Source organism: Haloarcula marismortui ATCC 43049, assembly GCF_000011085.1.
Taxonomy (GTDB): domain Archaea; phylum Halobacteriota; class Halobacteria; order Halobacteriales; family Haloarculaceae; genus Haloarcula; species Haloarcula marismortui.
This window is the reverse complement of record NC_006396.1, coordinates 1,576,777-1,632,906: the sequence shown is the minus strand read 5'-3', so window position 1 is coordinate 1,632,906 and position 56,130 is coordinate 1,576,777. Positions and strand designations below refer to the sequence as shown.

Here is a 56,130-nt window from a genome sequence, read left to right as displayed (position 1 = left end):
CGACGCCCGGCGACGCAGTGGACATGTACGTTCTCCACAAGCTCCATGGCGAGTTCGCGCTCCCCTCGAAAGGGCAACAGGAGAGCGAGGACTACGAGGGCGGCGCAGTGTTTGACCCTATTACGGGCGTCCGCGAGAACGTCACCGTGCTGGACCTGAAGTCGCTGTACCCGATGTGCATGGTGACGACCAACGCCAGCCCAGAGACGAAGGTTGACCCGGAGACCTACGACGGCGATACCTACCGCGCCCCCAACGGTACCCACTTCCGGAAGGAACCGGACGGCGTCATCCGGGAGATGGTCGACGAACTCCTGTCAGAACGCGAGGAAAAGAAAGCCGAGCGAAACAGCTTCGACCCGGACAACCCCGAGTACGAGCGCTTTGACAGGCAGCAGGCCGCCGTCAAGGTTATCATGAACTGCTTCACGCCGGATACCGACGTGCTGACACCGGAAGGCGTTCAGAACATTCGCGACCTTGATATCGGCGACGAGGTGTATTCGCTGGACCCCGAGACGGAGGAGATGGAGGTCAAACCGGTGGTCGAGACACAGTCGTATCCGGACTACCGCGGCGACCTCGTGGATATAGAGACGAGCAAGATGGACTTCCGTGTGACGCCGAACCACCGGATGCTCGTCCGAAAGAACGAGACCAACGGAATCACTGAAGACGGGTACAGTTTCGTCGAAGCTGGTGACCTCGACGATGCCACGAACTACGAACTCCCCCACGACTGGGACGGACCGGACGGCGACCCGCTGGACACGGTGGATCTGACCGAGTACGTCGACGACTACGAGGTGTGGGTCCGGCCGTCGGTCCACGGCCACACGTTCGCCGCCGAGATTGGCCACTATCCGGACACAGTGTTGAAAAACGATATCGGCGAGGAAGGGTACGTCTTCGGCCCCAAGGAGTTCGAGGCCAACCGCGAGTATATCGAATCCGTCGCCGAACGGACGTATATCCACGCCGAATCGGGCCGGAAGTGGATACCGCGAACCTTCGACGGCGACGACTTCCTCGAACTGCTCGCGTGGTACATCACCGAAGGGAACGTCTACACCTCCGAGACGAAACAGTTCGGGGAGAAGACCCGCGGGGCATCGACCACGGTCAAAATCGCTCAGCAAGCCATCGCGGACGGCGGCGAGTCCGACCACGCGGCAATTGGTGACCTCCTCGACCGACTGGGGTTCGACTACTACGTCGACGACCGGAGTTACCAGTTCACGTCGGCGCTGCTGGGCGACCTGCTCTGTAACATCTGCGGCGAGGACAGTTTCGAGAAGCGGATTCCCGAGTTCGTCTTCGACCTGAGCCACCGACAGAAGCGGCGCTTCCTCGACACGCTTATCGCCGGTGACGGAGACCGACAGAAGAACTCCTGGCGGTACACCACCTCCAGTGACCAACTCCGCGACGACGTGCTCCGGCTCTGTGCGCATCTCGGACTGACTGCGAACTACAACCGTGACAGCGGCTCCTGGCGAATCTACGTCACGGAAGACAACAAGAACACGCTCCGGATGCATCGCAGCGGGTCACGGAGTACGGCCGACGACGGTGTCTACTGTGTCACCGTTGCGGACAACCACACGCTCATGGCCGGCCGCAACGGGAAATTCCAGTTCGTCGGTCAGTCGTTATACGGCGTTCTGGGGTGGGACCGGTTCCGTCTCTACGACAAGGAGATGGGCGCAGCGGTCACCGCCACCGGTCGCGAGGTCATCGACTACACCGACGAAGTCGTCGCAAACGAGGGGTACGAGGTCGTCTACGGGGACACCGACTCCGTCATGCTACAACTTGGCAATGTCGGTCCAGACGACGTCGAAGGCGACGTCGAAATCACCGACGAGATGCGCGAGAAACACCCCGAGATGGACGACGACGAGCTCGAACTCATCGCGACGACCATCCAGAAAGGGTTCGAACTGGAGGAGACGATTAACGCCTCCTACGACGAGTTCGCGATGGAGCGGCTTAACGCCCAGTTCCACCGCTTCGAAATCGAGTTCGAGAAGCTCTACCGCCGGTTCTTCCAGGCGGGCAAAAAGAAGCGCTACGCGGGCAACATCGTCTGGAAAGAGGGCAAGCACGTCGACGACATCGATATCACCGGGTTCGAATACCAGCGGTCCGATATCGCGCCCATCACCAAGCGGGTCCAGAAGGAGGTCATCGACCGCATCGTCCGCGGAGAGGACGCAGAGTCCATCAAGCAGTACGTCAGCGATGTCATCGAGGACTATCAGGACGGCAACGTCAACTACGACGACGTAGGTATTCCCGGTGGCATCGGGAAGAAACTCGACAACTACGACACCGACACTGCGCAGGTCCGGGGCGCGAAGTACGCCAACATGCTTCTGGGAACGAACTTCCAGAGCGGGTCCAAGCCCAAGCGACTGTATCTCGACCGGGTCCACTCGGACTTCTTCCAGCGTATCGAGGAGGAAGAAGGACTGGACCCCCAGCGGGACCCGCTGTACGGCGAGTTCCGGCGGGACCCTGACGTAATCTGTTTCGAGTACGCAGACCAGATCCCCGAGGAGTTCGAGATCGACTGGGACAAGATGCTCGATAAGACGCTGAAAGGGCCGATTGCCCGCATTCTGGAGGCAATGGACATCTCCTGGGAAGAGGTCAAATCCGGGCAGGAACAGACAGGACTCGGGAGTTTCATGTAACCAACAGAAGGCGGGCGCTTACTGCTGTGGGAAATATTATTTCTATATACTGAATTTGAGTTCACGGCAATGCGAAAGCTTCATGGGTGAAACGTACCTTCTTTCGGTTGACCTAAGAGATACCTATGGCGAAACTCGAAATCAACAATCTCCACGCAGAAGTCGCAGAAGAGGACGGTGAAACGATTCTTCGCGGTGTCGACCTCGAAGTCGAGTCCGGTGAGATCCACGCGCTGATGGGTCCCAACGGCTCGGGTAAGTCCACAACGGCGAAGATAATTGCCGGCCATCCCGCCTACGAAGTAACTGACGGGGAAGTACTCATCCACCTCGAAGAGGACGAGTTCGGTGACGAGGAGATCCCGGAGGACCTCCGCACCTGGAACCTGCTCGACCTCGAACCGAACGAGCGCGCCGCGCTCGGCATCTTCCTCGGCTTCCAGTACCCGGCCGAGATCGAGGGTGTCACGATGGTGAACTTCCTCCGCACCGCGCTCAACGCCAAGCTCGAAGAGCGCGAGGAACTCTTCGAGGACGACGAGGAAGAAGAAGCCGAGACAGAGGGCGGCGACACCAACGAGGACGCCGCCGGCTACGACACCTCCCCGATGGAGGGCAACGTCGAAGAAGGCGAAATCGGCGTCGCCGAGTTCCAGGAAATCCTCCAGGAAAAGATGGAGCAACTGGACATGGACGAGAAGTTCGCGTCCCGGTATCTCAACGCTGGCTTCTCCGGCGGCGAGAAGAAGCAAAACGAAGTCCTCCAGGCCGCGATCCTCGAGCCCTCAGTTGCCGTGCTCGACGAGATCGACTCCGGGCTGGACATCGACCGACTGCAGGATGTCTCTAACGGCATCAACGCGCTCCGTGACGAGCAGGGCGCGGGTATCCTTCAGATCACGCACTACCAGCGCATCCTCGACTACGTCGAACCCGACCACGTCCACGTGATGCTTGACGGCCAGATCGCCACCTCCGGTGGCGCTGAACTCGCCGAAAAGCTCGAGGACGAAGGGTATGACTGGGTCCGAGAGGAAGCCTACGAGGCCGCGTAACGCCCTTCCGTATACAGCGATAACATAACACACACTATGAGTTCAGATCAAGACCACCTCAAGGAAACCGACACGGAGAAGCGCTTCGAGTTCAAGAAAGAGGAGAAGTCCGCCTTCGAAGCCGAGAAGGGCCTCACGGAGGAGACCATCCGGGTCATCTCCGAAGACAAGGACGAGCCGGAATGGATGCTCGAACGCCGCCTTCGCGCACTCGAGCAATTCCACGAAATGCCGATGCCGGACGGCTGGCCGGGCGCACCCGACCTCTCCGAGGTCGACGTCGACGAGATCGTCCCGTACATCCGTCCCGACATCGAGACCCGCGGCGGGGTCGACGACTGGAACGACCTCCCCGAGGAGATTCAGGACACCTTCGACAAGCTCGGCATCCCGGAAGCCGAGAAGAACGCCCTCTCGGGCGTTGGCGCGCAGTACGAGTCCGAGATTGTCTACCAGAACATGCAGGAGCGCTGGGAAGACAAGGGTGTCATCTTCTGTGACATGGACAAGGCTGTCCAAGAACACGAAGACATCCTCAAGGAGTACTTCATGACCAAGGCCGTGCCGCCGAGCGACAACAAGTTCGCGGCGCTACACGGCGCTATCTGGTCTGGCGGGTCGTTCGTTTACGTCCCCGAGGACACTACGGTCGACATGCCAGTCCAGGCGTACTTCCGCATGAACTCCGACGGCATGGGCCAGTTCGAGCACACGCTCATCATCGCCGAGGAGAACTCCGAAGTCCACTACATCGAGGGCTGTTCCGCCCCGAAGTACTCCGAGTTCAATCTCCACTCCGGCGGCGTCGAAGTGTTCGTCAAGGAGAACGCTCACGTCCAGTACTCGACCGTCCAGAACTGGTCGAAGAACACGTACAACCTCAACACCAAGCGCGCCATCTGCGAGGCCGACGGCACGATGGAGTGGGTTTCAGGATCGATGGGCTCGAAGGCCACGATGCTGTACCCCTCGACCGTTCTCAAGGGGCCGGGCGCGACGGACAACCACATCACCATCGCCTTCGCCGGCGAGGGGCAGGACATCGACACGGGCGCGAAGGTCTATCATAACGCCCCCGAAACGAAGTCCACCATCGAATCCAAGTCCATCAGCAAGGACGGCGGCCGCACGAACTACCGTGGCCTCGTCCACATCGCTGACGGAGCCGAGGACTCCTCGACTTCTGTCGAGTGTGACGCCCTGATGTTCGACAACGAGTCGACGTCGGACACGATGCCGTACATGGAGATTCAGGAGTCCAAGGTCGACGTTGCCCACGAGGCGACTGTCGGCAAGATCGGCGACGAGGACGTCTTCTACCTCCAGTCCCGCGGACTGGACGACGACGACGCCAAGCAGATGATCGTCGCTGGCTTCATCGAGCCGATTACGGAGGAACTGCCGATTGAGTACGCCGTTGAGCTGAACCGCCTCATTGAGCTTGAGATGGAGGGGTCGCTCGGATAACCATGAGTACGCAGGTACACGCCAATCTCACAGAGGCGCAGGTAGAACAGATTTCAGACGACCTCGGCGAGCCCGAGTGGCTACTGGAGACGCGAAAGGACGCGCTCGCGGCGCTCGAAGAGCTCGACATGCCGGACGTCATCCGGACGCCGGGTCGCACCTGGACGAACCTCGACGCGCTCGAATACGAGTCGCTGGTCGACCCGCTCGACTACGCACAGGACAAGGACCGCGTCGATGCGGAGGGCGTCGAGGTCCTCTCTTGGAGCGAAGCGCTTGCGGACCACGAGGACCTCGTCAAGGAGCACTTCGGCAGTACCGTTGACCCGCAGCGGGACTACCTCACTGCGCTGTCGACGGCCCTGTTCTCTGCCGGAACGGTCGTCTACGTCCCCGAGGGCGTCGACGCCGAGGACGTGAAGATCCGGACGACGATGAACAGCCAGTCGCTGTTCAACTACACGCTCGTCCTCGCCGAGGAGTCCTCCTCGGTCACGATTCTGGAGCGCCAGCAGACGGGCGAGACGACCGACGCTGACCAGTACTACTCCGGCATCGTCGAGGTCGTCGCCGAAGAGAACGCCTACGTCCAGTACGGCGCGCTCCAGAACCTCTCGGAGGAGACCTACAACTTCCAGGTCAAGCGCGGCCACGCCGACACTTACGCCACGGTCAACTGGATCGACGGCAACATCGGCTCCCGCCTGACCAAGTCCAACGTCGAAACCCGACTGCTGGGTGACTCCTCCGAGTCACAGATTCTGGGTGCGTTCTTCGGCCACGAGGACCAGCACTTCGACATCGCGTCGCGTGTCTGGCACGAGGCCGAACACACCATCGCCGACCTCGTCACCCGTGGCGTCCTCGACGACGACGCCCGCTCGGTGTACGAAGGCGTTCAGGACGTCGGCCGCGAGGCCTGGGACACGTCGTCGTACCAGCGTGAGAACACGCTCATGCTCTCCGACGACTCCGAGGCCGACGCGTCGCCGAAGCTCATCATCAACAACCACGACACCGAGGCCTCCCACTCTGCGACGGTCGGGCAGGTCGACGCAGAGGACATGTTCTACATGACCTCCCGCGGTGTCGACCCCGAGAGCGCGAAGAACATGCTCGTCGAGGGCTTCTTCGTGCCAGTGCTGGAGGAGGTCGAGGTGGACGAACTCCGCGAGGACCTCGACCAGCTGATCTACGAGCGGCTCAGGCAGTAACCGCCCCCGTCCGCAGCCTTTCCCGTCTACTGCTTCTTGCTACCGGCTCGTTTTCACCAGACAGCCGCTGTGAAGCGTCTCACCGTCCATCAGGGTCAAACCGGACAAGACCGAAGAAGTCGCTGAGTTCCTCGAATCCGCACTTCCACAGGCTGAGGTCGAAGACCGACACGACGGCCACAGCCAATCGCAACAACAATGTCCGTATCGTGTGTTTCGGGGGTATGCCCTTCGAGACGCCGGACCTGCTCGGGCCGTCCGAACCCGTTCCAGACCGACTGTCGGCCAACGAATTCCTGCTCCGGCCGCTGACGCCCACCGACGCGGAAATAGATTACGAGGCCGTGACCGAGAGCGGTGACCGCCTCCACGGGATCTTCGGACCCGACGACGAGTGGCCGACGGGACTGACCCCCGAGCAGAACCGGATCGACGTGTGCTGGCACTATAGGGAACACCAGCGGCGTGACGCGTTCACATACGGTGTATTCGACCCCGCCGAGACAACCGAACTGGGGTGTCTGTACGTCCAGCCGACACGGATAGAGGGGTACGACGCTGCGGTATATTACTGGACGGCGGCGGCCGCAGTCGAGCGTGGCCTTGCCGACGAGATCGAGACGGCCTGCAGGGAGTGGGTTGCGACCGAGTGGCCGTTCGGGCGGGTCGCCTATCCGGGGCGGGACGTGTCTTGGCAGGCGGTACCGGCGGCGGGGACCGAAGGCGACTGATAGTGACCTCTGTACGGTATCGACCGCAGTACGTCGGGCGGTCGTCTCGGGACGCAGGCACAGCAATCACGATACGTCGGAGCCGTCGGGTCGTTTCATACTGTCGGCTGTCCGCCCTGCAAGGCGCTTGCCATCACGGGGTGTATCGTGTCGCAGTGATAGCCGACAGTCTCAGTCCCAGTGGGGAGCTTGTCGCCGCGAAGCCAGACACAGTCACACGGGTCCAACAGGAACGTGACGCCGCCGCTAGGGCGGCGACAGGGAACCGCTTAAGTCCGGCCCTCCCCGAACTACGTGTATGACTGCAGCACAGCGCCGAGTGGGGGTGTTACCGTGAGTCTTACACAGCCGGTGGCGTCCGACCATCAGCTCGCCCGGCTGCTACAGATCGGCATCGTCCTCGAAGAGGTCGTCGAGGCACGGTCGGCCAAGCACGCCGAAGAAACGAGCGGAGAGCACGAGCAGGCGGTCCTTGACCTCCTTGAGCACGCCGAGACAGAGTCTGCTGAGCACCGCCGGCAACTGGAGTCGCTCATCGACGACCTCGAAGCGGACACCGTCCCGTTCGAAGAAATCGAGATGCTGGTCGAAGCCCAGTACGAAGCCGACAAAGACTTCGATGGCGTGCTGTACGACCAGCTCTGTAACGAGGAGACGGCGTACAAGTTCTACGACGACCTCATCGAAGCGATCGAAGCGTCGGACGTGACATTCACAATCGACCGCGAGCGGTTGCTTGCCGTGCTATCGGACATCCGTGAGGACGAGGCGGAGGGCGTGGAAGACGTAACCGACCTGATGGAGGACTATCAATGAACACGCAGGCCCAGTATCTGAAAGCGATCTATCTCACGCAACAGCAAGAGGACGGTCCGGCATCTACCGGTGACGTGGCCGATATGCTCGATGTCAGCCCGGCGAGCGCAAACGAGATGATCGGGAAGCTCGAAAGCCGAGGACTGCTGAACCACGAGAAGTACAAAGGCGTCGACCTCACTGACGACGGCATCGCACAGGCTCGCGAGGCACTCCAGAACTACTGTATTATCGAGCGGTTCCTCATCGAAGTGCTCGAGGTCGAGGAGTTTCGGGCCGAGGCAAAGCAACTGGAGGGCGTCATCGACGAAACAGTCGCTGATCGCCTCGACACTATCATCAATCGCAAACCACAGTGTCCCGACTGTTTCGACTCCGAAGGAGATGTCTGTGGCCTGCTCGAAGTCGAGGCCGAAGTCACCAGCGACTGACCGCCCGCTCTCGAAGCGTTCAAGTGCGTTCCGTCGATTATTCCGAATACAGCGAGTGCAGTCCCGTGGTGGTGAGCAATTCCTTCGGAATTGCGACTCTCACGGGTCAAGCGAACAGAGTGAGTGCAGTCCCGTGGTGTAGTGGCCAATCATAAGGGCCTTTGGAGCCCTTGACGGCGGTTCGAATCCGCCCGGGACTATTTTCGCGCCAACAAGTTCGTGAGCGCGAAATATCTCAGCGGTTCGAGCCCAGAGGACGAGAGGATTCGAGTCCTCGCGGTTCGAATCCGTCCGAAGTATGCTGTGACAGAGTCTGAACAGCGACTGCACTTCTATAGGGGAGCAACGATAGCAGTGGGTAGCGAGCAGACACGTCCCAGTCGAGGCCACAAATCGTACGTCCGCACATGAATAGCTCAACGAGTGTCCCAAATTCTGACACCGAACTGTAGATTTATGATGTTCCGTGCCAACTAGTGGCATATGGAAATCAGGGAGGCAGTGCTGTCGGACCGGCCGGCTATCCGTGACGTGGCGCGTCGCTCGCTCGAGGCGTCGTACTCGCTGGGACCGAAGGCGATTACAAGCGCTATCGAGGAGTGGTACGACGAAGCGCGTATTAACGAAATACTCAGTGAAGAGAGTAATCGGTTGCTTCTCGTCGGCGAGCAGGACGGGCAGGTGGTCGGTCTCTCAGAGAGTGTCCTGTCAGGTGATAGTATCGGGACGATTCTCTGGCTGCACGTTGACCCGGCATACCGCGGCGAGGGGGTCGGGTCAGCGTTGTTTGACGAGACCCACGGAGAACTCCATGACTGCGGTGCCGAGACGCTTCAGGGACGCGTGCTGGCCGACAACGTCGAAGGCAACAGCTTCTACGAGGACCGCGGCTTCGAACGCGCCGGCACGGGTGAAGTCGATATCGCTGGACGGACCTACGTCGAGAACCTCTACACCGATGCTGACGAACTCGGCCGCGAACGGATAACTGACGACGGCCGGACAGTCTACGTCGATCACAACAACCACGAGTCCGGGTCAATGGCGCCGTTCCATGTGGTCCACGTCACAGAGGAGGGGAGCGATCGCTACGGCTACTACTGCAGTAACTGTGAAACGCTGGCGAATGCGATGGACTCAATGGGTCGCATCGAATGTAGCAGCTGCGGCAACGTTCGCAAGCCGATGCGCTGGGACGCCGCCTACCTTTGACATCTCCTCCGCCCTGAAGGGCGGGCTTTCTGTTTGTATCTTCGTAATTACGGCGGCGACTGGCCCCCCGTGCGCTGTGACGATTCCTGTCTGTTCGCCGGGAGTAGTATCAGTTTGTAGTACAGTCCGAACAGACACAGGGCAATACCGACGCCAACGAGGACGTCAGTCACCGGGTGTTCGTTCATCGCGTGGGTAACGATCGACACGTCGCCGACGGGCGTATGCAGTGGCTGGAGAGACATATGTACCGATTTATCTATTAGATGTAAAAAGCCGGACTGATGTTCCCAGCCGCTGAGAACCAGTCTCGGCTGTCGCCCGACAGAGACCTCGCCTGACACGGAATCGGGGACAGCGATGGCGGTTGTCCGCTGCTCGGACAACTGCTCCGAAGACCGGTTTTGTGACGCTGTTTGCATCCAGAAACGCCGGGTGTGGCAGCCGTTCTCCCTGTCGTAACGCTAAAGAGTCGAACGTACGTCTATATGTGTAAGATGAATATCGAAATCCGTCTCCGGAGGTGGTGCTGTGGGCGTCGAGATTAGGGAGTCACCTGTCTCAGCCGACGCGTTTGAGGAAATGAAGGAATTCGTCCACGACTACCTCGCGGCGAGCGTCGAAAACGAAGAAGAAGGCGGTCGTATGCGCTGGTACCCGTGGCACTCCGCAGAGTACCGCTTCAACCACATCCTCAACGTCGTCGACATCGCGACAAAAATCGCCCGCAAGGAAGGGGCAAACGTAGACGTGACTCGCGTGGCAGCGTTGTTTCACGACATCGCAAAACTGGAAGCCGAGCAGGATCTCCACGCGGAAGCCGGCGCTCGGATCGCACGCGAGTATCTGCGGGCACACGGTGACTACCCCGAATCGTTTATCGAACAGGTCTGCTCTGCCGTCGAGGTCCACTCATACCAGGGGTCACTGGACGACCTGCCGCTGGAAGTACAGTGTCTCATCGAGGCGGACATTCTGGATAAAGTCGGCGCGAACGGGACTGCCCTGATGCTGTTGCGTATGGGGTATGAGTCCCGGACACACATGGACGCGGCCGAGATGGTCGACCGTGTCATCGAGCGCGGCGAGGACGCGCGCGAGCGTGTTCAGAGCGACACCGCCGAGTCTCTCGTCCACCAGCGGCTCAAGCGGACCCGCTGGTTTCAGGAGTGGCTGACGATGGAGGTCGCCGAAATGGCTGTCGAGGACGACCTCGACGACGTGGCGACCGGGATGGGCGACTCATAGCGCTCGCAGCAGGAACAGGACGCCAGTCCCGGCGAGAACAGCGGCACTGACCCACGCGATTAGCGGTGCGAGCCGTTCGATACGCGCTCTTGCGGCGACAATCGCCGCCGGGAACCCTGTAATCCAGAGACCGATACCGCCGAAAAACCCACCTAGCAGGACCGGATGCCCGGTCTGTACGGTTAGCGCGTCAGTCCCGACCGCGGGCACGTACGACGCCACGTCGACCACGCCGGGTTCAAGGAGGCCCACGCCGACGGTGAGCCAGAAGGCGACCTGATAGGGGTTTGTCAGCGCCAGAACGAGGGCCTTGCGGAAGCCGCGGCTGTCTCCAGACGTGACTGACGAGTCTCCCTCTGTAACTGCTGTATTGGCCTCCCGGACTGCTCCGTACGCGAACCAGAGCATCAGGAGCCCGCCGGCGCCGACCATTATGCGGCGGACTCCCGGCGTTTCGGTGATTACTGTGGCGGCGCCGAGTACGGCGAGCACGAGGAAACAGGCGTCAGCGGTCATCGCGCCGAGGCCGGCAAAGAAGCCGGCCCGCCAGCCCCGTAGGGCGCTCTCCTCGGCAATAACGGCGTTCATCGGGCCCGGCGGCGCAGCGAGTGCGAGGCCAAACAGGACCCCGCCGAGGGCTGTCGGGACAAGCGAGAGCGCACCGAGCTGGAGCAGGCCGAGTGAGTGATGCATCTATGTTCAGTGAAAACAGAGAGAAAATCCTGCAGACTTACAGCTTGCCGGCCTTCTGGAGCTTCATCAGGTCCTCGGTGTCGAGGGTCTCGCCTTCCTTGAACTTCTGATAAATCTCCTCTGCTTCCTCGCGAGCGGCTTCCTGCTTCTCCTCGCGCTGGGAGCGCTCCTGCTCTTCTTCCTTCTTGTCGAGTTCGCGGAGGCGCTTCTGGACGCGGACGAAGTCCTCGTGGTGCTGGTCGGCCGCTTCCTGAGCATCCACGAACTCCTCGTGCTTCTCGTCGGCCTCGTCACGGATCTCGTCGGCCTCGCGGTAGGCCTCGATCATCTCGTTGTGGTGCTTCTGGGCCTCGTCGGCCAGTTCCGTGACCTTCTGGTGGTGCTTTGAGGCTTCAGAGCGGACCTCTTCTGCTTCCTCTTTGAGCTCTTCGAGGTCGCCGCCCTGATCGAGCTTCTCCTGTTTCTCCTGGAGCTTTTCGCGCTTGGTCTCGATCTTCTCGATGAGCTCCTTCTCGTCTTCCGAGGAGAGCACTTCGGTCTGTTGCTTGAACTCGAGGTCCTCGATTTCCTCTTTGAGTTGTTCGACTGACGTCCCCTCATCGAGTTCGAGGTCGTTTTTCAGGTTGTCGACCTTGTCGAACAGCTCGTTTGCTTCCGCATTGAGCTCGTTACGCTGGTCTTTGTGTTCTTGGACCTGCTCGTTGAGTTCGTCGCGCTTCTCGCGGTGTTCCTGCGCTTCGTCGACCTTCTCGCGAGTCTTCGCGTTCAGGTCGTCTCGGGCGGAGGCCCGCTCGGACGCCATCTGGTTCAGCTCGTTCCGTCGGTCACGAAGCTGGCCGGCGAGTTTGATAAGCTCGCCTTTCGATTTGTTTTCAAGATCCTCTTCTGTTACTGTAACGTTCTTTGATTCGTCTATCGAGTCTGCCATTGTTGAATCCTCTATGCCAGCACCGCTTCAGCACAGACAGTTGACCCACTACTGAGGGGCTGACACCAATAACAAGGGTTCCCTCTCATGTTGGGCTGAAAGCGATACTGCCTGAACGCGGAAGCGTTCTGGTGTCTACAAATAGAGGTGGATATTGTTTAAACATTCCGGTGCATTGAATACCGCGTCAACGTCTCACACGCCATAATTCAGGGGGTGTGACGGTCACTATCGCACCGAGCTTCCATGGTATATCACGCACCTGTATTACTCGATAATACGGTACTCATTCTTGACGACAGTCTGGCCGTCGGTGGCTGCAAGCGTCACATCGTCACCGGCTGAAAGGGTGAGTGTGTCGACGGTGACGCGGGCAAATGGGCCGACAGTGTGTTCGGCCTGTTCGCGGTCCCCGTTGCAGTCCCACTCCACAGTGAGGTCCGCTTTTTCTGGACGGTCGTGGAGGACAACAATATCTTGCTCGCCGGGCGCTGCATCCGAGAGTATCACCTGTGTGGGCTCGTAGCTGTCGGCAAGAACACTGAACGCCGCCTTTTCGGTCCCATCAGCGGTGAGCAGGCCCATGCCCGCATCACCGACATCTCGAAGGCTGTCAACGACAACGAGCGGCGCGTTGCGTCGCCGGAGCGACTCGGCAACCTCGCGGACGACACCAGCCTGATACGCCTGCGATGCTTCGACTCCGCCGTCGACGTGGCGGTCGTGGCAGGCACTATCGAACCCAGGACTATCGCCTGAGCCCGGCGTTCCCAGCGCACCGGCGCCAAAGCCGGCAACGGCATCGCTGACGTTGAATCTGGAATAGAGCCACGGGAGGTCGGCTGCGTCGCCGTACCGCCACCCTGGGTACAGCGTGGTCGCGTCGGGGTCGATTCCGGGCGGGCCGACTACCGGGAACGTTGGGACGGAGTCAACAGCCGACGCCACCGATTCGGCGTCCGCGCTGTCGTAGCCGGCTCGCCAGGCACGCCACCGGAACCGAAGCCTGTCGAGGAACCCAGAGCCCAGTCCGTCAGCATACGGCGACACTGGCTCGTCGTGAACACCGACCGCCGCGAAACTGGGATGCTGTGCGTAGGTCGCAGTGAGCCGCGCTGCAAGGGCAGTTCCTCGTTCGGTGTCGAACGAACCGGGGCCCGACAGGGGAAGGTCCTGCCAGAGCAGGACGCCGTGGTCGTCACAGGCGCAAGCCACTTCTGGCGACGTTCCCTGTGCTCGAACCCGGACGAGATTCGCGTTAGCGTCAACGGCCCGTGCGACATCCTCGACGGTCGGATCGCGCAGCGTCACACCGCGAACCGGCACGCTTTCGCCGTTGACCCGCAGGCCACCGTCGTACGAAACCGTCCGCAGTCCCGTCGTCACTGAGTGCTCGTCGTCCCCGAGCTTCGCCCTGAGAACGTAACGGGACTGCTCGCCGCGGTCGTGGGGCCACCACAGCGACGGGTCGCGCACGTCCATTGTGTAGGTCACTGTCGCCGTCTCCTCGTCGGTCGAGACGCGGGCTCGGTCCATCATCCCGCCCCCGCGAACGTCGCCCTCCGGCCGAAGCGAGAGCGTAATCCGGTCGTCGAGTGGCTCTTCAGTCAGGATGGTCGCTGACACGTCCACCGACGCGTCGGTTACGTCTGCTTCGGATAGCTGTGGCTGGACCGAGAGTTCGCTCACACACGGGTCCGGTCGGGTTTCGAGGGTCGCGTCCCACCAGATGCCCGGGACACAGCGCTCCGACGGAAGCTGGTCAGTCGCGTGCAACCCGCCGAAGCGGTCCTCGGGTGCGCGACACTCCACGACGATCCGGTACTCTTCGCTCTCGGGGAGTCGGACCCGGAGCGGTTCGAAGTAGGCGTCGTGGCTGGTGAGCAACTCACCGTTGCACCACACGCGTGTGTGCGCGTAGATTCCACTCAGTACAAGCAGGGTGTGTGCGTCGCTCTCGTCCCGTGGGTCCGAGAACGTCGTTTCGTAGGCCACGGCCTCGGCACCGGCGAACTGTCCGGGCCGGCTGGGAACCGATACTGGTTCCCACGCCTCCGGGGACGGCATCTCGTCGTCCGGCGCAACCGCCGCGCCGCGCCACTCCAGCGACATACCTTGTGGCCCGTTCCGTGGGGGCATATCCTTTGCCCCACGCCTTCACTTTCACTTTCACTCCGGGGATGGCTCGCTTTGACATAGGTAGCCACCTACTATCCAGATATGTTCACCGAATTGCACGAGGCGGCGACACCGACCTGTGAGGCTCAGCACTGCGAGCGCTCGCTCGGAGAGCCGGCGCTGGTGTTCGAGACCGAGGCCGGCCGCCGCGAAGCCCACGAGTGTGCCTGCGGTGCGGTGACGGTTACCGTCGTCAGGCCGGAGTCGTCCCGCTGAAGTACGCCCGGCAGTGACCGGGAAGTATGACACTCGAGGAAGTGGTCCGTGCACAGGGCCACGAGAACGTCTCCGGCGAGCACGCCAGCACGCTGGAAGTGACGAGCGACGACTTTCTAACCCCTGCAGGTGACTGCATCCTCGCTATCGAGGCCGACCGTGTTCCTGCCGACTTCGACAGCGAGTTCGTAACGGCCTGCCAAGACGCCGACGCGACGATTACAGCGACTATCGAAGCCGGCGAGCAGACCGTTACTGTGACCGGAACCGGCCATCCCGACCTCTCCTTCGAGAACGACCGGAGCCACGTCCTGCGGACGAGCGACTACGTCGATGACCGGACCGTGATGGTGAACGCCGACACGGCAGCCGGCGACGTGGACCGGGACCTCGTCGAAGCGCTCGCTGACGGCCACGATGCGACGCTGACGCTTTCTGTCGAACCCAGCGGCGACTGAGCGGTAGTTTCTACAGCGGTCGCGCCGCTCTCTGGCACAGTCAAAAGAAAACAGATTGTGAACACTCGCGGCGATGCCGCTCGTGTCGAGGTCGCGTTGCGACCTCGCTTAGCTCGACGAGATAACGTCGTCGATACGGACGATCATCGTCGCCGCCTCGGTGGCGGAGTCGACCGCTTCGCGCTTGACCGCGGCGGGGTCGAGGATGCCGTACTCGACTGGGTCACCGACGACGCCAGTCTGGCCTTCGCTGATGATGCCGGCGATGCCCTCGCTCTCGTGTTCTGCGCGGAGGTCGACGAGCGCGTCGATGGCGTCGAGGCCCGTGTTCTCCGCGAGGGTTCGGGGCAGCACGTCGACGGCGTCGGCGAACGCTTCGACGGCGAGCTGCTTGCGGCCCTCGATGGACGCCGCTTCGGAGCGGATATGGTCGGCGATGGCGATTTCGGTCGCGCCTGCGCCGGGGACCACACCGCCGGCGTCGAGCGCGGCGATGACGGTGTCGAGCGCGTCGTTGAGCGCGCGTTCGAGTTCGTCGACGACGTGTTCGGTGGAGCCGCGAGCGATGACCGTGACGGACTCGGCGGTCGCGCCGCCGGTGATGAACGTCACGTCGTCATCGCCCTGCTTCTCGACGTCGACGCTGTCGGCGTGGCCGAGCGAGTCCTCGTCGAGGGCTTCCAGCGAGCCGACGCGCTTTGCGCCGGTGGCCTCGACGATGTCCTTGGCGGTCGAGGAGCCGATGCTGTCGGCGACGAAGACGCCTTCCTTGGCGAGCTGGGAGGCGACGCGGTCGGCGACATCCTCGGTGACGAACGCGACGTCAGCGCCGCTTTCGAGGACATCCTCGGCGTAGCCCTGCAGTTCGCCCTCTTCGGCGTCGAGCGCGGCGTTGAGCTGGTCGACGCTAGAGACGTTGTACTCGGCGTCGATGTTGCTCTCGCGGACGTCGAGTTCGGTGTCGATGACCGCGATGGACGCGTCCTCGACCGAGGTCGGCATGTTGTCGTGGACGGCCGTCTCGTCGACGATGACGCCCTCGACAAGCTTGGTCGCGGAGGAAGCCGCACCCGTCTGGGTGTGGACTTCGATGTTGTCCCGGCGGACGCCGTTGTCGCTCTTGGCGTGGCGGACAGCGTCGACGACGACTTCGGCGAGTTTCTCGGCCTCGACGTCACCGGTGCCCTTGCCGGTCATCGAGGATTCGGCGACTTCGACGAGTGTCTCGTCGTCGAGGTCGACATCAAGGACGAGCTCGTTGATGGCGTCCTGTGCGAGTTCGGCCGCGGCGGAGTACCCCTCGACGATTGTTGTCGGGTGGACGTCGTCGTCGAGCAGGTCCTCGCCTTTCGTCAGCAGCTCCCCGGCCAGCACGGACGCGGTCGTCGTTCCGTCGCCCACTTCGTCCTCCTGAGTCTGGGCGACTTCGACGATCATCTGGGCCGCGGGGTGTTCGATGTCCATCTCGGAGAGGATGGTCGCCCCGTCGTTGGTGATGACCACATCACCATCGTCGGAGACGAGCATCTTGTCCATGCCGCGGGGACCGAGCGTGGTCCGTACAGACTCGCTTACGGCCTTTCCGGCGGAGATGTTCGATGACTGTGCGTCCTTCCCGTGTGTGCGCTGGGCGTCCTCATCAAGGATGAAAAGAGGCTGGCCGCCCATGCGTCGCTGGCCAGATGACATATGTGTTGAACCTCACTTAAGACAAGGCAAGCGGTTCTATATAAAACTTTCTAACGGCGTAGACCGCTCGTCGGGCGACAGCGCCGTGCTGTCCCTGTAATCCCGGCTGGACCTACACACCTTTTAATATGGGAGTATACACACCGTATAGTAGATGCTGGAGCTGGAGCACGGGTTTCGGGTCGTTGACGTGCACGCACGGTTGGAGCCCGACAAGCATCGCCGGCCCCGAGACGGCATGGGTGACCCGGAGCAACTGGAGCGGGAAATGCACCAGGCCGGTGTCGTCCGCTCCGTCGTCTTTCCCGGTGAGCGGGACGGTTCGTATCTGAAAGCGAACAACGCTGTCGCCCGGATGACCGTCGAGCGACCGATGGTCGCCTTCGCCAGAGTCAACGGCGCTCGGGACCCGGGAAGCGGCCCCGGGTCGACCCTTCGCAACCTCGCAAGTAGTCGCACGGACGACCACACGTCCCCGGAAGACATCGAGCAGTACGCATACGACGACCGGTTCTACGGCTTCAAACTCCATCCGCCGACCGACGGGCTGCCAGACGAGGACGTGCTCGCAGAACTAGAGTCGGTGTCGCTGCCTGTTATCGTCCACGGTGGCGAAGGGTTCCGACCCGAAGCTGTCGCTGAGTCGCTGCTGGCGTATGACTTCCCGGTTATCCTCTCACATTTCGGCGCGCACCCGCTCCGGAAGGACCTGATGGAACGGGCCATCGACCTGCTGGAGACCCACGATAATCTGTATCTCGACACCAGCGCGGTCCGCTACCGCGGGCCGATGGAACGGGCGGTGTTAGAACATCCCGACCGCGTTCTCTTCGGGAGCGGCGTCCCTGGCGTCCACCCGAACGTGGCCGTGATGGAGATTCTGACACTGGACGTTCCCGAAGACGCGATGCGAAAGGTGTTCTCGAACAATCCCAACCGCGTCATTGAGGCGCTGGCCCCCTGACCACCGTACTCCTGCCCAGTCGAACGGTTGCGACCAGTACCAGTTATCGCCAGTCGTACACAGTCACCGCGCGGTTTGTGCGCGCAGAGCGACCGTTCGGATTCCGGCGAGCCGTCCGGTCGGTCACGCGTGCCCGGACGCCGTCGACGATTCCTGACCCGACGCCGCCGAACACATCCTGCCCAGTGCCGAGCCACTGCGACGGCGTCGTCTCCCCCCGCACGACATCAAATAGCGCGTCCTTCGCGTCACCGACCGCGTGGCTGAGGATTCGCCGCACCACGGTCGGCCGGACGTTGTAGTTCTTCACCAGTCGGTAGGCGAGCGAGCGGTACTTCCAGTTCCAGTCGGTCTCTGCGATACCGCCGTCGGCCTCGAACTCGCGGCTGACGCACATTTCCGTGCTCCAGTCGACGCCGTACTCACCGGCGGCCATCCGGTGTGCGAAGTCCCGGGCGCTGCCGACGTTCAGGTACTCGTCGAACCCGTCGAGCGCTTCCACCACCTCGGCATCGAACGCGACGTTGCCGGGGTTGAAGTACGTCACGTCGCGGCCGGCGATTGTCCGCGTTTCCTCTGTTTCGGTCGTCATCCCGGCCCACAGTTGCTGGTGTGTGGGCCCGGTGATAGCCTGGGCAGCCCCAGAGAGCCCGTCTTTCACGGCGTCAGCCCAGCCGGACTCGACTGAGAGCGACTGATGAACGAGCGCGATAACGTCTCCTGTTGCCCGGTCGATCCCTGCGTTGCGGGCGACCGTAACGGAGCGGTCGGCGATTTCGACGAGAAGAGAAACGTCGTCCCGGTCGCGGACCATGCCAGTCGTGCCGTCAGCTGACGGGCCGTTGACGACAATCACTTCGGCATCGGGAACTTGCTCGGTGAGTGCGTCCAGACAGCCGGTCAGCTCTTCCCGGCCGTTCAACGTCGGGACCACTACCGAGATATCCATACCTCTGGGTAGGACGGCGAAGGCGCTTAAAAGTCGCGGGAGACGGACGGCGACGTTCCGATACAAGAAACGGGTCGTTCGAACAGCGCCACGCTAGACGTGAGTGTTCCAGTACGACACTGAGGCCAGCTTTTCGCCAAGTGGCGTGCCGCCAAGCGCCGTATCGAGCGACCGGAACGAGGCGGCCAGTTCGTTCGGAATCTTCCGGTAGAAGCCGTACGGAAGCAGCCAGTCGTGGTTCGCGTCAGTCAGTTCTAGTCCGGCTCCGTCTAACAGCCGGTCGATTTCCCAGCGCGAATAGAGCCGCGACCCCATCGGGAGCGCCCAGTTGTATATCGACCGGGTCGAAAACCGGTTGAACGTATCGAAGAAGACCTGTTCCTTCGAGACGCGGCGCATCTCCGCGAGAAACGCCGCCGGCGTGTCCGCCAGATGGAAAAAGCGCATCGCAAACACGGTGTCGAAATGGTCGTCCGGGAACGGGAGCCGGGCGGCGTCGCCCCGCATGAACTCGACGCGGTCGTCGACACCAGTCGCCTGTGCCTTCTCACGGCCCTGCTGGAGCATCGGTCCTGAGATGTCCAGCCCGGTGATGTTCGCGCCGCGCTCGGCCAGCATCACAGTGAACCGTCCAGTCCCGCAAGCTACCTCTAACACGTCCTTATCGGCCACAGGGCCGATTGCATTGAGGACGGCCTGTTTCTCACGTCGGTCGATCAGCCGCCCGCCACGGGAGAACCGCTTGGCCTCGTACTCTTCGGCCACGGTGTCGGCCTGATACCACTCCTGCCCTTTCACGGTCTATTGCTCACCCCGCGGGGGATAAAACGATACTGGAATCCCCTTTCGTCGGTCGGACTGTTTTCCCTACCAGACCGACTCCGGTCACGCTTGCTGCCCTGATAGGTCTGGGCGTGACTTCGTGATAGAGACGAAAACCACACGATGACGGCCATGTATAAGGACACATTAAACAATTCATAGAATCTGTATTGTTTGGTCATGCATATAGCCAAGTTTTACCAGTAAGTCTTGAATATCAGCTACTATGAGCGCATTAACTGAAAACGCTGCACCAGCACCTTTCACTGACGAGGAGTTCCGCGACACCCTGCGTGAACTCCCGCCGAGCGCGAAGCTCGTCGCGAAGGTACTGGAAGACGATGCCCCGTTGTCACAGGGCGACTTAGCCGAGAGCTCACTGCTCCCGGACCGCACTGTCAGATATGCACTGAACCGGCTGGAGGAGTCCGGTCTGGTCGATTCGCGGTACAGTTTCACCGACGCACGCAAACAGGTTTATTTCCTCACGGTCTGACCCATCGGCATGGACTGGCACCGGGCCGACGTGTCCGTCCCGACACGGGCACCGACCGGCAGCACGGCAGCATACGTTTGCGGCGATGAGGCCGCTCTTCTTGTGGACCCTCCGGACGCCGGGGATGCGCTCGATTCGCTTCTCAGCGACCGTTCCCTCGCTCACATTGCACTCACGCACCACCACCCTGACCACGCTGGTGCTGTTGCACACTACGCCAGAGAGACAGGCGCGACGGTCTGGGCGCGCCGCGGTCGGGCGAGCGCGTTCGAAGCCGCGACCGGCATTACCCCGGATAGACTGTTCAGCGGCGGGACGACGATTCCGACCGGTGCCGGCCCAGTGACTGTCATCGATACACCGGGGCACGCGCCGGAACACGTCGCCTTCGCCACGGATGGAGCCGTTGTCTCCGGTGACCTCGCCGTTGCTGAGGGTACCGTCGTCGTCGGCGCACCCGAGGGCGACGTTCGGGCCTATCTCGCGTCACTGCGGCGACTCCACGCCAGAAACCCCGACGTGCTGTTACCGGGCCATGGCCCGCGTATCGAGACGCCGCGGGAGACCTGTGCGCGCCTCATCGATCACCGACTGGCGCGCGAGCGGCGTGTTCGGGACGCTGTCCACGACGGGGCCGCCACGCTGGATGAAATCCTTGAGGCCGCCTACGAGAAGGACCTCACCGGCGTGCGCGATTTGGCCCGTGGGACAGTGCTGACCCATCTTGAAAAACTGGCTGTCGAGGGCGCTATTTCATGGGACAGCGAGCGGGCCGCACCGAATCTGGCGGAGTGACGCCTTTTTGCCCATCCGCCTGCTATCAGGGCTGTGGACTCTCTGGAAACCGAACTCGAACGGGCCCGTGCCCTTGAGGAGTCGGAACTGGCCGACGCAATCGAGACTATCGGGTTCGAATGCACCCGCTGTGGGGCCTGCTGCAAGGCCGAGTCGGCGTGTGGCGAAGGCGGAGAGAGTGCTGACGAGGCCGTCGATGCGCCCGACGAGAACGCTGACTCGGCCGAAACCGATGCCGAACCCCACACTGCGACGGTGTTTCCTGACGAGATTCGGCAGCTACAGGCGGCCGGGGAGTACGACTTCCGCGATGTCGCTCGGCCGATGCCGTACGGACTGGCCGACGGCCCTGAGGGCCCCGAAGGAGAGACCTTCGAGTGGGCGCTCCAGACCGACGACTGCGGCGACTGCACATTCTACGCTGAGGGCGATGACGGTACGGGTGCCTGCACGGTCCACGGCGACCGCCCGCTCATCTGTCAGACTTACCCCTTCAGCGTCGCGCTCGGTGGGACGAGCCAGCCGATGGGTGAAGCTGTCGACGAGGAAGGAGTCGTTCGGGCCCACGAGTGTGAGGGGCTCGGCCGGGATATCTCCAGAGCCGACGCCGAGGAGTTGGCTGCAGCGCTCAAAGAACGCGCCGTTCGAGAACTGACGGAAGCAATCGGCGTCCGCGACACCTATCGACCTGTCGACCCATCAGCCGGACAGGTCGTCGTCCACGACTCTGAAGGGGCAAAGCGCCCCGACGGCAGTCCCTATGAGTAGCGTCACACGTCGTCGATGATTTCGCCGACCGCGAAGTTCGACTTGACCTCTGTGACTTCGATCTTGACTCGTTCGTCGATTTCGGCTCCTGGGACAATAATGACGTAGCCGCGCTCGACCCGAGCGATGCCGTCACCCTGCTTCCCGATGTCTTCGATCTCGACGTAGCGCGTCTCACCCGGTTCGACCGGCGGCTGTGGCTGGTCCGGCGGCGTGTCTGACACCGTCTCCTCGCCCGTCTCTGTCTCCTCATCTGCGGAGATGAGCGCAACGCGATAGGTACTGCCTGAGTCGACTGCGCCGGTCTCGACCTCTCGACGCGGGACCTCCACGACGTACCGGTCCCCCTCGTCGCGGATATCGGCACTGAACAGACACAGCAGTTGATCCGAGATTTCCAATGTGATAGACCTCCGTTCGGCCACAAAACGGCCCATTATTAAAGAACTGCCGGAGCGAGCGATCGCTGTCGTTCAAACTGCGAGGCGACGACGGGCAGCGATGGTGTTTCCCGCCTGTACCAACCGGGCTCCGCGTGGCCCAACTCGCGGCAGTATCCCCGCTTCGAGTGAGGGAAAACCGCCAGATGGCGGGCCGTTAACCGTCTGTACCAAATCCAATAAGGGTGTCTCGGTACTGTTGATAACTGTACAATGAGCGCCACCGCACAAACCCCCAACAGTCCGCTCTCGGACAAGCAGCGACGTATTCTGGAGTATCTCCGTTCCAATGCTGACGACCAGACGTATTTCAAATCGCGACTCATCGGCGACGAACTCGGCCTTTCGGCCAAAGAAGTAGGCACGAACATGACCGCCATCGCCGACGGCGACCACGATCTGGCCGTCGAGAAGTGGGGCTACTCTTCCTCGACGACATGGATGGTCGAGGCCTGAACCGGCGCTGACTCCGACGCGGATATATCGGGACTCCCACCTGACCGTCCCCACGGGCCCGTGATGTAGGGCTACGTAGAGAACAGTCGGTGTCGTCGCTCACTCTTCGTTTCAGCCCCTTCACGTTGATTTTTCAGGATATATTGGAAAAACCGAATGTCTATATTGATAACCGTTGAGGCCATAGTCAATCGCATCAATGGGCGAGGCTGGTTCCGCCATCCGGGTGCTTCACGTCGACGACGACCGGCAGTACGCAGAGACGACAGCGGCGTTCCTCAAGCGAGAGCGGGTTGCGTTCGATATCGAGATCGCAACGAGTGCCCGAAAGGGCTTGCGTCTGCTTGAAACGGCAGCAGTCGACTGTATCGTTTCTGACTACGAAATGCCCGGCCAGAACGGTATCGACTTCCTCGAATCTGTCCGCGAAGACTATCCTGACCTCCCGTTTATCCTGTACACAGGCCGTGGTAGCGAAGCTGTCGCCAGTGATGCTATCTCCGCAGGTGTCACTGACTATCTACAGAAAGCGCCCGACACCAGCCACTACGCCCTTCTTTCGAACCGAATCGTCAACGCCGTCAAACAGTACCGGTCACAGCGCGCCCTCGAAGCGAGTAAAGACCGGCTCTCGCTGTTTATCGACCAGTCGCCGCTCGGGTTCGTCGAATATAATCAGGACTTCGAGATCGTCCGCGTCAACGAAACTCTCACAGAGATATTCGGCTACACCGAAACGGAACTGCTCGGGGAAACGTGGGAGACATTCGTGAGCTCGGAGAGCTACGACGATGTCGATGCGGTTACGTCCGCTCTCAGCGAGGCCAGTGGCGGCTACCACAGCGTCAATGAGAACGTCCGGAAAGACGGCGAGCGCATCGTGGTCGAGTGGCACAACCGCCTCGTTACCGACGATTCGGGCGATGTTGTCACCATCTTCTCACACTGTCAGGACGTTACGGAGCGCATTGAGCACGAACAGAACCTTGCCCAGTTACGGGATTTCTTCGCCGAGGCGGAGGAACTCGGCGCCCTCGGCGCTTGGGAGTACGACGAGAGCGGAATGTCGACCTGGACAGCGGGTACCCGCCGCATCCACGAGGTCGACGACGACTTTGACCCGACAGTCGAGGACGGGCTGTCGTTCTACCATCCAGAGGACAGAGAGACAGTTTCGGACGCCGTCGACGCGGCCCTCAATGATGGAGATCCGTACGACCTCGAGGTCAGGCTCATCACCGCCAGAGGAAACCACCGGTGGGTCCGGACCCGCGGCAAACGCGTCGAGGGCGCGGAGAAGCCGACCGTTCGGGGGTTCATTCAGGACATCACCGAACAGAAGGAGCGTGAACGCAGGCTCCGCGTTCAGAACGAGCGGCTGGACTCCTTCGCCAGTGTCGTCAGCCACGACCTGCAGGGACCACTGACAGTCGCACAGGGGCACCTGGAACTGGCCCAGCAGGACGTGGCCAACGACCACCTCGACAGTATCGATGCCGCTCACGAGCGGATGCAGACGCTCATTGACGATATCCTGACGCTGGCACGAGAGGGACGCGAGGCAACGACTACCGAGCCCGTCAACCTACGGACCGCCGCGACTGCGTGCTGGGAGACTATGGAGACGGAGAGTGCGGCTCTAGAGACTGATACCGACAGCGTCGTTCTTGCTGACCCCGGCCGGTTGCAGCGCCTGTTTTCGAACCTGTTTCGGAACTGCGTGGCACACGGGTCAGAATCTTCGCCCTCTCAGGTGCAGCAAGACAGCATGGAGCATGGCCAGATGGGGCAGCCGGGACAGTCCGGCGAGGCTGTCGAGAACGGTGGCGGGGTAACGGTCACTCTCGGAGATATCGACGACGCAAGCGGCTTCTACGTCGCTGATGACGGTCCCGGCATCCCCGAAGACGAACGAAACACAGTGTTCGAAGCGGGCTACTCGACCGCATCTGAAGGCACCGGCTTCGGCCTCGCAATCGTGGCCGATATCGCCGCCGTCCACGGCTGGGATGTCAGTGTGACCGACAGCGAATCGGGTGGTGCCAGGTTTGAAATCACCGGTGTCGACAAAGAAATGTAACGGCGACACAGACCCAAGTGGACCAATAGCGAGCGATCACCGGCGCAAGCGTCACGGGTCGTATCGCAGCAGCGAATCGGCCTCGCCGGCCAGCGCGGCAACATCGTCACCGAACGAGTCGGCATACCGAATAAGCAGCGTCAGCACTGTCTCTGGCTCAGTAACTGCGTACCCGTTTTCTCTTGACAGGAGCCCGGCTGACTCCAGGTCAGCGGCGTAGTTGCTCACTGTCGGTCGTGAAACATCAAGTTCGCTTGCCAGTTCCGACGCCGTCACGTCCGGGCGGCGGAGGAGCGTGACGAGCATCCCGCGGGCCGTCGAGCGCCGCAGGTAACCAAGCGCCACCTGTTCGAACTCGGAGAACTGGTCGGCCGGGAAGTACCGTCGGTAGTCGCCGTCTTTCTGTGACGTGACAACGGCCTCGTTTTCCAGTCGGTGGAGGTGGTGCTGGGCCTCACCGGTCCCGAGTTTGAGGTCGTCACGAAGCTTCGAGAAGTGCGTTCCGGGGTGTGCCGAGACGTACCCGGCGATGGCATCGGGTGCATCGCTCTCGCTCCCGCTGTCGCCGAAGCGGGCAAACGGGCTCGCTGCACCGAGGGCGGCAAAGCGACGGAGCGTCGCTCGCTTGTCCTCGTCCACGTCGCCCTCACGTGTCATTGCTACCGAAAAGGTGGGTTGGTAATAAAACGTCTTCGCCTGATTCTCAGTTAATTGTCCTTGTCGACTTCCGACGTTCGCGTCGTGTCGTCCGGACCGCCGGCCACGTCAGTCGTGCCCGGGTCGTCGTCTATCTCGGCGTCCATCTCTTCGATGACGTCGTCAGCGTTGTCGAGACCACTGTCCTGCCCCTGTTTGATTTTCTGGGCCTCCTCTTCCATCGCCTCGACATCGACCTCAGCTTCCTCATCGATCTGTCCGAGAATCTTCTCAATGTCGTCCAGACCGAGCATTTCGCGGGTCTCGTCGTCGAAGTCAAGCGCTTCCAGCGAGTGGCCGTTCTCCTTGACGTCCGACCCCTGGAGGTGCTTGCCGTAGCGGCCCACCAGCGAGGTGAGCTCCTGCGGGAGGATGAACTTCGTCGACTCGCCCTGCCCGATCTCGGCGAGCGTCTCCATTCCTTTGTCGATAACGGCGCGTTCACCCATCGATTCGGCGGATTTCGCACGCAGGACGGTCGAGATTGCGTCACCCTGGGCTTCCAGAATCTGGCTCTGCTTTTCACCCTGTGCGCGGATGATGTTCGATTGCTTGTCACCTTCCGCCGTCTCGATGGCGGAGCGCCGTTCACCCTGGGCTTCCAGAATCATGGCACGGCGTTTCCGCTCGGCGGAGGTCTGTTGCTCCATGGCCTGCTGGACGTCCTTGGACGGGTTGACCTCGCGGACCTCGACGCTCTCGACGCGGACACCCCACTCGTCGGTGGGTTCGTCGAGCTCTTTCCGGATGCGGGCGTTGATTTCGCCCCGCTTGTTCAGCGTGTCGTCCAGTTCCATGTCACCCAGCACGGCACGGAGGGTCGTCTGGGCGAGGTTGGAGACGGCACGCTCGTAGTTGTCGACTTCAAGGAACGCCTTCTTCGGGTCCATCACCTTGATGTAGACGACGGCGTCGGCGGTCACCGGCGAGTTGTCGCGGGTGATAGCCTCCTGCCGCGGCACGTCAAGCGTCTGGGTACGCATATCGAACCGCGTCACGTCGGAGACGAAGGGATAGATGAAATGAATCCCCTGGTCGAGGACGCCGCGATAGGTACCGAGGACCGTGTAGGCACCTTTCTGGTACGGGCGGATGATCACGACGCTGGAATACACCAGCGCGATGGCGATCAGGAGGAAGATGACGGTAACGAAACCGACGAGTCCTCCCAGACCTTGCAGCGGTGCTGTCGCGGGGAACATGACAATGAGAACTCCGGAGCGCGCAAAGAAAAGGCTTCGGTGTCCCTGTCACAAACTACCGAATTACACACCTACGCCCGCTCGGACTCTCGTTCTGGTTCAGTGTCCGCATCGCTCCGGTTTCGGTCACGTTCGAGCGCGCGGTCGATTTCATCAGCACCCGACTCAACCGCTTCGACTTCCAGAACGTTCCCACCGCCGGGGTCGATGACGATGACCTCCGCTCCCTCTTCGATGGGGTCGCCGGAACTGCGAGCCTGATAGTACGGATTGAACCCGCCGTCTTCCAGTTTGACCTCGCCGTCGCTCCGGGTCACGCGCTCGGTAACGGTTCCGAACTGGCCCGTAAGCGAGTCAGAACTGAGCGTCTGGCCGCGGCCCGGCGCAGCGAAATCGAGCTTTCGATATCCCCAGAGCGTGACCGCTGTCGTTGCAAGCACGACGACAGTAAGGATGAGTGGCGCGAGGATACCCAGGCTTGCAGGGATGAACAGCCCGACTAGCCCCGCCGTCAGCAGGGCCACGCCGAGCACGAAAAAGTGGGTCCCGGGAGCGAGCGCTTCGCCCACGATGAGGCCCGCGCCGGCCAGAAACAGCAGGATGGAGAGCGACATACCTAACAGTGGTTCGGCCTGCAGTGGGGCAACCGTCGCCAGCGGGTTTACCATGCACGGACTTAGTGTCGGAGCAGGATTAAGTGTCGGGGTGGAGAGCGCACCGCTTCCGTCATCGGTACAGCCTCACACGTCGCTCGTCCGGACGAAGAACCCGTACAGAACTGCGGTGCCGAGCGCAACGGACAGGACCACGCCGCCGAGTGTAGACGGCGTGTACATCTCCGCCCCAAGGAACATCCGCCCGAGCGCGAGAATCGCGATGCAGACTCCCAGCGCAACGAAAATCACATTTTCGGGCTTTGGCGCGTCGGGTGTCACCTCAAGATCCGGAGCAAAGGAGCCGGCGACTGCGCCCTCCTCGTCGGCGGCGTCACCGTCGGGGTCGTCTTCGACCTGAATCACGTCGGCGTCCGTCGCCAGTTCGTACTCCTCAGTGAACGTATTACCCGTAGCGGCCGCATCGTCCTGTGCGGCCCCGTCGTCATCCATGTTTCGCGGTACGTGCCGTGACTACAAAAGCGCTGGCGACTGTGGTTACTTGATTCGCGTCCCCAGCGGAGCGTCCTCGTGGGTCGTCAGCAGGTCCGCCTCGTCGCCGGCGGCCAGCACCATCCCGTTGGATTCGATGCCGAACAGCTCGGCTTTCTCCATGTTTGCAAGGAGGATAACGCGCGTTCCGGGAAGCTTCTCGGCGTCGTGGAGCTGTCGCAGGCCGGCGACGACCTGTCGGACCTCGTGGCCGATATCGACTTCCAGGCGCAGGAGCTTGTCCGCGCCCTCGACCGGCTCGGCGCTGCGAATCTCGCCGACGCGCATGTCGACGCCCTCGAAGTCCTCGAAGCTGATGCGGTCCTCGACGAGTGGCTGGAGGTCGGCGGTGTCCACGTCGCCGTCGTCCACTTCGTCTCCGGCGGCTTCGCCGCCTTCATTCGAGGCTTCTGCCGAAGCCTCGCTGGCCTCCTCGACCCGTTCCTGCAGTTCCTCGTTCAGCGCCTCGATGTGGTCGTCTTCGACCTGTTCGAATAGCTCCGCGGGCTCGCCGAACTCGGCCGGCGGCGCTTCGAGCGCGCTGTCGAGGGTCACGTCAGCGACGGAGCCCTGTTCGCCGAGCTGGCCCCAGAGGCGCTCGGCCTTGCCCGGCAGGACGGGCTGCATGAGCACCGCAACGGCCTTGGTCAACTGAACGCAGTCACGGATGACCTGCTCGGCTTCCTCGGGGTCGTCGTCGACGAGGTTCCACGGCTCGTTGCGCTGGATGTACTCGTTGCCGTAGTTCGAAAGCTCGATAGCGATTTCGGCCAGTTCGCGGATGTCGTACTCTCGGACGGCTGCCTCGAAGTCCGCAATCGCGTCCTCGATTCGCCCGCGCACGTCGTCGCTGACGGCAGCGTCGGGCGTCCCGTCGTAGTTGCGCTCGGCGAACAGCAGCGAGCGGTAGATGAAGTTCCCGACGTTACCGACGAGTTCGCCGTTGACCCGCTCCTGGAAGCGGTCCCACGAGAAGTCCACGTCGGTGTCGATCTGTGCGCCGGTGGCGATGTAGTACCGGAACAGGTCGGGATGGAACCCGGCGTCGAGGTACTCGTCGGCCCAGACGGCGCGGTTACGCGAGGTCGACAGCGCGTTGCCGTCGATGCCGACGAACCCGGTGGCCAGAATCGACCGGGGCTCGTTGTACCCCGCGCCGCGAAGCATCGCGGGCCAGAACACCGCGTGGTGCTGGATGATATCCCGGCCGATGACGTGGATTATCTCGCCGCTGTCGTCGGCCCACTCGTCGTCCCACTCGGTGCCGTGGCGCTCCTCACTGTCGATCTTCCAGACCGCTTCCCAGTCGTACTCGTCGTCACCGACGCGCTCGGTGTACTGTTTCGTCGAGGCGACGTACTCGATTGGCGCGTCGACCCAGACGTACAGCACCAGCTCGTCGCCGCCGTCAACGTCTTCGGGATAGTCCACGCCCCAGTCCATGTCCCGCGTGATACAGAGGTCCTGCAGTTCGCCCTCGATCCACTCGCGGGGCTGATTCTGGGCGTTGTCGGTCCCTTCTAGACGGTCAAGGAAGCCCTGAAGGTACTCCTGGAAGTCAGCAAGCCGGAGGAACTTGTGTTCGCGGGTGCGGTACTCCGCGGGGTTCCCGGTCAGCGTCGACACCGGGGCCTCGATTTCGCCGGGTTCGAGGTGGCGTTGACACCCCTCGTCGCACTCGTCGCCGCGGGCCTGTTCCCCGCAGTAGGGACAGGTCCCTTCGACGTAGCGGTCGGGGAGGGGCTGGTCCTCCTCGGTGTCCCAGGCGACCTCGATCTCCTTCTCGTGGACGTGGTCGTTTTCGACCCACGAGCGGACGAACTCCTGGGTGAGTTCGACGTTGGTCTCGTCGTCGGTATGCCCGTAGTTGTCGAATTCGATGTTGAACTGCGGGAACGTCTCGGCGTAGGTTTCGTGGAAGTCGAGTGCGAACTCCCGCGGTGCGACGCCCTCTTCGGCGGCGTTGACCGCGACTGGCGTGCCGTGCATGTCCGACCCCGAAACGAACGCCGTCTGCTGGCCGATTCGTCGGAGGGCGCGCGACAGCGCGTCCCCGTCGACGTACGTCCGGAGGTGGCCGACGTGCAAGTCACCGTTCGCGTAAGGCAACCCACAGGTCACGACCGCCGGCTGGTCCGTCGGAAACTCGTCGTTGCTCATACCTGTTCGTGTGCCACCGACGGGTCAAAAGGGGGTTGGTTTCGGCGCGCTCGGCCACGCTCCGGGTTACAGCAATGCCAGCGTGCCACCGGCAAGCCCGAGTGTCACGACAAGCCGCCCGGCACTGCCGAAGAACGTCGCTGCGCCGAACCGATAGTAGTCGCGTTCGAGAACGGTAAACGCGTAAATAGAGATGGTGTCGGGGAAGAAGGGCACACAGAGCGCAAGCGCCAGTCCAACGTAGCCGTACTTCCGTGCAAGCTGTACCGTCTTTCTTTCAGACCACTCGATGAGATTGAACCGTGAGCGCTTGATCCAGCGCACGAGTGGGCCGTACTCCTTTGCCTCCTGACCGATATGGAAGGCAACGAGACTGCCGAACGCCTTCCCGAGACCACTGACGAGGATAATCGCCACCAGATTTCCGTTCGTTGATAGCCCGAGTCGAAGGGTTTCGGCCGGAACCAGTACGACTTCGCTCGGGAGCGGGAGAATAAACGCGATCAAAAACGAGTACACCGCGATAATACCCAGCCCGGTGGGACCGGTGGCCGTACAGACCCCCTCTTCCAGTGGTGACAGTGGTGTGCCGGCGGTTGTACAGTCGCCGAGGAAGGCAATGAACGATGCGGTCGGTACTACCAAGTCCACGCCTGCCTGTAGCAAACAGGCACTTCTAAACCTTCGTATGTCTTCTCGGGAGCGCTCAATACCAGTATGTTCGAGAGCGGAGACCGTGATTCAGTACTAACCGATATCTGCGACTCAGCGCCTGCCGAGGGCAGCGACTCAGTACCAGTCGAGATCCGCGACGAACGACCGTAGCATCGACCGCGTGACGTGGGGCATACACACGACGCGCATCTCGCCGGCACCGGTCTTTGAGACTCGCCAGCCGCGGTCCCTGAGTTCGTCTGTCATTGGCATCGAGAGGTCAGCCGCAACGAGGGGGAGTTCCGGGCCAACAACGTCGTGGCCCCGCGCAGATAGCTGGTCGGCCAGCCAGTCGGCGTTGGCCATTGACGTTTCGTACTGCTGTCTGTAGCCCGCCGGCCACAGCGACTCCATCGCCGCGACAGCCGAGGCCACGCCGGCACCCGACCGCGTGCCTGTCAGCGTAAGCTGGTCCGTCGATTCCAGATACGGCGTTTCGACAGCGAGCTCATCGAGCAGCGTGCGGTCACGAGCGAGTAGTCCGCCGGCAGGAACCGCCGCCTGCCCGACCTTGTGGGGGTCAATGGTCATCGTGTCGATGTCCGCGTGGCCGAAGTGCCAGTCGTGGTCGGTGAACGGGAGGTAGAAGCCGCCCCACGCGGCGTCGACGTGGCAGAGGGCATCGACCGTCTCGGCGAGGTCGGCGATGGCCGGAATCGGGTCGACGTAGCCGTACTCGGTCGAACCAGCGACGCCGACGACACACACCGTGTCCTCGTCGACGAGTTCCGCCATCGCCGCCATGTTGACGCGGTAATCCGCCGCCGGCGCGGTCCGGAGTTCCACGCCAAGCACGTCGGCGGCCTTGGTAAAGGAGAAATGCGCGTGAACGGGCGCAACCACGTTCGGGTCGTCCGTGTCGGCGCGGTTCCGAGCGATGCGTATCGCCTGTAAATTAGCCTCCGTCCCGCCCGAGGCGACGTAGCCCGCGGGGTCCGAGAGCCCGGTGATGTCGCCGAGATACTCGACGGCCTCACGTTCCAGACCGGCGATGGTCTCGTACGTGCCCGGGTCTCCGGGGTTCGTCGCGAGGAAGCGTTCTGCCGCTTCGCGTGCCGATGGATGCGGCACGGTACACATCGACGAGAGGACGCGCTCGAAATCCTGTGGCTCTGCCCGCTGAAGCATCTATCGGGTGTATAGCGGGGGAGTGGTTTAGCCGTTGTGCTCGTGCGTATCGTTGTCTGCTGTTTATTCGCTCCAGTGGCAGAAGACTGGCCAGGACGGGCTAGCTATCCGTACGCAGTCCGTTCACGTGTTCACCGACCGAATTACCAGTTCGATGGCCCGATCTTCTTCGTCGCTTTCGCACGAAAGCCCGTGGGACCGATCAGCGACTCGAAGACGGTCTGGCGCTCAGTGTCGAGCGCGCCGCCGAAGGAGCCGACCCGCATCGTCCGGTACGTCTCGAACCCCTTGTCGTTGGAGTAGAAGTAGACGCTGCCGTGCAGCAGGCCGTGGATGAGTTCGTCCGAGCGCACGTCGCCCGCGGGCCGGTCGAGTTTGACGAAGGCCACGGTCCCCCAGTTGACGACCGCTTCCCGGAGCCCCATGAGGAACGCGATTTCGTGGTTCTGGGGCAGACCGAACTCCGTCGCTCGTTCGAGGTCGGTCAGCGAGTCGATGACGATGAGCGTCTCCGCGGCGTCGCTCACCCGGTCGCTGATGTCGGTAAGCAACTTTTCGAACGTCTCTTCGGGGGCCTCTCGCTCCGGTGGCTCCGCGTCGGGCTGTTCGATTTCGGTGTCGCTCCGTCGAGCATCGAACAGCGGCTCGGGGACGGGCAACAGCTCCATGAATCGCTGGGAGAAATCCGCGACGGTCATATGCTCCGTGAGTGCCTCGAACTGGTAGCCGTCGAGGACGGCGTCGAGTTCGCTGTAGACGTGCTCGCGGTCGTGCGAGAGCGTGATATAGGTCACCGAATCCGGAATTGCCTCGCTACGCCGGGCGATGCTGTTTGGGACCATCTCGGGGCGGTGTTTCGCAAGCATCAGCGTGGCGAGGCTGGTGTAGGTGAAGGCGTCGCCCCCCGCGTCGGAGGCCCCGGCCAGCAGGACTGTGCTCCCGGTTGGAATCCCCCGAACCTGTCCGTCCAGCCCGGGGATGCCGAAGGGGATGTACGACACACCGGAGCTGATACTCTTGGCTTCCGGTGTCGATTCGGGTGCCATACCGCAACGAGGCGAACAGCGCAAAAAAGCCTGCTGGCTACGTCAATCGGCCGCGGTCTCAGCGGACCGATTCCAGCAGCAGCCGCTGTTCGACGCGCTTGACCTCGTGTTGCACGTCACGCACGGCGTCGATGTTCGGCGAGATGGAGGTGACTCCTTCGTCGACGAGGAAGTCCACCATCTGTGGCTTCGAGGCGGCCTGCCCGCAGATACTCGTGGCGACGTCGTGCTCGCGGCAGGTCCCGATGACCTGGCGCATGAGTTCGAGAACGGCCGGGTGGAGTTCGTCGAAGCGGTCGGCGACGTTCCCGTTGTTGCGGTCGACGGCCAGCGTGTACTGGGTGAGGTCGTTCGTCCCGAAGGAGACGAAGTCGATGCCGGCTTCGCAGATGCCCTCGATGGACAGCGCGCTCGCCGGCGTCTCGACCATGACACCCCAGTCGCGCTTCTCGGGGTCGATGCCGACCTCCTGCATCAGCGCCTTCGCCCGCAGGATGTCCTCGGCGTCGGTGACAAGCGGGAGCATCAGCTCGACGTTGTCATAGCCCAGGTCGTACAGGCGCTCGAACGCGCGGAGTTCGAGCTTGAACTCGCCGGGGCGGTCGAGCGACCGCCGGATGCCACGGTAGCCCAGCATCGGGTTGTGCTCGCTGGGCTCGTCTTCGCCACCCTGCAGCTGGCGGAACTCGTCGGAGGGAGCATCGAGTGTGCGGACGCGGACCGGGCGCGGGTAGAACGCCTCGGCCACCGAGCGGACGCCCTCGACAATTTCGTCGACGTACGCGCGCTCGCCGTGGTCTTCGACATAGCGCGAGGGCGTCTTGTCCGTCGAGAGAATCATGTGCTCGATGCGCAGCAGGCCGACGCCGTCGGCCCCCGTTGCGGCGGCCCGCTCGGCGGCTTCCGGGATGGAGACGTTGACCTTGACCTCCGTTCCGGTCATCGGCTTCACCGCCGAGTGTGTCTCGACTGGCCCGGCGTCCTTGTCTTCCTCAGTCGTCTCGGGGACATTGGCCCCTTTCTCGACTGTGCCCTTGTCGCCGTCCAACGTTATCGTCTCACCGTCCCGGAGCTTCTGTGTCGCGTCCTCGGCTCCGACAACAGCCGGGACGCCGAGTTCCCGGGAGACGATGGCGGCGTGACTGGTCATCCCACCCTCGTCGGTGATGATGCCGTTTGCGCGTTTCATCGCTGGTACCATATCCGGGGTGGTCATTTCGGCGACGATGATGTCGCCGTCCTCGACCTTATCGAGATTGTCGAGTTTGTCGACGATGCGGACGACGCCGGTGACCCGGCCCGGTGCGGAGCCGATTCCGGAGAGCCGAACCGCCTCGGACTGGCTCTCCATCGCCCCGCCGTCGGCGACACCCGATTTGGCTCCCGGCGGCTGACTCTCGGCTTCGTTGGCCGAGCCGGCGCTTCCTTCGGGGTCGTCGATAGTCGTAATCGGGCGGGACTGGAGCAGATACACCTCGTCCTCGTAGACCGCCCACTCCACGTCCTGTGGCGTGTCGTAGTGCTCCTCGACGCGTTCGCCGACCTCCAGAAGTCGGTGAATCTCCTCGTCGGAGAGGACACGCTCGTTGCGCTTCTCCTCGGGGACGGAGCGTTCGATGGTCTCTCCGTCTTCACCCCGAACGCACATCACCTTCTTGTCGGCGACGGTCACCTCGTCGATGGTCTCCGTCTCGCGGTCGATAATGTAGTTATCGGGCGAGACTGCGCCGGAGACGACCGCTTCACCCAGCCCCCACGCGGCCTCGATGATGGCTGTCGGGCCACCGGTCGAGGGATGGCTGGTGAACATGACGCCGGATTTCTCCGCGTCGACCATCTGCTGGACGACGACAGCGATATCCACGGCGTCATGCGCGAAGTCGTTCTCGTTGCGGTAGTAGATAGCCCGCTGGGTGAACAGTGACGCCCAGCACTCCTTGACCCGCTGCAGGAGGTCCGTACGCGAGACGTTCAGGTACGTGTCCTGTTGGCCGGCGAAGGAGGCGTCCGGGAGGTCCTCGGCGGTCGCTGAGGACCGCACCGCAACGTCCTCGTCGCCCATCTCGTCGTAGGCGGCCAGCAGGTCCTCGCGGACTGACGGCGGGGTGTCCGTTTCCAGGATCAACTCCTGGGCGCGTTCGGCCGCCTCGGCCAGCGCCTGCGAGTCATCGCTGTCGACATCGACGGCCTCGAACAGCGGCTCGTCGATTCCAGTTGCTTCGATGAACGACCGATACGTGTCGGCGGTAACGACGAACGCCGACGGAACGGGCAGGCCCGCTCCGGTCAGTTCTCCGAGAGACGCCGCCTTGCCGCCGACCCGCGCCAGGTCGTCGGCACCGATTTCGTCGAGCCACAGTGTTGGCATGGACTCATTCGTACCATCTTCAACGACAATTAAGGAAGTTCCGGTTGCCATCAGTGAAAAACCGCTCTTCACTCGATTTCGAGTGAATTAGGCAGTCACGCCGCCGGTGCTGTTGTGCGGTCACGCCTCGATGATGTCGTCGTCGTCGACAGCAGGGACGGTCACTGTACCGTCCAGTGCAGTGACGGCGCGCCCGCCGACCCACACCTCGGTCCCGTCGGTATCAACTGACACCGTCCCGGGCCGGTCGCGGAAGTGCCCACCCTCGGCGATGATCTGTTCGATAGTGTCATCGAGCGCCCCGTAGCGACGAACGAACGCCGCGCAGGCCCCCGACGCCGTTGCTGTTACCGGCTCTTCTGCCCGACTCCCCACTCGGAAGGCTCGGCCGTGGAACGTCGACCGGCGCGTCGCGTCGGCACCGACGGTATCGAACGTGAACGGATATACGCCGGCCGCGTCCACGCGGTCACAGAGCGAGTCGACGGCAGCTACGTCCATGGTCAGCCCGCTCAGATGCTCGAAGTAGTTGACCGGGACCATGAGCCACGACTCGCCCACGCCGGCCGTCACGAGCGGGAGGTCAGCACCTACGTCTTTGAGCGTGGCCGCGTTGAGTCCGAGTGCGTCCGCAACATCGCTGTATGGGATATCTACTTCGGTGATGTCGGCCCGTCCTTGCTCGACCCAGACCATCCCGTTCTGTTTCGTCTCGACAGCGACGTCGCCCCTAGCGGTGGCGACCGTCCACTCGCTGTCGTCGATTTCACCACGCTCGTAGAGCGCCGCATGAGCCGCGACCGCGGCCGTCTCCGCCTGTGCCAGTTCCTTTGTTGGCGAGAAACAGCGAAGCCGGCGGTCGGCGTCTTCTGCCGGCAGGACGAACGCCGTCTCGGTGGCCCCCAGTTCGCTGGCGACAGCCTGCATCTGGTCGTCGGTCAGTCCGTCGGCTTCGGGCACGACGCCGGTCGGTGTGCCCGTCGTCGGCTCTGCGGCGAACGCGTCGACAAGCAACGCCTGTCGGGTATCCATGGCACGGAGTTGTGCTGACCCGCAGATAATCTTTTCCGGAGTCGTCGGTGGTGCCCGACGACGAGCTCCGATGAGATACGTGACGTTGACCGGGACACGCCCCTGACGGACGACTTTAGTACAGGGAGGTATCACTGGAACGTATGAGTGAGGACGTCGACCTCCCTGAAAGCCACCCCCGCTACGAGTCGCTTCTGACCCGCCACCGTATCGAAGCGGGCGTCGACCGCGGTATCACCTCCCGGCAGGGCCTCATCGCCCAGGGCCGCGGTGAGGCCTTCGACTACCTGCTGGGTGAGCGTACTATCGACAGCGCCGACGACGCCGAGCGCGCCGCTGCGGCACACCTTCTGTCCGCCGACCACGCCGTTGTCTCGGTCAACGGCAACGCTGCAGCCCTCGTCCCCGGCGAACTCGTCGAACTCGCCGAGGTGACCGGCGCAGACCTCGAAGTGAACCTGTTCAACCGGACCGAGGAGCGCATCGAGGCCATCGCCGACTACCTCCGCGAACACGGCGCGACAGACGTGAAGGGGCTCACCGCCGACGGGCGCATTCCCGGCCTCGACCACGAGCGCGCGAAGGTCGACGCCGACGGCATCGGCGCAGCGGACGTGGTGCTGGTGCCGCTGGAGGACGGTGACCGCGCCGAGGCGCTCGGCGAGATGGGCAAGACGGAACTCGTCATCGACCTCAACCCTCGAAGCCGCTCGGCTGAGGTGGCAACAGTGCCCATCATCGACAACATCATTCGCGCGATACCGAACATTACCGAGCACGCCCGCGACCTCCGTGGCGACCCGGACGCCCAGCAGGATGCCATCGACACGTTCGACGCCGACAGCGCCCTTACCGACGCTGAGCGGACGATTCGGGAGGGCGACCTCGAATGAGCCTGCCGCCGTACATCTACGCCGACCGCCGGGTACCCGACGAGGAAACCGTCAGAGAAACCCTTGACCAGCGGACGATGACGGCCTTCGGCGACACCGAGCAACTGGAACGCCTCCATCGGGTGTTCTATCCGGTGTTCAAGATCGACTACGAGTACGAGACCGGGAAGGGGAAGCTGCTCGGGACGACGACGAAGTCTGAGACAGCGTTTCTCGACGGACTCTGGGCGGACAACGACCGGGCCGTCTCGCAGTACGTCGACGACACCGACGCGGTGGTCCGCCGAGCGACCAGCGACTACGATTTCGGCCGCAGCGACCCGGTGCTTGGCCGCTCTGTCCTGCTGCAGTTTCAGGTCACTGACGACGACGCCCGGTCGCTACTGCCCCAGCGCGTTGCGGAGTACCGCGACCAGCAACAGGACGCCGCCTCTGGCACGGCCAACGTATTCCTCCGGAAACTGCGTGAGTCCTACGGCCTGCCCGGAGATTTCGACCCCGACGGGTTCGACGGCGTGACCGGTGTCGACCGCCTGTATCTCCCCTTCTGGCTCGCCGAGTACCACTCGCCCGACAGCACGGACGTCAAGCTCGTCACGTTCCGGGACCCAGACGCCTCGACCGAGGAGCTACAGCGCCACGGCTGGCTCGCGGAGTTTTTGAGTGCCGAACCCCGCCGGCTGGCCGAGTACGGCTACGAGGTCAACCCGGACCGCCTCGAACGGAACATCCGGGAGCGGATCGACCAGTCCGACGAATCCGGCACGGCCGGGATGGGCGGCGATTCTGGCTCCGACAGCACCGACGGCGCGCCCTCGATAAACCGCGAGCGGCCCTCGGACGACGGGACGGTGGTCCAGCCCGACGGCGTCGACATGGAAGCCGACGGTCTGGTCGACCCGGACCCGTCCCGGAGCTTCGCCGACGTGGGCGGGATGTCCGAGCTACTGGAGACGCTCAACCACAAGGTCGTCCGGCCGCTACAGGACCCGAGCGCTTTTGAGGAATACGGCATCGGCGTCGTTAACGGCGTCCTGCTGCACGGCCCGCCCGGCTGTGGGAAGACACACGTCGCGGGAGCGCTCGCGGGCGAGGTCGACCACGCCTTCATCGAGGTCACGCCCGCCGACGTGACGAGCAAGTATATGGGGGAACCCGCCCAGAAAGTCGAGGAACTGTTCCAGATCGCCCGCGCGAACGCGCCGTGTATCCTCTTTATCGACGAAATCGACGGCATCGCCGGCGCACGCGACGGTGACAGCAACATGAACAGCAGCGAGCAGCAGTTGGTCAATCAGTTGCTCACCGAACTCGAAGGCATCGCAGACGAGGACGTGGTGGTGCTGGGCGCGACGAACCTCGTCGAGGACGTGGACGACGCCATCCGCCGCTCTGGCCGGTTCGACGAGCGGGTGGAGGTCCCGCCACCGGACCCCCAAGCTCGCAAGCAGATTCTGGAGATTCACCTCGCCGGCCGACCCACTGCGGACGACATCAACCTTGACCCCGTCGTCGAGGAGACGGCCGGCTTCGCGGCCAGCGACATCGAACTTCTCGCCGAGGACGCCGCCCGAAAGGCGTTGCGGGCGGATGCCCCGATCGGGACGGACCATCTGCTGCAGGCTGCCACAGAGACCGACACCAGCATCCCGGACTGGGTGGACCCCGAGATGGTCGCCGAGAATGGCGTCGTCCAGCCCGACAGCGTCGACCTGCAGGCCAGTTCGCTGGTCGAGACTGACCCGGGACGCGACTTCGCCGACGTGGGCGGGATGGGCGAACTGAAGGACCGACTCGAAGACACGGTCCTCGACCCACTGGAGAACGCCGACGCCTACGCCGAGTACGGTATCGACGTGCTCTCCGGGCTGTTGCTGTATGGCCCGCCCGGCTGTGGGAAGACCCATCTCGCCGGCGCGCTCGCGGGTGAACTCGGGCATAGCTTCGTCGAAATCAGCCCCGCGGACGTGACGAGCAAGTGGATGGGCGAGCCGGCCCGCAACGTCGCCGAGGTGTTCGAGGTGGCCCGCGCGAACGCCCCCTGCGTGCTGTTCATCGACGAGATCGACGGTATCGCCGGCTCTCGGCGCGGCTCGATGAACACAAGCGAGCAACAGTTGGTCAATCAGCTGCTCACCGAACTCGAAGGCGCGGCGGCCGACGACATCGTCGTAGTTGCGGCGACGAACTTCGTCGAGGACATCGACACGGCGCTACGGCGCTCGGGCCGCTTCGACGAGCGCGTGGAGGTCCCGCCGCCGGATGCCAAGGCTCGCAGGCAGATACTAGAGATCCACCTGCAGGACCGGCCCGTCGCCGGCGACATCGACTGGGACGCCATCGTCGAGCCGACGGCTGGCTACGCCGCCAGCGACCTCGAACTCGTCGCCGAGGACGCGGCTCGCCACGCCTTGCGAGACGGCTCGGAAATCACGCAGGAGCACCTCGAAATCGCCGTCTGGGAGACCCATTCGAGCATTGCCGACTGGGACGACCGCGACCGCTATCAGGGGGCTGAGGGCACCGCGGACCTGGGGCTCGGGCCCTGAGGACGGCTCACTCTAGCTCCTCGTTGAGGGCCACAGCAACCCGCTCGGTGAAGGCCGGTGACTCGACAAGCGCGCCCGCGGCCTCTATGTCCTCGTGGACCGGGCGGTCAGCCGTCAGCTTTGGGACCACCGCGCGGACAGCGTCGTAGGCCTCGGCCGACCCGACGCCCAGTTCGAGGTCGTTGTCGACGAAGTCGGCGGCCTGCGCCCCACAGCACAGCTCGACGCCGAGAATCGCGGCGGCGTTTCGCGCCGTTTTCCGGGCCAGATAGGCCGACTGCGCGCTCATGCTGACGTGGTCCTCCTGATTGCCGCTGACAGGGGTGTTGTCCATCGAGGGCCGGCCGAAGGACCGACATTCGTTCAACAGCGCCGCAGCGGTATACTGGGCAATCATGTAGCCCGAGCGGACGCCGCTTCGCTCGGTGAGAAACGGTGGGAGGTGTGGCTCCTGCAGAGTGGGGTTGAGCATCCGGTCGGTCCGGCGCTCCGAGATGGCTGCGAGTTCGGTGAGCGCGTTCGTCAGATAGTCGAGACGCATAGCGAGTACCGCGCCGTGAAAGTTCCCACCGGACAGCACGCCCGCGCTATCGGAGCCGGAGGCCCGGTCGTCGACGCTCACAACGCCTGCCCCGCGGCCCGCCTCTCGTCGGTCGCTCCCGCTCGCTTGGTTCGAGGACTCACTACGCTCGGCCTCGCGGGGGAACACCAGCGGATTGTCGGTCGCGCTGTTGAGTTCCACCTCGACGGCCTCCCGGAGGTGGGCGACGGCGTCACGGACTGCGCCGTGGACCTGCGGCAGGCAGCGCATCGCATAGGCGTCTTGCACGCGGTCGCAGTTGCGGTGGGACTCGACCACATCGGAGTCGGCCGTCAGCCGCCGGATGTTTCGCGCGCTCGCGGCCTGGCCGGCGTGGGGCCGGACGGCGGCGATGGCTTCGTGGGATGGTACTGTTGAGGAGAGGGTCACCTCCGTCGTGAGCGCGCCAGCGATGTCGGCGGCAGTGACCAGTCGCTCAGCGTCGTCGAGCAGGAGCGCGGCGACGCCGACGGTCAGTTGCGTCCCGTTGATGAGCGCCAACCCCTCCTTGGCCCGGAGCGTCACCGGTTCGAGGCCGACTGCGTCGAGCGCCTCGTCGCCGGGGAGTCGGTCCCCTTCGACCTCGGCTTCCCCCTCCCCGATGAGCACCAGCGACATATGTGCGAGCGGGGCGAGGTCACCGCTCGCACCGAGGCTGCCCCGCGACGGGACGACCGGGTGGACGCCCGAATCGAGCATCGCTACCAGCAAATCGACGACGGACTCACGGATGCCTGAATACCCCTTCGCCAGCGTGTTCGCCCGTGTGACCATCATCGCCCGGACTTCCTCGGTCGTCAACTCCCGTCCGACCGCGGCGGCGTGGCTCCGGAGGAGGTTCCGCTGGAGGGCATCGAGGTCCTCGCGCGGGATGCGCTCGTCGACGAGGTCGCCGAAACCGGTGGTGACGCCGTACACCGCCTCGCCGCTGTCCAGCACGCTCTCGACGCGCTCGCGGGACTCGCGGATTCGCTCGCGGGCGGTGTCGGCAACGGTGACGGTCGCGCCGTTCCGGGCGACGGCGACCACGTCAGCGGGTGTGAGAGATTCGCCGTTGAGGACGACTTCGGCGGTCATGGTTGCACCTCCCGGTCGTATGACTCATGCGTTGGGGTGCTGACGACCGAGCCGTCTTTCAGGATGGCGTCGACGACGTTGGTCCCGTACTGGTAGGGAATGTGGACGTGACTCGGCGCGGCAAGGACTACGGCGTCTCCGGGCGCGCCCTCCCGGAGCGTCCCCAGTCCGTCGGTCCTGTCCAGCGCAAGCGCGGCGTGTTTCGTTCCAGCGATTAGCGCTTCGGCCGGCGTCAGTCCCATCTCGACGCAGGCCAGCGACAGCGCAAAGCCCATGCTGTGGCTGTGGCAGTTCGGATTGAAATCCGTCGCTACCGCGACGGGCGCACCCCGGTCGCGGAACGCCGTCGCGTCCGCGTACGCTGCGCCGAGACCGAACGCCGTTCCGGGGAGCAACACCGGCGTTACGGCAGCGTCGACAAGCGCGTCAATGTCTTCGCCGGTCGCGTGCAGGAGGTGGTCGGCACTGGCCGCGCCCACGTCCGCCGCCAGCTGTGTCCCGCCGATGTGGGCCAGTTCTTCGGCGTGGACCTTCGGCGTCAGCCCAGCGGCTGCGCCTGCTTCGAGGACCCGTCGGGACTGCGCGACCGAGAAGACGCCCTCCTCACAGAACACGTCGCAGAACTCGGCGATGCCCTGTGACTCGACCGCTGGAACCTGCTCGTCGACGACCGCCGCGGTGTAGTCGTCGGTGTCCCACCCCTCGGGGACCGCGTGTGCGCCCATGAATGTCGGGACCACGTCGACGGGATGGACCGCGTCAGCGCTGTCGATAACTCGGAGCATCTGTAGCTCTGTCTCCGTGTCGAGCCCGTAGCCGGACTTCACCTCGACTGTCGTCGTCCCGTGAGCGAGCATGGTGTCGAGATGGGCCAGCAGGTTCGACAGCAGCGTTTCCTCGTCGGCGTCCCTGACCGCCCGGACCGTTCGGAGGATGCCGCCGCCTTCGGCGAGGATGTCCTGATAGGACTTCCCGCGCAGTTTGGCGGCGAACTCGTCCGAGCGGTCGCCGGCGAACAGCGCGTGGGTGTGGGGGTCGACGAAGCCCGGAATGACGGCCTGACCGTCGGCGTCGACAGCGTGGTTGGCGCTCTCCGGCGGGTATTCGGCAGTCACCTCAGTGGTCGGACCGACAGCGGCGACCGTGCCGTCCACGATGGCGACTGCGCCGTCCTCATAGGTTTCTAGGCGGCGGCCGTCCGTCGCCGGGCCTGCGACGAGTTCATCCGCGCCGTAGACCACCGCATCGAGGGTTGTCATCGGCTCCCTCCTAAGCCGCTGAGGAAGTGTGCGACGGCGCGGGCCCCGGCGCGGGCGGTCCGGTCCCCGGCGTCCAGTGGCGGCGCGCACTCGACCACCTCGAAGCCGGCGATACGGTCGTCGGACGCCACGCGGCCCAGCATCCGGAACAGTTCCCGCGTCGAGAGGCCGCCCGGCGTCGGCGCGCTCACGCCCGGCGCGGCTGCGGCGTCGAGCACGTCGAGGTCCAGACTGACATAGACGGCGTCCACGTCGCCGAGCGCGGCGAGCGCGTCGTCCACCGCGTCGGCGGGGTCACCGGCCACCGACGCCGGCGGCAGGACTGTCCCGCCCTGCTCGGCGAGGTAGTCGTGGTACGCTGTCGAGGTTTCGAAGTGGCGCGCGCCGACAACGGCCAGTGCGTCGAGGCCTGCATCGTGGAGCTGTCGGTACGGCGTCCCGCTCGTCGGCTCGTCCCGAACGGCGCGGCAATCGAGGTGGGCGTCGAAGCTGACTGCGCCGACCGTTTCGTGAGCCAACAGTGGCGCGGCGTTCGGGAACGTCAGCGAGTTATCGCCACCGAGAAACACCGGTACTGCGCTCGTTGCATGGACCCGCGCTGTTACCGAACGGACGGCACGCTGAACCTGCTCGACACCCCCGGCCGGAATCTCGATGTCGCCGAGGTCGGCGACCGAGCGGACCGGTCCGCGTTCGATGTGATGCGTCTTCGTTCCGCCGAGTTCGCGTCGGAGAGCCGCCGGGCCGGCACGCGCGCCCGGCCGTCCGATGACGGCCCCGTCGTACGGCTCGCCCACCAGCACCACGTCGTACTCGGCAGCGGTCGCGAGCGTGGCCGTCTCGACGATGTCACCGAACTGCTCGTCGTTCGGGTCGTCGGACGGCCCGGTCCACGGCGACGGGTCTGTCAGGTCGGTCATTGGTTGCGGTTGCGGTCACGCATCGGGACCGCGACATCGTTCTCGTCGGCCATCTCCTGTGCGATTTCGTAACCGGCGTCGGCGTGGCGAATGACGCCCATCCCGGGGTCGGTCGTGAACACGCGTCGGGCCTTCTCAGCCGCGAGGTCCGACCCGTCGAGGACGACGTGGTTGTTCGTGTGGAGAGAGTTGCCGATGCCGACGCCGCCGCCGTCATGGACGCTGACGATATCCGCGCCAGCCGCACAGTTCAGCAGGGCGTTCAGAATCGGCCAGTCGGCGACGGCGTCAGTCCCGTCTTTCATCGCCTCCGTTTCGCGGTGTGGCGAGGCGACGCTCCCGGCGTCTAGGTGGTCTCGCGTGACGACGACCGGCGCGGAAATCTCTCCGTCGGCGATAAGCTCGTTTATACGGAGCGCGAGGCGAGTGCGCTCGGTCAGCCCATCCTCGGTCGCGTACCCCAGCCAGCACACTCGCGAGGGCAGGCCCTGGAAAGACACCTGCTCTTGGGCGAGGTCTATCCAGCGATGGAGGTCGTCTTTCTCCGGGAACAGCTCCTTGACCGCGTCGTCTGTCCGGTGGATGTCCGCGGGGTCGCCCGAGAGCGCGGCCCAGCGGAACGGTCCTTTGCCCTCACAGAACAGCGGGCGGATGTACGCGGGAACGAACCCCGGGAAGTCGAATGCTGTGTCGAGGTCGCGCTGGTCCTCGACCTGCCCCCGGATGTTGTTGCCGTACTCGAAGGCGATAGCACCCCTCTCCTGCAGTTCGAGAATGCCTTCGACGTGGCGCTTCATCGTATCAAGACTCTCTGCGACGTACGTCTCGGGGTCGCGTTCGCGGAGCCGGTCGGCTTCCTCGACGGTGTAGCCAGCGGGGTAGTACCCTTCGAGTTCGTCGTGCGCACTCGTCTGGTCGGTCACTACATCGGGAACGAACCCCATCTCAAGCATCTCTGCAAGCATATCCGCGGCGTTCATGTGGACGCCGACGCCGTAGGGCTCACCATTCGCCGCGGCCTCCTGTGCCCGCTCGATAGCCGCTGCGAGGTCGTCGGCCTTCTCCTGACAGTACCCCGTTTCGATACGGCGGTCGATGCGCTCCTCGTCGACTTCGGCCGCGATGCAGACGCCGTGGTTCATGGTCACCGCGAGCGGTTGCGCACCGCCCATTCCCCCGAGGCCGCCGGTGACGACAATCTTCCCACGGAGGCCGTCGTTGTCGGGGTAGTGTTTCCGGGCAAGCGCGGCCAGTGTCTCGTAGGTCCCCTGGATGATGCCCTGTGTGCCGATGTAGGCCCACGAGCCGGCAGTCATCTGGCCGTACATAATCTTCCCTTTCGCTTCGAGTTCGTGGAAGTGTTCCCAGGTATCCCACTTGCCGACGAGGTTCGAGTTCGCGATGAGGACGCGCGGGGCGTTCTCGTGGGTCTCGAACCGACCGACCGGCTTGCCGCTCTGGACGAGGAGGGTTTCGGTGTCGCCGAGTTCACGGAGTTCGTCGACGATGGTGTCGTAAGCGTCCCACGACCGGGCCGCACGTCCGGTCCCGCCGTACACGACCAACTCTTCCGGCTTTTCGGCGACTTCGGGGTCGAGGTTGTTGTTCAACATTCGGAGCGCGGCCTCCTGTCGCCACCCTTCACATTCGATGTCGGTGCCGGTGGGCGCACCCTGGTATTCGCGCCACTGTTCCGAGGGCGTCCCGACGTCGTGGTCGGTGTCTGGGGCAGACTGCTGTGCCATACCCTCCTGTTCGCCCCCCGGCGTGATAGCGGAGACTTTCCGTGCGGAACTGTTTTTATATATGCATGTGAATTGGTTGCTATGTACGAGGCGGTGTTCCGGGTGGCCGGTGACGGGGCCTATGAGGCGGCGACCGACGGAACCGGCACGCGCATCGAACTGTGGTGTACCGACCACAGCGACCTCCTCCACCTCCGCGGTGGGGATGTCGAGCCGGTCGTCGAACAGGTCTGCGGGACTGTCGGCGTCGCCGAGCGCCTCGAAACGAATGACGGGCAGGTTCTGGTCACCGAGGCGTGTCTGAAGGTCCACATAGCGGACACCGTCGAGCGCTATTTGGCCGACGAGGGGTGTCTGCTCGTGCCGCCACTTCGGTACGCGGAGGGGCACAAACTCGTTCGGGCGCTGGGGCTCAGTTCCGACGCGCTGTCGGCAGTGTACCGGTCGTTAGCGTCGGATTTCGACGTCACTGTCGAGTCGAAACGCGAGGTTGGGTCAGTGACGCCCGACGCGCCGCTGGTGACTGTTGGAGACGTGGTACCGTCTCTCTCGCCACGCCAGCGCGAGGTGTTCCTGACAGCGCACGAGGAAGGGTACTACGAACTGCCGCGCGGGACGACGACGGCGGCTATCGCGGACCGCGTTGGTGTCCAGCGCCGAACCGCGGAGGACCACCTGCGGCGCGCCGAAAAGAAACTGGCTGACGCGCTGGTAGCGTACCTGTAGCTGCGGTGGTCGTGACTGGTACGCTGCCCTAACAGCACCCAGTTCGGGGCTGGTGTCGATGCCCGCAGTCCGGACACGTCGCACTGAACGCCGTCGCATCGTACTCGAACCCGGTGTCACACTGCTGGCAGACGAGTAGCTGTGCCATAGCGAGGACACAGGACTGTGCCCATATGAGTGTCCCGCCGCCGCTGGCGGGGTGTACTTCCGTGTCCGGGCTAAGGGCCGGGTATGGACCTCGACCGCTTTACCGACGACACACCGGCCGACGACGCACCCGGTGGGGCCCGGGTCTGTGTCGTCGCCGCACAGACGGAGACGTTTGAACGCTGTCGACAGGGCTTCTATCCGTCGCCGGAGTCGTATGACCGAACGACAGAACCGTTCGACTACATGGCGTTCTACCGGACTGCGCCGGTGTCGGCAGTCACGCACTACGCCCCGGTGACCGCCCGAACGGACCAGACCCGTGGCGGTCCGGGGCCGATGGACGCGGATGACTGGGCGGCCCTCATTGACCCGTTCTCGGAGACAGACAACGTCGTGGTGTTCGAACTGGACGACCTCGTGCCGCTCGAAGCTCCTGTCGAAAACGACCAGCACGGCCTCCGAGGCGCGTGGTACTGCACTATCGACGACCTTCGGACCGCCGATACGCTCTCGGCACTGGCCGCGACCGCGACTACCTGAACGGGGGCCGATAGCCCACGCAGCGTCCCGGTATCGGTGCCGAGGGTTCAAACGGGAAGCGCCCGTACAGATGACGAATGCCGATCTACCCCTCGGTCCGAGATCACGGCGTCTCGCTGTGCGAGCGGGCCGGCTACGATGTGGCGGTACATGACGACAGCGGCGGACCGTCTGCGCTCGCGACGCCGAACGACGACGCGGTCGGCCTCGTAGATGCGACAGACCCGCGGCCAGTCGCTGTCGAACCGCTGACCGAAGCCAACGTCGGCCCCGATGGACTCATCCCCCGGTTTGTCAACGCGGTTCGAGAGGGCCGGGACTGCCTGTTCGTGGTCCCGTCGACGGAGGCGATGGGAACGACACTGACCCAGATGGTCGCCACCGTTCTGGGTGAGCCCCCCTGTCTGGCCGCCGACGGCCCCGACGGGCGACAGTTCTACAACGGCCCCGACCGCGTCCCGCTCTCTGATGGTACATACGCCTGTGCGCGAGCACCGGCAAGTGACCTCCAGTGGCGCGAGGTCAGAGTCGACCAGGGCCGACCCAGACTCGAACTCGGTGTCGGGACGGAGGTGGTCGCCGTTCTCGAACACGTCGACTCGCTCGCCGATGCCGGCCGCCACGCCTTCCAGCACGCCTATCGCCGAGCGGATAACGGGCAGTTCGAGGTGACAGCCGGCGGCGACGTAATCGAACGGTTCCCCGGCCCGACAGCCATGCGGCGCGGCGGCTACCCACCCGTGCCGATGCCGCTGGTCCCTGAGCACCTGTTTCCCGAAGACGCGGACCACTCGCGGTGGGCTGTCTGCCAACCCGATGGCGGCACGGACGTACTGACCGCCGATGGACTGAGCGCCTGGGGCTGACGGCCGTCATTTCTCCGTGATACTGTGCGAGCAGCGACTGGTCTCTGCATCAGAACGACTATGTACCACCAAGAGATATTACTAGGTGGTATGAGCGATTCCGATTCATTCGAACAGTTCAGTGATGTCGGCGAAGCAGAGGTCACACGCGCAATCGGACAGGAATGGACCGAGGAGTTCATGGACTTCTCGGACTCCGATGTCATCATCGTCGGCGGTGGCCCATCGGGGCTGATGGCTGCGAAGGAACTCGCCGAGCGCGGTGTGCAGGTGATGGTCGTCGAGAAGAACAACTACCTCGGCGGCGGCTTCTGGCTTGGTGGCTTCCTGATGAACAAGGTTACCGTCCGCGACCCAGCACAGCAGGTGCTGGACGAACTTGAAGTCGACCACAAGCGGTCCAAAGACAGCGAGGGCCTCTACGTCGCTAACGGGCCGGAGGCCTGTTCCGGGCTCATCAAGGCTGCCTGCGACGCCGGCGCGAAGATGCAGAACATGACCGAGTTCACGGACATCGTCATCCGCGAGGACCACCGCGTCGGCGGCATCGTCATGAACTGGACGCCGGTCCATGCGCTACCCCGCGAAATCACCTGCGTCGACCCGATTGCCGTCGAGGCCGACCTCGTCATCGACGCGACGGGCCACGACGCGATGGCGGTCAAGAAACTCGACGAGCGCGGCGTTCTCAATGCGCCGGGCCTCGAAGACGAAGCCAGCGGCATGGACCAGACCGACGACGACACCTACGGCGCGCCCGGCCACGACTCGCCCGGCCACGACTCCATGTGGGTCGGCGAGAGCGAGGACGCTGTCGTCGAACACACCGGTCTCGCCCACGACGGCCTCGTCGTCACCGGCATGGCGACGGCGACCACCTACGGCCTCCCGCGCATGGGCCCGACGTTCGGTGCCATGCTCGTCTCCGGCAAGCGCGCCGCGCAGGTCGCGCTGGATGAACTCGAGGTCGACGCCGAGCCGGTCGACGTCACGAGTCGCGACGCAACCCCCGCTGACGACTGAACTCCTCCCTACATCCCTCTGGTTTTAGTCGACCGCTTTTTACCGCTTTAGCTGCTCATTCAGGCTAGAATATCGCGCTAATACAAACAATTATACAAGAGTATGGTGGATATGTTAGTGATTGCCAACCAATGTCCGAAGAGATGCAGCGGAGCGACAACCACAGGTCCGACGAGTCAGTTGGCGGTGAAATTGCGGTCCACCTCTGGAGTCGGCGGCCGGTCTGTGGCCCCCGAACAACAGCCATTGACCGGTTCACTGAACTCGCCGCAACGGGCGTTATCGATGACTTTGATATCCAGACGTGGCCCGAGGAAATTCCCGTGTCCCAGCGAAGCGAGCACGGCGAGGTGCTGGCGACTGTCGACCGGTACGAACAGTGGGCAACGGAGCGCGGGCTGAGTCTCCGACCGCCGTTCGAGACGCGGACCTCGTCGCTACTCGTCGGCGGCAGTACGGAGGTGCTGCGACTCCCGATGATAGCCGTCGCCGTCTACGCGGACGACGACTTGGTCGGGGTGTACCCGTGTACAGACGGCACCACGACGTGGTCCGTCACCGATTGTATCGACGCACTCACGACGGAACCGGCTGGGCTTCCCCACCAGTCCGAGTCCTGACACACCCCTTCGGAAAACACACTCTGTCGCCGATGGCAGCCGATATCGCACTGCTTTGCCGATACCGTCCCTGATTCTGGGGCGCCAGATTGACCCGTCTGTTTTGGTTCTCTACTCCGGCGACCTCTCAACAGGGAAGAGTCCCTGAGACACAAATTGTATTACCTGCCGATACCACTGACGAATACAATGGAGTCCGTGACGCTGTACCGCGCTCCGACAGCGGTCGCCGACACCGACGCCATCGCCGACTGGCTTGACGCGCGGATTGAGGCTACCGTCTCCGTCCGGGACCGGTTTCTCTCGCTGCACGGCGACTCGGAACTGGCGGAGTCGTTCGCCGAAGCGCGGGTACTCTCGCCGTACGACCGCGAGACCGGGAACACGATGCTGGGTATCGTCCGGTACGAGGAACGAGCGCTGGAGTCGCCCGAGCGGGCCGGCGGCGTCATCTACGACGGGCTGGCGGTCCAGCAGGCGCTCCACGAGCGAATCCCCGAATCCGAGCGGTCGCTGGACCACCTTCACGTCCCACTGCTGGACCGCGTCGTCGGGACCTGGGGCGACCACGACGGTCGCTGGCACAAGCGCGTGAACGTCCTCGGCCAGCCCGCTATCGTCTCGGTCCCGGGGCTGTACGAAGCGCCTGCAAAGCCCGAACAGTACTACAAGGAACAGCAGAAACACGCCCTGCTCGGCGGCGGCGCACCGCCCCGGGAAGTGCTAGAAAACGAGGTCGAAGGCGAGTTTCTCGTTGAGGACGACCCGCGGACGACCGAGGCTATCAAGGGGTATGTCCTGCAGGCCTACCACTACCTCGACACCGGCGAGGTGTTCTGCGACGAGGACACCTGTAGGCTCCACAATCCGCACCGCCAGCCCGGCGTGGTCGCCGCGCAGCTACGAGCGCCCGAATTCTGTCCTGAGCACGCCGAACGGTATTGCCCATAGCAGCCCGACGCACCACTCCCGTTACCGCACAGTTCCACTCAGCAGGCCGACGAACCCGCCGGCCATCGTCTCGTAGCGCCGCGCGACCGTCCGCTCGGTAAGTCGCTCGCGGGCCGCCCGTACCCGCCGCTCGAACGCGCTGGCGTGTGACCGTCTGGACAGGCGCGTTCCCGGCGCGGAGAGGCGGACGAACCCCTCGAACGCGAGGTTCAGCGGTGCGGCGAGGGCGCTGGGGCTCCGCTGGAAGTTCAGCAGGGCGACGCGGCCGCCAGGGCCGACGCTGTCACACCACGCGTCCACCGCCGCCGCAGGGTCCTCGAAGATGCCGGCGACGAACGTCGCCAGAACGGCATCGGCCTCTCGAATCGGCGGACGGGCGGCGTCAGCTTGCACGTAGTGTACGGCTCCGCCGCTTCTGGCGGGCCGTTCGCGTGCACGATCGAGCATCTCCCGTGTCACGTCGATACCGACGACTTGACCCGACGGGCCGACTCGCTCGCGGAGCGCCGGCACATTCGCGCCAGTGCCACAGCCCATCTCGACGACGGTGTTGCCGGGTGCAAGCGCCAGCGAGTCCACCGTTCGGTCGCGCCAGGACGCCACACCGGGCGCATTCGCTACCCAGTCGTACACCCGCGCCCACCGGCCGTAGAATGATTGCGCGTCGGTCACAGGATTTCGCGCGCCGTTTCAGCGACTGCGACGGCGTCGTCCCCGAGCAGGTACACCACCGGCTCGATACCCATCGCGCCGGTGTGATAGAGCACGTCGGCCCCCGGGTCGTCAGCCAGCGCGGCCGCAACGGCCGGCTCGACGCTCTCCTCGGCGTCGAACTCGACCACAGTCCGACCGGCATCTCGAAGTGCGGTCACGACGCCGTCGTCGTAGCGGACGTTCAACACTGCGCGGGCGTCGCTCCCGGCGGCCCGCGCCGCCAGCAACAGCGACGCGACGTGCTCGCTGACGCCGAACTCCGGGTCCGCCGGAATCGTTGCCCGTCCTTTCACGTCGAGAATCCGCCCCGGGACGGCGGCCACGTCCTCGATGCTATCGGCCTCGGGGAGACACTGGACGAGGTTCGACCCGACCGCCGGAATGAGCGTCGCGAACCCACTAGTGTTTTCCAGCACGCTGAGTCCGCGCCGCACCGACGCGAGCGTCCGTTCGGCCGACCGGAGCTGTGAGTCCGGGTCGTGGACAGCGAACTCGTCGTCGTAGTCGCCCAGCTCTGGGACCGCGTCCTCGTGTAACTGCGCGAGGACGCCGCCCTGTTCGAGTTCGCGGATGAACACTTCTGTTTCGACCAGCGCCTGAACGGAACTCATATCGCCGTCGGCCAGCCCGTCAGCCAGTCGCTCGACCAGTTCCTCCAGCCCGCGGTGGGCCAGCAGGTCCTCGTGGCGCGCCACGTCGCCGTGGACGTACTTCGACACCGCGCTCTGGCTGATACCGAGCAAGTCGGCGACCTCGGACTGTGTCAGCCCGCGCTCCCTGAGGGCGTCGGCCAGCAGCGAGCGAAACGTCGGCAGGAAGTCGTCGACGACGATTTCCTCGATGAACCGCATCTATTGGTCGCCTCCAAATTCTCTGTCTCCCTGTATCTTGCTCGCCTGCGGCCCGGACTGACCCTGGTACTTCGAGCCGCGCTCGGCCCCGTACGGGCGGTCAGCAGGTGTCTTGAGTTCCGTGAACGTAAGCTGTGAGATTCGCATTCCGGGTGTGAGTGCAACGGGTGCGGTGCCGAGGTTCGACAGTTCGAGCGTGATCTGCCCCTCGTAACCGGGGTCACACAGGCCGGCCGTCGCGTGTACCACAATCGCCAGGCGGCCCAGCGATGAGCGGCCTTCGACGTGGGCGATGAGGTCGTCGGGGATGGCGACGCGCTCGTGGGTCGTCCCCAGCACGAAGTCGCCGGGGTGGAGGATGAACTCCCCGCCTTCCTCGATGACCGTCTCCTCAACGTAGTCAGAGACTTCGTCCTCAGAGTTCGGATGAATACAGGGGATGTTGGCGTGCTGGAACTCTAGGAACTCATGTCCGAGGCGGAGGTCGACGCTGGCGGGCTGAATCTGGATGTCCGGGTCGTCGAGCGGTTCGACGACGAGGTCACCCTGCTCCAGTCGTCGGAGAATATCCGCATCTGAGAGTATCATGAGAGTGGCGTGTGCGGCCGGAAGCCTAAACTCCCCGATTCTCATGCTGCTGGCTGTAACTGTTTTAAGATATTCGCGGTGGCGCAATTCCTTACAGACAGACAGCCGACAGCGTCAGGCGGCTATCACAGGGAGCGTCGCGGCGATAACAGCGATGGCGACCGCCGCATACCTGCTAATCTCGTGGACGACCCGGAGGCCGCCAGCCCAGACGTACGCCTGCCAGGCTGCGGTTCCGACCTGTATTGCGAGAAAGACAAATCCTGAAAGCCCATTCTGTAGACGCCGAACCTGTTCGAGCAGCAGTTCCGGAGAGGACGCGGAGAGGTCTGTGCTGGCCGCGAAAAAGACGAGCGCAGCACCGCCGGCGACAACGCCGACAACAGACGGGAGCAGTCCCCAGGCGGTGATTTCCGCTGTCTCGCCGAACCGGCCAGATCCACCGGCTAGCTTCGCACCCACGTACAGACCGAGCAGCAATCCGACCCAGACGATGATGAAGCCGATAAACAGCCCTGGAAGGGTCTCAGTCGCATAGTCCCAGATGAGCGAGCCGACTTCGACAGTTCTCGTCGCCGGTTCGTCACAGCCGGAGACGGTTATGCCGCCGACACCGCCGTCTTCGCACATCTGTTCCGGGGGTCGAGCGGGATTGTCTCTCTCAACAGTGCCGGTGAACTGCACGGCGAACAGCCGGAGCGCGAGTCCGAGAACCACTGTGACGACGATGGCGATGCCGAAAGCGAGGCCACTGCCACGGAAGCCGTTTAGCTGGTCGCGCCGTTGCTCGAAGAACGCGCCCGGTCGCAGGAGAAACGTTCGGATGGTGGAGGGCATCTCCGGGGTGTGCTCGGCCACGGCGTATGTACTCTGTGGTATGTGCAACCGTGGAGGGAGTCCGACGGGAGTTTAAGTACGGGTGGCCATGTAATCGTATGAAGCAGGCTATCGTCGCGCGGGCCGACATCGGTATGGGCGAGGGCAAACTCGCCGCCCAGGTTGCCCACGCCTCGCTGTCGGCCTACGAGGACGCCGGCCCGAAACCCCGCAAAGCCTGGAAGGGTGCGGGGCAGAAGAAAGTCGTCCTGAAGGCCACCAGCGAGTCCGAGCTGTTCGAACTCGCGGACGTGGCCGAGCGCGAAGGCCTGCCGCATGCGGTCGTCCGAGACGCCGGCCACACACAGCTCGACCCGGGAACCGTCACGGCCCTCGCCGTCGGCCCCGCCGAGGACGAGCTGGTGGACCGCGTCACCGGCGACCTGCCGCTGTTCTGAGGGCAGCGGCCCGCGATACGGTTATATAAGAGCAACCCTAACCTCAGGTGAACAACAACACGATACATCATGCAAGGAAACGAACAACAGGCCTACGACCGCGGGATTACCATCTTCTCCCCGGACGGACGCCTCTATCAGGTCGAGTACGCACGAGAAGCCGTCAAGCGCGGAACCGCCAGTGTGGGGGTCCGCACCGAGGACGGCGTGGTCATCGCCGCCGACCGCCACGCCCGGTCGCCGCTCATCGAGCGCGACAGCATCGAGAAGATCCACGAGATCGACTCTCACGTCGGCGTCGCCAGTGCGGGTCACGTGGCCGACGCGCGCCAGCTTATCGACGTGGCGCGCCGGCAGTCACAGGTCAACCGCCTGCGCTACGACGAGCCCGCCTCCGTCGAGTCCCTGACAAAGGAGATCACGGACTACATCCAGCAGTACACGCAGACCGGCGGCGCACGCCCGTTCGGTGTCGCGCTGCTGGTCGCCGGTATCGAGGACGGCGAACCGCGCCTCTTCGAGACGGACCCCTCGGGGACGCCCTACGAGTGGCAGGCAGTCGCCATCGGCGGCTCCCGCGAGGACATCCAGACATTCCTCGAAGAGGAGTACGCCGAGGGGATGGACCTCGAAGGCGGCATCGAACTCGCGCTCCGGGCGCTGGCCTCGGTCAACGAGGACGGCCTCGACGCGACCGGCGTCGACATCGCCACCATCGACGTGGAAAGCGAGCAGTTCGAAAAGCTTGCTGAGGACGACATCGCCGAGCGCCTCGAGGAGTTCGAACTCGGAGGTGAGGAATAATGCACGACCCTGAGAACCGACTGACTGACGCGTATGAGCCCGAGGTCGGCAACCTGCCGAACGAGGACAGCGGCCGCGACGAGGAGAACGTCGTCAAGACCGGCACGACGACTGTCGGCCTCTCGACGGAGGACGGCGTCATCATCGCGACAGACCGGCGCGCCTCCCTCGGTGGCCGCTTCGTCTCGAATAAGCAGGTCCAGAAGGTTGAGCAGATTCACCCGACGGCCGCGATGACGCTGGTCGGCAGCGTCGGTGGGGCACAGTCGTTCATCCGCTCGCTGCGCGCCGAGGCCGACCTCTATGAGGTCCGCCGCGACGAACCGCTCTCGATTCACGCGCTGGCGACGCTCGCGGGCAACTTCGCCCGCGGTGGCCCGTACTTCGCCATCAACCCCATCGTGGGCGGCGTCGACGAAGAGGGCAGCCACGTCTACAGCGTCGACCCCGCTGGCGGCGTGCTTGAAGACGACTACACCGTCACCGGCTCCGGGACGATGGTCGCAACAGGGACCATCGAAGGCCAGTACGACCACGGGATGAGCCTCTCCGAGGCCCGTGACCTGGCGATCCGCGCGGTCAACGCCGCGGCCGAGCGTGACACCGGGTCCGGCAACGGCGTCGTCCTCGCCGAAATCACTGACGAGGGCGTCGAAATCGACGCCTTCGACGACTACGAGTCGGCCGAATAACCCGGCTGTCTCGGTTTTCGCTTTCTTTGCGGTTTGTTGTCCCCGGTCAGTTGCTGCTCAGTCTCGCGGCACGACCCGCATCGGATAGTCAGACTGCCGCATGATATCCTGAGCAACGCTGCCGAAAATGAGCCGGTCGGTCTGGCTCCGCTTGCGGACGCCAATGACCAGTTCGTCGGCGTCGACTTCCGCGGCGATGTCGAAGATATCGTCCGCCGGGCTGTTCCCCCGGATTATCTGGTATGTCTCGACGGACACCTGGTCGCCCAGACGGTCCGAGACGACTTCGAGCGCGGCCTTCCCGTCGGCAACCGCATCCGGTGGCGTCCTGTCTCCACCCGGCTGTGAATTAACTGCGTACACACTGTCTTCCAGGTCGAGAACGCCTTCGAGGTACGAACACAGTGTCTGGCTGACTGTCTCGGAATTGGTTGCGAGCACGAAAGTCTGCATATAAGATGTCCGTCACCCATCATGATAAGTATGTGTACTGTTACCACGAACCATTTTATATTCACATTCTCAGGCCGTCGGGTTACTCGGTCAGGACCAGCCAGCCGACGGCGAGAAAGACGGCGAGCACGAGCAGAATCGACCCCCAGGCCAGCGCCGCGAACGCGGTTGACCCGAGCGCGGCGAGGGGGAGAACCACTGACGGAGTCATTGCTCGGACCCCCCGTCAGCCACCGGATCATCGAGCGCGCGTACCTCCCGCCCGAGGCTGTCGAGGTCGGCATCGGCCCCGCCAAGCAGCGTCGCAACTGCGGTGAGAGCGGCCGAAACGAGCGTTGCGCCGGCAAAGGCAATGAGGAACGACGGCGCTGGCAGCATACTCCCGACGCCCGGTATCGCGGCCATAAGGCCGCGGAGCGACGGGAAGTACGTGAAGCCGACAAGTAGCCCCGCAATGCCGGAGACTAACGCACCCGGCCCGGTGAGCCGCTCGGTGTAGAGACCGGCGAGGAAGGGCACGAAGACGCCAGCGGCCAGCAGGTCGGCAGTCAGGAACAAC

Annotated in this window: 57 protein-coding genes and 1 tRNA gene (2 of these 58 cut by a window edge); 29 read left to right on the top strand and 29 right to left on the bottom strand. The window is 63.7% G+C overall.

The genetic code is table 11. The annotated features are described in order from the left end of the window. The 9 genes from RR_RS12170 to RR_RS12130 form a co-directional block, all read left to right on the top strand. Positions 1-2,699 carry the 3' portion of a DNA polymerase domain-containing protein gene (locus RR_RS12170; RefSeq protein WP_049938926.1) on the top strand. Its footprint begins 1,345 nt before the window's first position, so the window shows 2,699 of its 4,044 coding nt (coding positions 1,346-4,044); its start codon lies off the left edge, out of view; its stop codon occupies positions 2,697-2,699. 125 nt (positions 2,700-2,824) lie between these two features. Beyond that, the gene (locus tag RR_RS12165) at positions 2,825-3,754 is read left to right on the top strand and encodes an ABC transporter ATP-binding protein (RefSeq protein ID WP_011223869.1); all 930 of its coding nucleotides are present in this window, start codon (positions 2,825-2,827) and stop codon (positions 3,752-3,754) included. Positions 3,755-3,790: 36 nt separating this feature from the next. Then, the gene (gene sufB / locus RR_RS12160; protein ID WP_005537802.1) at positions 3,791-5,221 is read left to right on the top strand and encodes a Fe-S cluster assembly protein SufB; all 1,431 of its coding nucleotides are present in this window, start codon (positions 3,791-3,793) and stop codon (positions 5,219-5,221) included. A 2-nt stretch (positions 5,222-5,223) separates the two neighbouring features. Continuing rightward, on the top strand, positions 5,224-6,435 hold the full coding sequence (gene sufD, locus RR_RS12155; RefSeq protein WP_011223868.1) for a Fe-S cluster assembly protein SufD: 1,212 nt from the start codon (positions 5,224-5,226) through the stop codon (positions 6,433-6,435). A 224-nt stretch (positions 6,436-6,659) separates the two neighbouring features. Next, positions 6,660-7,166, top strand: coding sequence for a hypothetical protein (locus RR_RS12150; protein ID WP_011223867.1), 507 nt, complete (start codon positions 6,660-6,662; stop codon positions 7,164-7,166). A 333-nt stretch (positions 7,167-7,499) separates the two neighbouring features. After that, on the top strand, positions 7,500-7,982 hold the full coding sequence (locus RR_RS12145) for a hypothetical protein (protein ID WP_004957923.1): 483 nt from the start codon (positions 7,500-7,502) through the stop codon (positions 7,980-7,982). After that, the gene (locus tag RR_RS12140; RefSeq protein ID WP_004957922.1) at positions 7,979-8,413 is read left to right on the top strand and encodes a metal-dependent transcriptional regulator; all 435 of its coding nucleotides are present in this window, start codon (positions 7,979-7,981) and stop codon (positions 8,411-8,413) included. Before RR_RS12145 ends, RR_RS12140 begins: the two co-directional genes overlap by 4 nt. A 127-nt stretch (positions 8,414-8,540) precedes the next feature. Then, positions 8,541-8,613 (top strand) — tRNA-Gln (locus RR_RS12135). A 283-nt stretch (positions 8,614-8,896) separates the two neighbouring features. Next, positions 8,897-9,625: a GNAT family N-acetyltransferase gene (locus tag RR_RS12130; protein WP_011223865.1), complete on the top strand. Its 729-nt coding sequence runs from the start codon at positions 8,897-8,899 to the stop codon at positions 9,623-9,625. Positions 9,626-9,672: 47 nt separating this feature from the next. Here RR_RS12130 and RR_RS12125 read toward each other — a convergent pair whose 3' ends face one another. Beyond that, positions 9,673-9,870, bottom strand: coding sequence for a hypothetical protein (locus RR_RS12125; protein ID WP_007188809.1), 198 nt, complete (start codon positions 9,868-9,870; stop codon positions 9,673-9,675). Between the two features lie 286 nt (positions 9,871-10,156). Between RR_RS12125 and RR_RS12120 the strand changes: the two genes are divergently transcribed. Further along, complete coding sequence (locus tag RR_RS12120) at positions 10,157-10,873, top strand: HD domain-containing protein (RefSeq protein ID WP_004957917.1); 717 nt, start codon at positions 10,157-10,159, stop codon at positions 10,871-10,873. On the opposite strand, the gene RR_RS12115 is transcribed toward RR_RS12120, so the two are convergent. The 3 genes from RR_RS12115 to RR_RS12105 form a co-directional block, all read right to left on the bottom strand. Continuing rightward, positions 10,868-11,566, bottom strand: coding sequence for a LysE family translocator (locus RR_RS12115; protein ID WP_007188810.1), 699 nt, complete (start codon positions 11,564-11,566; stop codon positions 10,868-10,870). The two genes, RR_RS12120 and RR_RS12115, sit on opposite strands and share 6 nt — an antisense overlap. Before the next feature lie 37 nt (positions 11,567-11,603). Continuing rightward, on the bottom strand, positions 11,604-12,494 hold the full coding sequence (locus RR_RS12110; RefSeq protein WP_004957913.1) for a coiled-coil protein: 891 nt from the start codon (positions 12,492-12,494) through the stop codon (positions 11,604-11,606). 267 nt (positions 12,495-12,761) lie between these two features. Beyond that, on the bottom strand, positions 12,762-14,606 hold the full coding sequence (locus RR_RS12105) for a hydrolase (RefSeq protein WP_049938925.1): 1,845 nt from the start codon (positions 14,604-14,606) through the stop codon (positions 12,762-12,764). Positions 14,607-14,714: 108 nt separating this feature from the next. On the opposite strand from RR_RS12105, the gene RR_RS22435 reads away from it, so the two are divergent. Together RR_RS22435 and RR_RS12100 are read left to right on the top strand one after the other, a co-directional pair. Then, entirely contained in the window at positions 14,715-14,888 is a 174-nt protein-coding gene (locus RR_RS22435) for a hypothetical protein (RefSeq protein ID WP_004957909.1), read from the top strand. Between the two features lie 26 nt (positions 14,889-14,914). Beyond that, complete coding sequence (locus RR_RS12100) at positions 14,915-15,346, top strand: DUF371 domain-containing protein (protein WP_011223861.1); 432 nt, start codon at positions 14,915-14,917, stop codon at positions 15,344-15,346. 108 nt (positions 15,347-15,454) lie between these two features. Here RR_RS12100 and thsA read toward each other — a convergent pair whose 3' ends face one another. Further along, a complete protein-coding gene (gene thsA / locus RR_RS12095; protein WP_004957905.1) occupies positions 15,455-17,014 on the bottom strand; it encodes a thermosome subunit alpha in 1,560 nt (519 codons plus the stop codon). A 175-nt stretch (positions 17,015-17,189) separates the two neighbouring features. Here thsA and RR_RS12090 point away from each other — a divergent pair, with 175 nt between their 5' ends. Then, complete coding sequence (locus tag RR_RS12090) at positions 17,190-17,999, top strand: amidohydrolase family protein (protein WP_011223859.1); 810 nt, start codon at positions 17,190-17,192, stop codon at positions 17,997-17,999. Positions 18,000-18,042: 43 nt separating this feature from the next. Here the strand turns inward: RR_RS12090 and RR_RS12085 are convergent, their stop codons facing one another. Further along, complete coding sequence (locus tag RR_RS12085) at positions 18,043-18,948, bottom strand: glycosyltransferase family 2 protein (protein WP_011223858.1); 906 nt, start codon at positions 18,946-18,948, stop codon at positions 18,043-18,045. A 93-nt stretch (positions 18,949-19,041) separates the two neighbouring features. Next, complete coding sequence (locus RR_RS12080) at positions 19,042-19,746, bottom strand: class I SAM-dependent methyltransferase (protein ID WP_004957898.1); 705 nt, start codon at positions 19,744-19,746, stop codon at positions 19,042-19,044. 250 nt (positions 19,747-19,996) lie between these two features. On the opposite strand from RR_RS12080, the gene RR_RS12075 reads away from it, so the two are divergent. Genes RR_RS12075 through RR_RS12065 form a run of 3 tightly spaced genes read left to right on the top strand, consistent with a single transcriptional unit; the run spans position 19,997 to position 21,829 of the window. Continuing rightward, positions 19,997-20,266 carry a MarR family transcriptional regulator gene (locus tag RR_RS12075; RefSeq protein ID WP_007188815.1) on the top strand — a complete coding sequence of 90 codons (270 nt, stop codon included), beginning with the start codon at positions 19,997-19,999 and terminating at the stop codon, positions 20,264-20,266. 9 nt (positions 20,267-20,275) lie between these two features. Further along, positions 20,276-21,061 (top strand): MBL fold metallo-hydrolase, encoded by a 786-nt coding sequence (locus RR_RS12070; RefSeq protein ID WP_011223856.1) that lies wholly within the window; start codon positions 20,276-20,278, stop codon positions 21,059-21,061. 33 nt (positions 21,062-21,094) lie between these two features. Further along, positions 21,095-21,829 carry a YkgJ family cysteine cluster protein gene (locus RR_RS12065; protein ID WP_049938924.1) on the top strand — a complete coding sequence of 245 codons (735 nt, stop codon included), beginning with the start codon at positions 21,095-21,097 and terminating at the stop codon, positions 21,827-21,829. 2 nt (positions 21,830-21,831) lie between these two features. On the opposite strand, the gene RR_RS12060 is transcribed toward RR_RS12065, so the two are convergent. Continuing rightward, on the bottom strand, positions 21,832-22,230 hold the full coding sequence (locus RR_RS12060; RefSeq protein ID WP_049938923.1) for a TRAM domain-containing protein: 399 nt from the start codon (positions 22,228-22,230) through the stop codon (positions 21,832-21,834). A 252-nt stretch (positions 22,231-22,482) separates the two neighbouring features. Between RR_RS12060 and RR_RS12055 the strand changes: the two genes are divergently transcribed. Further along, the gene (locus RR_RS12055) at positions 22,483-22,725 is read left to right on the top strand and encodes a DUF7123 family protein (protein ID WP_004957888.1); all 243 of its coding nucleotides are present in this window, start codon (positions 22,483-22,485) and stop codon (positions 22,723-22,725) included. Positions 22,726-22,924: 199 nt separating this feature from the next. Beyond that, positions 22,925-24,805, top strand: coding sequence for an ATP-binding response regulator (locus RR_RS12050; RefSeq protein WP_011223853.1), 1,881 nt, complete (start codon positions 22,925-22,927; stop codon positions 24,803-24,805). A 51-nt stretch (positions 24,806-24,856) separates the two neighbouring features. Here the strand turns inward: RR_RS12050 and RR_RS12045 are convergent, their stop codons facing one another. The 10 genes from RR_RS12045 to RR_RS12000 all read right to left on the bottom strand — a co-directional run bounded on the left by RR_RS12045 (position 24,857) and on the right by RR_RS12000 (position 36,296). Further along, a complete protein-coding gene (locus tag RR_RS12045; RefSeq protein WP_004957885.1) occupies positions 24,857-25,462 on the bottom strand; it encodes a winged helix-turn-helix transcriptional regulator in 606 nt (201 codons plus the stop codon). 50 nt (positions 25,463-25,512) lie between these two features. After that, positions 25,513-26,703 (bottom strand): SPFH domain-containing protein, encoded by a 1,191-nt coding sequence (locus RR_RS12040; protein WP_007188820.1) that lies wholly within the window; start codon positions 26,701-26,703, stop codon positions 25,513-25,515. 71 nt (positions 26,704-26,774) lie between these two features. Then, positions 26,775-27,371: an NfeD family protein gene (locus RR_RS12035; RefSeq protein ID WP_004957882.1), complete on the bottom strand. Its 597-nt coding sequence runs from the start codon at positions 27,369-27,371 to the stop codon at positions 26,775-26,777. Between the two features lie 72 nt (positions 27,372-27,443). Further along, a complete protein-coding gene (locus RR_RS12030; protein ID WP_004957880.1) occupies positions 27,444-27,809 on the bottom strand; it encodes a DUF7312 domain-containing protein in 366 nt (121 codons plus the stop codon). Positions 27,810-27,854: 45 nt separating this feature from the next. Beyond that, a complete protein-coding gene (gene metG / locus RR_RS12025; RefSeq protein ID WP_011223852.1) occupies positions 27,855-30,008 on the bottom strand; it encodes a methionine--tRNA ligase in 2,154 nt (717 codons plus the stop codon). A gap of 66 nt (positions 30,009-30,074) precedes the next feature. After that, positions 30,075-30,659: a YqaA family protein gene (locus tag RR_RS12020; RefSeq protein WP_004957875.1), complete on the bottom strand. Its 585-nt coding sequence runs from the start codon at positions 30,657-30,659 to the stop codon at positions 30,075-30,077. Positions 30,660-30,797: 138 nt separating this feature from the next. Beyond that, positions 30,798-31,850 (bottom strand): tyrosine decarboxylase MfnA, encoded by a 1,053-nt coding sequence (mfnA, locus tag RR_RS12015; protein ID WP_007188823.1) that lies wholly within the window; start codon positions 31,848-31,850, stop codon positions 30,798-30,800. A 143-nt stretch (positions 31,851-31,993) separates the two neighbouring features. Further along, entirely contained in the window at positions 31,994-32,896 is a 903-nt protein-coding gene (locus tag RR_RS12010; protein ID WP_011223851.1) for an RAD55 family ATPase, read from the bottom strand. Positions 32,897-32,954: 58 nt separating this feature from the next. Continuing rightward, positions 32,955-35,264 carry a phosphoenolpyruvate synthase gene (ppsA, locus tag RR_RS12005; protein ID WP_049939163.1) on the bottom strand — a complete coding sequence of 770 codons (2,310 nt, stop codon included), beginning with the start codon at positions 35,262-35,264 and terminating at the stop codon, positions 32,955-32,957. 120 nt (positions 35,265-35,384) lie between these two features. Then, positions 35,385-36,296 carry a PhzF family phenazine biosynthesis protein gene (locus RR_RS12000; protein ID WP_011223849.1) on the bottom strand — a complete coding sequence of 304 codons (912 nt, stop codon included), beginning with the start codon at positions 36,294-36,296 and terminating at the stop codon, positions 35,385-35,387. Between the two features lie 143 nt (positions 36,297-36,439). On the opposite strand from RR_RS12000, the gene RR_RS11995 reads away from it, so the two are divergent. Then, positions 36,440-37,189, top strand: a complete 750-nt coding sequence (locus tag RR_RS11995) for a 4-phosphopantoate--beta-alanine ligase (RefSeq protein WP_011223848.1) — start codon at positions 36,440-36,442, stop codon at positions 37,187-37,189. Beyond that, positions 37,186-39,738, top strand: a complete 2,553-nt coding sequence (locus RR_RS11990; protein ID WP_011223847.1) for an AAA family ATPase — start codon at positions 37,186-37,188, stop codon at positions 39,736-39,738. The genes RR_RS11995 and RR_RS11990 overlap by 4 nt, the downstream gene beginning before the upstream one ends. A gap of 7 nt (positions 39,739-39,745) precedes the next feature. Here the strand turns inward: RR_RS11990 and hutH are convergent, their stop codons facing one another. Genes hutH through hutU form a run of 4 tightly spaced genes read right to left on the bottom strand, consistent with a single transcriptional unit; the run spans position 39,746 to position 45,319 of the window. Next, entirely contained in the window at positions 39,746-41,395 is a 1,650-nt protein-coding gene (gene hutH / locus RR_RS11985) for a histidine ammonia-lyase (protein ID WP_011223846.1), read from the bottom strand. Then, complete coding sequence (gene hutI, locus RR_RS11980) at positions 41,392-42,654, bottom strand: imidazolonepropionase (RefSeq protein WP_011223845.1); 1,263 nt, start codon at positions 42,652-42,654, stop codon at positions 41,392-41,394. Before hutI ends, hutH begins: the two co-directional genes overlap by 4 nt. Beyond that, the gene (gene hutG, locus RR_RS11975) at positions 42,651-43,574 is read right to left on the bottom strand and encodes a formimidoylglutamase (protein ID WP_011223844.1); all 924 of its coding nucleotides are present in this window, start codon (positions 43,572-43,574) and stop codon (positions 42,651-42,653) included. The genes hutI and hutG overlap by 4 nt, the downstream gene beginning before the upstream one ends. Beyond that, on the bottom strand, positions 43,571-45,319 hold the full coding sequence (gene hutU / locus RR_RS11970; protein ID WP_011223843.1) for a urocanate hydratase: 1,749 nt from the start codon (positions 45,317-45,319) through the stop codon (positions 43,571-43,573). Before hutU ends, hutG begins: the two co-directional genes overlap by 4 nt. 81 nt (positions 45,320-45,400) lie before the next feature. Here hutU and RR_RS11965 point away from each other — a divergent pair, with 81 nt between their 5' ends. From RR_RS11965 to RR_RS11940, 6 genes are all read left to right on the top strand, one after another. Then, positions 45,401-46,045 (top strand): helix-turn-helix domain-containing protein, encoded by a 645-nt coding sequence (locus tag RR_RS11965; protein ID WP_011223842.1) that lies wholly within the window; start codon positions 45,401-45,403, stop codon positions 46,043-46,045. A gap of 231 nt (positions 46,046-46,276) precedes the next feature. Further along, positions 46,277-46,735 carry a hypothetical protein gene (locus tag RR_RS11960; protein WP_011223841.1) on the top strand — a complete coding sequence of 153 codons (459 nt, stop codon included), beginning with the start codon at positions 46,277-46,279 and terminating at the stop codon, positions 46,733-46,735. A gap of 77 nt (positions 46,736-46,812) precedes the next feature. Next, complete coding sequence (locus RR_RS11955; RefSeq protein ID WP_011223840.1) at positions 46,813-47,601, top strand: hypothetical protein; 789 nt, start codon at positions 46,813-46,815, stop codon at positions 47,599-47,601. A gap of 90 nt (positions 47,602-47,691) precedes the next feature. Next, positions 47,692-48,624: a sulfide-dependent adenosine diphosphate thiazole synthase gene (locus RR_RS11950; RefSeq protein ID WP_004957848.1), complete on the top strand. Its 933-nt coding sequence runs from the start codon at positions 47,692-47,694 to the stop codon at positions 48,622-48,624. Between the two features lie 131 nt (positions 48,625-48,755). Then, positions 48,756-49,244 (top strand): HTH domain-containing protein, encoded by a 489-nt coding sequence (locus RR_RS11945; RefSeq protein ID WP_004957846.1) that lies wholly within the window; start codon positions 48,756-48,758, stop codon positions 49,242-49,244. A 189-nt stretch (positions 49,245-49,433) separates the two neighbouring features. After that, positions 49,434-50,195: a DUF7001 family protein gene (locus RR_RS11940; RefSeq protein ID WP_011223838.1), complete on the top strand. Its 762-nt coding sequence runs from the start codon at positions 49,434-49,436 to the stop codon at positions 50,193-50,195. 21 nt (positions 50,196-50,216) lie between these two features. On the opposite strand, the gene RR_RS11935 is transcribed toward RR_RS11940, so the two are convergent. The 4 genes from RR_RS11935 to RR_RS11920 form a co-directional block, all read right to left on the bottom strand. After that, positions 50,217-50,867 carry a class I SAM-dependent methyltransferase gene (locus tag RR_RS11935; protein ID WP_049938922.1) on the bottom strand — a complete coding sequence of 217 codons (651 nt, stop codon included), beginning with the start codon at positions 50,865-50,867 and terminating at the stop codon, positions 50,217-50,219. Next, positions 50,864-51,760 (bottom strand): thiamine-phosphate synthase family protein, encoded by an 897-nt coding sequence (locus tag RR_RS11930; protein WP_011223836.1) that lies wholly within the window; start codon positions 51,758-51,760, stop codon positions 50,864-50,866. The genes RR_RS11935 and RR_RS11930 overlap by 4 nt, the downstream gene beginning before the upstream one ends. Next, positions 51,761-52,348: a dCTP deaminase gene (gene dcd, locus RR_RS11925; protein WP_011223835.1), complete on the bottom strand. Its 588-nt coding sequence runs from the start codon at positions 52,346-52,348 to the stop codon at positions 51,761-51,763. Between the two features lie 114 nt (positions 52,349-52,462). Then, on the bottom strand, positions 52,463-53,206 hold the full coding sequence (locus RR_RS11920) for a Yip1 family protein (protein ID WP_049938921.1): 744 nt from the start codon (positions 53,204-53,206) through the stop codon (positions 52,463-52,465). Positions 53,207-53,283: 77 nt separating this feature from the next. On the opposite strand from RR_RS11920, the gene pth2 reads away from it, so the two are divergent. From pth2 to psmB, 3 genes are all read left to right on the top strand, one after another. After that, a complete protein-coding gene (gene pth2 / locus RR_RS11915; protein ID WP_004591375.1) occupies positions 53,284-53,622 on the top strand; it encodes a peptidyl-tRNA hydrolase Pth2 in 339 nt (112 codons plus the stop codon). A gap of 69 nt (positions 53,623-53,691) precedes the next feature. Further along, entirely contained in the window at positions 53,692-54,426 is a 735-nt protein-coding gene (psmA, locus tag RR_RS11910) for an archaeal proteasome endopeptidase complex subunit alpha (protein WP_011223832.1), read from the top strand. Beyond that, positions 54,426-55,118, top strand: a complete 693-nt coding sequence (gene psmB / locus RR_RS11905; RefSeq protein WP_011223831.1) for an archaeal proteasome endopeptidase complex subunit beta — start codon at positions 54,426-54,428, stop codon at positions 55,116-55,118. Before psmA ends, psmB begins: the two co-directional genes overlap by 1 nt. A 57-nt stretch (positions 55,119-55,175) precedes the next feature. On the opposite strand, the gene RR_RS11900 is transcribed toward psmB, so the two are convergent. The 3 genes from RR_RS11900 to RR_RS11895 all read right to left on the bottom strand — a co-directional run. Further along, complete coding sequence (locus RR_RS11900; RefSeq protein ID WP_011223830.1) at positions 55,176-55,571, bottom strand: universal stress protein; 396 nt, start codon at positions 55,569-55,571, stop codon at positions 55,176-55,178. Positions 55,572-55,653: 82 nt separating this feature from the next. Beyond that, positions 55,654-55,782, bottom strand: a complete 129-nt coding sequence (locus tag RR_RS22990; RefSeq protein WP_011223829.1) for a hypothetical protein — start codon at positions 55,780-55,782, stop codon at positions 55,654-55,656. After that, positions 55,779-56,130: the end of a sodium:solute symporter family protein gene (locus tag RR_RS11895; protein ID WP_011223828.1), read on the bottom strand. It continues 1,157 nt past the right edge of the window; the window shows 352 of its 1,509 coding nt (coding positions 1,158-1,509); its start codon lies off the right edge, out of view — the gene reads right to left on this strand; it ends in the stop codon at positions 55,779-55,781. The genes RR_RS22990 and RR_RS11895 overlap by 4 nt, the downstream gene beginning before the upstream one ends.

Excerpts from the sequence above, each read along its gene's own strand:
- RR_RS12050 (WP_011223853.1), top strand. The coding sequence starts at position 22,925 with ATGGGCGAGGCTGGTTCCGCCATCCGGGTGCTTCACGTCGACGACGAC.
- RR_RS12115 (WP_007188810.1), bottom strand. The coding sequence starts at position 11,566 with ATGCATCACTCACTCGGCCTGCTCCAGCTCGGTGCGCTCTCGCTTGTC.
- RR_RS12045 (WP_004957885.1), bottom strand. The coding sequence starts at position 25,462 with ATGACACGTGAGGGCGACGTGGACGAGGACAAGCGAGCGACGCTCCGT.
- RR_RS12035 (WP_004957882.1), bottom strand. The coding sequence starts at position 27,371 with ATGGTAAACCCGCTGGCGACGGTTGCCCCACTGCAGGCCGAACCACTG.
- RR_RS12040 (WP_007188820.1), bottom strand. The coding sequence starts at position 26,703 with ATGTTCCCCGCGACAGCACCGCTGCAAGGTCTGGGAGGACTCGTCGGT.
- sufB (WP_005537802.1), top strand. The coding sequence starts at position 3,791 with ATGAGTTCAGATCAAGACCACCTCAAGGAAACCGACACGGAGAAGCGC.
- hutG (WP_011223844.1), bottom strand. The coding sequence starts at position 43,574 with ATGACCGACCTGACAGACCCGTCGCCGTGGACCGGGCCGTCCGACGAC.
- mfnA (WP_007188823.1), bottom strand. The coding sequence starts at position 31,850 with ATGCTTCAGCGGGCAGAGCCACAGGATTTCGAGCGCGTCCTCTCGTCG.
- pth2 (WP_004591375.1), top strand. The coding sequence starts at position 53,284 with ATGAAGCAGGCTATCGTCGCGCGGGCCGACATCGGTATGGGCGAGGGC.
- hutH (WP_011223846.1), bottom strand. The coding sequence starts at position 41,395 with ATGACCGCCGAAGTCGTCCTCAACGGCGAATCTCTCACACCCGCTGAC.
- psmA (WP_011223832.1), top strand. The coding sequence starts at position 53,692 with ATGCAAGGAAACGAACAACAGGCCTACGACCGCGGGATTACCATCTTC.
- RR_RS22435 (WP_004957909.1), top strand. The coding sequence starts at position 14,715 with ATGTTCACCGAATTGCACGAGGCGGCGACACCGACCTGTGAGGCTCAG.
- hutI (WP_011223845.1), bottom strand. The coding sequence starts at position 42,654 with ATGACAACCCTCGATGCGGTGGTCTACGGCGCGGATGAACTCGTCGCA.
- dcd (WP_011223835.1), bottom strand. The coding sequence starts at position 52,348 with ATGATACTCTCAGATGCGGATATTCTCCGACGACTGGAGCAGGGTGAC.
- RR_RS12085 (WP_011223858.1), bottom strand. The coding sequence starts at position 18,948 with ATGGATATCTCGGTAGTGGTCCCGACGTTGAACGGCCGGGAAGAGCTG.
- RR_RS12100 (WP_011223861.1), top strand. The coding sequence starts at position 14,915 with ATGACACTCGAGGAAGTGGTCCGTGCACAGGGCCACGAGAACGTCTCC.
- sufD (WP_011223868.1), top strand. The coding sequence starts at position 5,224 with ATGAGTACGCAGGTACACGCCAATCTCACAGAGGCGCAGGTAGAACAG.
- RR_RS11900 (WP_011223830.1), bottom strand. The coding sequence starts at position 55,571 with ATGCAGACTTTCGTGCTCGCAACCAATTCCGAGACAGTCAGCCAGACA.
- RR_RS22990 (WP_011223829.1), bottom strand. The coding sequence starts at position 55,782 with ATGACTCCGTCAGTGGTTCTCCCCCTCGCCGCGCTCGGGTCAACCGCG.
- RR_RS12000 (WP_011223849.1), bottom strand. The coding sequence starts at position 36,296 with ATGGATACCCGACAGGCGTTGCTTGTCGACGCGTTCGCCGCAGAGCCG.
- RR_RS12010 (WP_011223851.1), bottom strand. The coding sequence starts at position 32,896 with ATGGCACCCGAATCGACACCGGAAGCCAAGAGTATCAGCTCCGGTGTG.
- metG (WP_011223852.1), bottom strand. The coding sequence starts at position 30,008 with ATGAGCAACGACGAGTTTCCGACGGACCAGCCGGCGGTCGTGACCTGT.
- RR_RS12165 (WP_011223869.1), top strand. The coding sequence starts at position 2,825 with ATGGCGAAACTCGAAATCAACAATCTCCACGCAGAAGTCGCAGAAGAG.
- RR_RS12140 (WP_004957922.1), top strand. The coding sequence starts at position 7,979 with ATGAACACGCAGGCCCAGTATCTGAAAGCGATCTATCTCACGCAACAG.
- RR_RS11950 (WP_004957848.1), top strand. The coding sequence starts at position 47,692 with ATGAGCGATTCCGATTCATTCGAACAGTTCAGTGATGTCGGCGAAGCA.
- RR_RS12075 (WP_007188815.1), top strand. The coding sequence starts at position 19,997 with ATGAGCGCATTAACTGAAAACGCTGCACCAGCACCTTTCACTGACGAG.
- RR_RS11955 (WP_011223840.1), top strand. The coding sequence starts at position 46,813 with ATGCCGATCTACCCCTCGGTCCGAGATCACGGCGTCTCGCTGTGCGAG.
- RR_RS12110 (WP_004957913.1), bottom strand. The coding sequence starts at position 12,494 with ATGGCAGACTCGATAGACGAATCAAAGAACGTTACAGTAACAGAAGAG.
- RR_RS12105 (WP_049938925.1), bottom strand. The coding sequence starts at position 14,606 with ATGTCGCTGGAGTGGCGCGGCGCGGCGGTTGCGCCGGACGACGAGATG.
- RR_RS12090 (WP_011223859.1), top strand. The coding sequence starts at position 17,190 with ATGCTGGAGCTGGAGCACGGGTTTCGGGTCGTTGACGTGCACGCACGG.
- psmB (WP_011223831.1), top strand. The coding sequence starts at position 54,426 with ATGCACGACCCTGAGAACCGACTGACTGACGCGTATGAGCCCGAGGTC.
- RR_RS11965 (WP_011223842.1), top strand. The coding sequence starts at position 45,401 with ATGTACGAGGCGGTGTTCCGGGTGGCCGGTGACGGGGCCTATGAGGCG.
- RR_RS12125 (WP_007188809.1), bottom strand. The coding sequence starts at position 9,870 with ATGTCTCTCCAGCCACTGCATACGCCCGTCGGCGACGTGTCGATCGTT.
- hutU (WP_011223843.1), bottom strand. The coding sequence starts at position 45,319 with ATGGCACAGCAGTCTGCCCCAGACACCGACCACGACGTCGGGACGCCC.
- RR_RS11945 (WP_004957846.1), top strand. The coding sequence starts at position 48,756 with ATGTCCGAAGAGATGCAGCGGAGCGACAACCACAGGTCCGACGAGTCA.
- RR_RS11960 (WP_011223841.1), top strand. The coding sequence starts at position 46,277 with ATGGACCTCGACCGCTTTACCGACGACACACCGGCCGACGACGCACCC.
- RR_RS12055 (WP_004957888.1), top strand. The coding sequence starts at position 22,483 with ATGAGCGCCACCGCACAAACCCCCAACAGTCCGCTCTCGGACAAGCAG.
- RR_RS11940 (WP_011223838.1), top strand. The coding sequence starts at position 49,434 with ATGGAGTCCGTGACGCTGTACCGCGCTCCGACAGCGGTCGCCGACACC.
- RR_RS12070 (WP_011223856.1), top strand. The coding sequence starts at position 20,276 with ATGGACTGGCACCGGGCCGACGTGTCCGTCCCGACACGGGCACCGACC.
- RR_RS12030 (WP_004957880.1), bottom strand. The coding sequence starts at position 27,809 with ATGGATGACGACGGGGCCGCACAGGACGATGCGGCCGCTACGGGTAAT.
- RR_RS11990 (WP_011223847.1), top strand. The coding sequence starts at position 37,186 with ATGAGCCTGCCGCCGTACATCTACGCCGACCGCCGGGTACCCGACGAG.
- ppsA (WP_049939163.1), bottom strand. The coding sequence starts at position 35,264 with ATGCCAACACTGTGGCTCGACGAAATCGGTGCCGACGACCTGGCGCGG.
- RR_RS11995 (WP_011223848.1), top strand. The coding sequence starts at position 36,440 with ATGAGTGAGGACGTCGACCTCCCTGAAAGCCACCCCCGCTACGAGTCG.
- RR_RS12150 (WP_011223867.1), top strand. The coding sequence starts at position 6,660 with ATGCCCTTCGAGACGCCGGACCTGCTCGGGCCGTCCGAACCCGTTCCA.
- thsA (WP_004957905.1), bottom strand. The coding sequence starts at position 17,014 with ATGGGCGGCCAGCCTCTTTTCATCCTTGATGAGGACGCCCAGCGCACA.
- RR_RS12130 (WP_011223865.1), top strand. The coding sequence starts at position 8,897 with ATGGAAATCAGGGAGGCAGTGCTGTCGGACCGGCCGGCTATCCGTGAC.
- RR_RS11930 (WP_011223836.1), bottom strand. The coding sequence starts at position 51,760 with ATGCGGTTCATCGAGGAAATCGTCGTCGACGACTTCCTGCCGACGTTT.